This window comes from Mycobacterium sp. SMC-17 (genome assembly GCF_045310915.1).
In the GTDB taxonomy this organism is placed as follows: Bacteria; Actinomycetota; Actinomycetes; order Mycobacteriales; family Mycobacteriaceae; genus Mycobacterium.
In genome coordinates this window covers 56,509-105,084 of record NZ_JBJIAK010000020.1, presented here as the reverse complement: position 1 = coordinate 105,084, position 48,576 = coordinate 56,509, and the positions used below count along the sequence as shown (strand labels likewise).

General features: G+C 68.6%; 49 protein-coding genes and 1 pseudogene (1 of these 50 only partly in view). 27 read left to right on the top strand and 23 right to left on the bottom strand.

Features of this window, described 5'->3' with window-relative positions:
• Nucleotides 1–74: 74 nt before the first annotated feature.
• Nucleotides 75–764, top strand: coding sequence for a YcnI family protein (locus tag ACJH7A_RS15210; RefSeq protein WP_212812085.1), 690 nt, complete (start codon nucleotides 75–77; stop codon nucleotides 762–764).
• Between the two features lie 4 nt (nucleotides 765–768).
• Entirely contained in the window at nucleotides 769–2,208 is a 1,440-nt protein-coding gene (locus ACJH7A_RS15205; protein WP_256445413.1) for a copper resistance CopC/CopD family protein, read from the top strand.
• A 6-nt stretch (nucleotides 2,209–2,214) separates the two neighbouring features.
• On the opposite strand, the gene ACJH7A_RS15200 is transcribed toward ACJH7A_RS15205, so the two are convergent.
• Complete coding sequence (locus ACJH7A_RS15200; protein ID WP_064858738.1) at nucleotides 2,215–2,709, bottom strand: polyadenylate-specific 3'-exoribonuclease AS; 495 nt, start codon at nucleotides 2,707–2,709, stop codon at nucleotides 2,215–2,217.
• Entirely contained in the window at nucleotides 2,710–3,576 is an 867-nt protein-coding gene (locus tag ACJH7A_RS15195) for a hypothetical protein (protein WP_110767224.1), read from the bottom strand.
• 90 nt (nucleotides 3,577–3,666) lie between these two features.
• On the opposite strand from ACJH7A_RS15195, the gene ACJH7A_RS15190 reads away from it, so the two are divergent.
• Entirely contained in the window at nucleotides 3,667–4,932 is a 1,266-nt protein-coding gene (locus ACJH7A_RS15190) for a glycosyltransferase 87 family protein (RefSeq protein ID WP_406802244.1), read from the top strand.
• A 165-nt stretch (nucleotides 4,933–5,097) separates the two neighbouring features.
• On the opposite strand, the gene ACJH7A_RS15185 is transcribed toward ACJH7A_RS15190, so the two are convergent.
• The 5 genes from ACJH7A_RS15185 to ACJH7A_RS15165 form a co-directional block, all read right to left on the bottom strand.
• A complete protein-coding gene (locus ACJH7A_RS15185) occupies nucleotides 5,098–5,799 on the bottom strand; it encodes a 1-acyl-sn-glycerol-3-phosphate acyltransferase (protein WP_020103590.1) in 702 nt (233 codons plus the stop codon).
• Between the two features lie 87 nt (nucleotides 5,800–5,886).
• Nucleotides 5,887–6,297, bottom strand: coding sequence for a hypothetical protein (locus ACJH7A_RS15180; protein ID WP_406802243.1), 411 nt, complete (start codon nucleotides 6,295–6,297; stop codon nucleotides 5,887–5,889).
• Nucleotides 6,294–7,547, bottom strand: coding sequence for an ArsA family ATPase (locus ACJH7A_RS15175; protein WP_406802248.1), 1,254 nt, complete (start codon nucleotides 7,545–7,547; stop codon nucleotides 6,294–6,296). The genes ACJH7A_RS15180 and ACJH7A_RS15175 overlap by 4 nt, the downstream gene beginning before the upstream one ends.
• A complete protein-coding gene (locus ACJH7A_RS15170) occupies nucleotides 7,540–7,977 on the bottom strand; it encodes an SRPBCC family protein (RefSeq protein WP_020103587.1) in 438 nt (145 codons plus the stop codon). Before ACJH7A_RS15170 ends, ACJH7A_RS15175 begins: the two co-directional genes overlap by 8 nt.
• Before the next feature lie 105 nt (nucleotides 7,978–8,082).
• On the bottom strand, nucleotides 8,083–8,472 hold the full coding sequence (locus tag ACJH7A_RS15165) for a polyketide cyclase / dehydrase and lipid transport (protein ID WP_212814877.1): 390 nt from the start codon (nucleotides 8,470–8,472) through the stop codon (nucleotides 8,083–8,085).
• Between the two features lie 120 nt (nucleotides 8,473–8,592).
• Here ACJH7A_RS15165 and ACJH7A_RS15160 point away from each other — a divergent pair, with 120 nt between their 5' ends.
• The 4 genes from ACJH7A_RS15160 to ACJH7A_RS15145 all read left to right on the top strand — a co-directional run bounded on the left by ACJH7A_RS15160 (nucleotide 8,593) and on the right by ACJH7A_RS15145 (nucleotide 13,423).
• A complete protein-coding gene (locus tag ACJH7A_RS15160; RefSeq protein WP_212812091.1) occupies nucleotides 8,593–10,383 on the top strand; it encodes a long-chain fatty acid--CoA ligase in 1,791 nt (596 codons plus the stop codon).
• Between the two features lie 183 nt (nucleotides 10,384–10,566).
• Nucleotides 10,567–11,217 (top strand): hypothetical protein, encoded by a 651-nt coding sequence (locus ACJH7A_RS15155; RefSeq protein WP_406802242.1) that lies wholly within the window; start codon nucleotides 10,567–10,569, stop codon nucleotides 11,215–11,217.
• A 179-nt stretch (nucleotides 11,218–11,396) separates the two neighbouring features.
• Nucleotides 11,397–12,935: a M23 family metallopeptidase gene (locus tag ACJH7A_RS15150; protein ID WP_406802241.1), complete on the top strand. Its 1,539-nt coding sequence runs from the start codon at nucleotides 11,397–11,399 to the stop codon at nucleotides 12,933–12,935.
• A gap of 8 nt (nucleotides 12,936–12,943) precedes the next feature.
• Entirely contained in the window at nucleotides 12,944–13,423 is a 480-nt protein-coding gene (locus ACJH7A_RS15145) for a hypothetical protein (RefSeq protein ID WP_406802240.1), read from the top strand.
• On the opposite strand, the gene ACJH7A_RS15140 is transcribed toward ACJH7A_RS15145, so the two are convergent.
• The 4 genes from ACJH7A_RS15140 to ACJH7A_RS15125 form a co-directional block, all read right to left on the bottom strand.
• Entirely contained in the window at nucleotides 13,392–14,528 is a 1,137-nt protein-coding gene (locus ACJH7A_RS15140) for a glycosyltransferase family 4 protein (protein WP_406802239.1), read from the bottom strand. The genes ACJH7A_RS15145 and ACJH7A_RS15140 overlap by 32 nt on opposite strands.
• An 18-nt stretch (nucleotides 14,529–14,546) precedes the next feature.
• Nucleotides 14,547–15,272, bottom strand: coding sequence for a peptidase (locus ACJH7A_RS15135; protein WP_406802238.1), 726 nt, complete (start codon nucleotides 15,270–15,272; stop codon nucleotides 14,547–14,549).
• Nucleotides 15,273–15,358: 86 nt separating this feature from the next.
• Entirely contained in the window at nucleotides 15,359–16,522 is a 1,164-nt protein-coding gene (ripC, locus tag ACJH7A_RS15130; RefSeq protein ID WP_406802237.1) for a peptidoglycan hydrolase RipC, read from the bottom strand.
• 153 nt (nucleotides 16,523–16,675) lie between these two features.
• Entirely contained in the window at nucleotides 16,676–16,942 is a 267-nt protein-coding gene (locus tag ACJH7A_RS15125) for a hypothetical protein (RefSeq protein WP_406802236.1), read from the bottom strand.
• 68 nt (nucleotides 16,943–17,010) lie between these two features.
• On the opposite strand from ACJH7A_RS15125, the pseudogene ACJH7A_RS15120 reads away from it, so the two are divergent.
• Nucleotides 17,011–18,873, top strand: a pseudogene (locus ACJH7A_RS15120) (DEDD exonuclease domain-containing protein); the annotation flags it as partial.
• On the opposite strand, the gene trpD reads toward ACJH7A_RS15120, so the two are convergent.
• Entirely contained in the window at nucleotides 18,811–19,920 is a 1,110-nt protein-coding gene (trpD, locus tag ACJH7A_RS15115; RefSeq protein WP_406775021.1) for an anthranilate phosphoribosyltransferase, read from the bottom strand. The pseudogene ACJH7A_RS15120 and the gene trpD overlap by 63 nt on opposite strands.
• A gap of 51 nt (nucleotides 19,921–19,971) precedes the next feature.
• Between trpD and ACJH7A_RS15110 the strand changes: the two genes are divergently transcribed.
• From ACJH7A_RS15110 to ACJH7A_RS15095, 4 genes are read left to right on the top strand one after another with little or no spacing between them, the layout of a single operon-like run.
• Nucleotides 19,972–20,583: a heme-copper oxidase subunit III gene (locus ACJH7A_RS15110; RefSeq protein WP_064985843.1), complete on the top strand. Its 612-nt coding sequence runs from the start codon at nucleotides 19,972–19,974 to the stop codon at nucleotides 20,581–20,583.
• An 11-nt stretch (nucleotides 20,584–20,594) separates the two neighbouring features.
• Nucleotides 20,595–21,431, top strand: a complete 837-nt coding sequence (locus ACJH7A_RS15105; RefSeq protein WP_346414655.1) for a cytochrome c — start codon at nucleotides 20,595–20,597, stop codon at nucleotides 21,429–21,431.
• Nucleotides 21,428–22,591 carry a ubiquinol-cytochrome c reductase iron-sulfur subunit gene (locus ACJH7A_RS15100; RefSeq protein WP_064985845.1) on the top strand — a complete coding sequence of 388 codons (1,164 nt, stop codon included), beginning with the start codon at nucleotides 21,428–21,430 and terminating at the stop codon, nucleotides 22,589–22,591. The genes ACJH7A_RS15105 and ACJH7A_RS15100 overlap by 4 nt, the downstream gene beginning before the upstream one ends.
• Nucleotides 22,588–24,225, top strand: a complete 1,638-nt coding sequence (locus ACJH7A_RS15095) for a cytochrome bc complex cytochrome b subunit (RefSeq protein ID WP_212812097.1) — start codon at nucleotides 22,588–22,590, stop codon at nucleotides 24,223–24,225. The genes ACJH7A_RS15100 and ACJH7A_RS15095 overlap by 4 nt, the downstream gene beginning before the upstream one ends.
• Before the next feature lie 90 nt (nucleotides 24,226–24,315).
• Here the strand turns inward: ACJH7A_RS15095 and ACJH7A_RS15090 are convergent, their stop codons facing one another.
• Nucleotides 24,316–25,053: a hypothetical protein gene (locus ACJH7A_RS15090; protein WP_212812098.1), complete on the bottom strand. Its 738-nt coding sequence runs from the start codon at nucleotides 25,051–25,053 to the stop codon at nucleotides 24,316–24,318.
• Between the two features lie 55 nt (nucleotides 25,054–25,108).
• On the opposite strand from ACJH7A_RS15090, the gene ACJH7A_RS15085 reads away from it, so the two are divergent.
• The gene (locus ACJH7A_RS15085) at nucleotides 25,109–25,708 is read left to right on the top strand and encodes a TetR/AcrR family transcriptional regulator (protein WP_212812099.1); all 600 of its coding nucleotides are present in this window, start codon (nucleotides 25,109–25,111) and stop codon (nucleotides 25,706–25,708) included.
• Here ACJH7A_RS15085 and ACJH7A_RS15080 read toward each other — a convergent pair.
• The 4 genes from ACJH7A_RS15080 to ACJH7A_RS15065 all read right to left on the bottom strand — a co-directional run bounded on the left by ACJH7A_RS15080 (nucleotide 25,705) and on the right by ACJH7A_RS15065 (nucleotide 28,863).
• Nucleotides 25,705–26,376: a DUF2561 family protein gene (locus ACJH7A_RS15080; protein WP_212812100.1), complete on the bottom strand. Its 672-nt coding sequence runs from the start codon at nucleotides 26,374–26,376 to the stop codon at nucleotides 25,705–25,707. The genes ACJH7A_RS15085 and ACJH7A_RS15080 overlap by 4 nt on opposite strands.
• Nucleotides 26,377–27,204: a hypothetical protein gene (locus ACJH7A_RS15075; RefSeq protein WP_212812101.1), complete on the bottom strand. Its 828-nt coding sequence runs from the start codon at nucleotides 27,202–27,204 to the stop codon at nucleotides 26,377–26,379.
• Between the two features lie 188 nt (nucleotides 27,205–27,392).
• Entirely contained in the window at nucleotides 27,393–27,812 is a 420-nt protein-coding gene (locus tag ACJH7A_RS15070; RefSeq protein ID WP_020103569.1) for a cytochrome c oxidase subunit 4, read from the bottom strand.
• A gap of 10 nt (nucleotides 27,813–27,822) precedes the next feature.
• Nucleotides 27,823–28,863, bottom strand: a complete 1,041-nt coding sequence (locus ACJH7A_RS15065) for a cytochrome c oxidase subunit II (protein WP_212812102.1) — start codon at nucleotides 28,861–28,863, stop codon at nucleotides 27,823–27,825.
• Between the two features lie 138 nt (nucleotides 28,864–29,001).
• Between ACJH7A_RS15065 and asnB the strand changes: the two genes are divergently transcribed.
• Nucleotides 29,002–30,957 carry an asparagine synthase (glutamine-hydrolyzing) gene (asnB, locus tag ACJH7A_RS15060; protein WP_212812103.1) on the top strand — a complete coding sequence of 652 codons (1,956 nt, stop codon included), beginning with the start codon at nucleotides 29,002–29,004 and terminating at the stop codon, nucleotides 30,955–30,957.
• Nucleotides 30,958–31,034: 77 nt separating this feature from the next.
• Here the strand turns inward: asnB and ACJH7A_RS15055 are convergent, their stop codons facing one another.
• Entirely contained in the window at nucleotides 31,035–32,009 is a 975-nt protein-coding gene (locus tag ACJH7A_RS15055; protein WP_406802235.1) for a carbohydrate kinase family protein, read from the bottom strand.
• A gap of 64 nt (nucleotides 32,010–32,073) precedes the next feature.
• On the opposite strand from ACJH7A_RS15055, the gene ACJH7A_RS15050 reads away from it, so the two are divergent.
• Nucleotides 32,074–32,706 carry a hypothetical protein gene (locus ACJH7A_RS15050; protein ID WP_212812105.1) on the top strand — a complete coding sequence of 211 codons (633 nt, stop codon included), beginning with the start codon at nucleotides 32,074–32,076 and terminating at the stop codon, nucleotides 32,704–32,706.
• 30 nt (nucleotides 32,707–32,736) lie between these two features.
• Here ACJH7A_RS15050 and ACJH7A_RS15045 read toward each other — a convergent pair whose 3' ends face one another.
• Nucleotides 32,737–33,105 carry an iron-sulfur cluster assembly accessory protein gene (locus ACJH7A_RS15045; RefSeq protein WP_020103564.1) on the bottom strand — a complete coding sequence of 123 codons (369 nt, stop codon included), beginning with the start codon at nucleotides 33,103–33,105 and terminating at the stop codon, nucleotides 32,737–32,739.
• Between the two features lie 45 nt (nucleotides 33,106–33,150).
• Nucleotides 33,151–34,215 carry a glycerate kinase gene (locus ACJH7A_RS15040; RefSeq protein ID WP_406802234.1) on the bottom strand — a complete coding sequence of 355 codons (1,065 nt, stop codon included), beginning with the start codon at nucleotides 34,213–34,215 and terminating at the stop codon, nucleotides 33,151–33,153.
• Nucleotides 34,216–34,286: 71 nt separating this feature from the next.
• Between ACJH7A_RS15040 and ACJH7A_RS15035 the strand changes: the two genes are divergently transcribed.
• Genes ACJH7A_RS15035 through ACJH7A_RS15020 form a run of 4 tightly spaced genes read left to right on the top strand, consistent with a single transcriptional unit; the run spans nucleotide 34,287 to nucleotide 37,295 of the window.
• Nucleotides 34,287–34,967, top strand: coding sequence for a DUF3043 domain-containing protein (locus tag ACJH7A_RS15035; RefSeq protein WP_212812107.1), 681 nt, complete (start codon nucleotides 34,287–34,289; stop codon nucleotides 34,965–34,967).
• 5 nt (nucleotides 34,968–34,972) lie between these two features.
• A complete protein-coding gene (locus ACJH7A_RS15030) occupies nucleotides 34,973–35,512 on the top strand; it encodes a bifunctional adenosylcobinamide kinase/adenosylcobinamide-phosphate guanylyltransferase (protein WP_406802233.1) in 540 nt (179 codons plus the stop codon).
• Nucleotides 35,509–36,570 (top strand): nicotinate-nucleotide--dimethylbenzimidazole phosphoribosyltransferase, encoded by a 1,062-nt coding sequence (cobT, locus tag ACJH7A_RS15025; protein WP_406802232.1) that lies wholly within the window; start codon nucleotides 35,509–35,511, stop codon nucleotides 36,568–36,570. Before ACJH7A_RS15030 ends, cobT begins: the two co-directional genes overlap by 4 nt.
• Nucleotides 36,571–36,572: 2 nt before the next feature.
• Complete coding sequence (locus tag ACJH7A_RS15020; RefSeq protein WP_406802231.1) at nucleotides 36,573–37,295, top strand: adenosylcobinamide-GDP ribazoletransferase; 723 nt, start codon at nucleotides 36,573–36,575, stop codon at nucleotides 37,293–37,295.
• A gap of 67 nt (nucleotides 37,296–37,362) precedes the next feature.
• On the opposite strand, the gene ACJH7A_RS15015 is transcribed toward ACJH7A_RS15020, so the two are convergent.
• Complete coding sequence (locus ACJH7A_RS15015) at nucleotides 37,363–38,481, bottom strand: branched-chain amino acid aminotransferase (protein WP_020103558.1); 1,119 nt, start codon at nucleotides 38,479–38,481, stop codon at nucleotides 37,363–37,365.
• Nucleotides 38,482–38,555: 74 nt separating this feature from the next.
• A complete protein-coding gene (gene gcvT / locus ACJH7A_RS15010) occupies nucleotides 38,556–39,680 on the bottom strand; it encodes a glycine cleavage system aminomethyltransferase GcvT (protein WP_318985178.1) in 1,125 nt (374 codons plus the stop codon).
• A gap of 68 nt (nucleotides 39,681–39,748) precedes the next feature.
• Between gcvT and ACJH7A_RS15005 the strand changes: the two genes are divergently transcribed.
• The 3 genes from ACJH7A_RS15005 to ACJH7A_RS14995 all read left to right on the top strand — a co-directional run bounded on the left by ACJH7A_RS15005 (nucleotide 39,749) and on the right by ACJH7A_RS14995 (nucleotide 42,858).
• The gene (locus tag ACJH7A_RS15005; protein ID WP_406802230.1) at nucleotides 39,749–40,903 is read left to right on the top strand and encodes an adenylate/guanylate cyclase domain-containing protein; all 1,155 of its coding nucleotides are present in this window, start codon (nucleotides 39,749–39,751) and stop codon (nucleotides 40,901–40,903) included.
• On the top strand, nucleotides 40,903–42,426 hold the full coding sequence (locus tag ACJH7A_RS15000; RefSeq protein WP_406802229.1) for a leucyl aminopeptidase: 1,524 nt from the start codon (nucleotides 40,903–40,905) through the stop codon (nucleotides 42,424–42,426). The genes ACJH7A_RS15005 and ACJH7A_RS15000 overlap by 1 nt, the downstream gene beginning before the upstream one ends.
• 93 nt (nucleotides 42,427–42,519) lie before the next feature.
• The gene (locus tag ACJH7A_RS14995; RefSeq protein ID WP_406802228.1) at nucleotides 42,520–42,858 is read left to right on the top strand and encodes a hypothetical protein; all 339 of its coding nucleotides are present in this window, start codon (nucleotides 42,520–42,522) and stop codon (nucleotides 42,856–42,858) included.
• Between the two features lie 6 nt (nucleotides 42,859–42,864).
• On the opposite strand, the gene ACJH7A_RS14990 is transcribed toward ACJH7A_RS14995, so the two are convergent.
• Nucleotides 42,865–43,800 (bottom strand): alpha/beta fold hydrolase, encoded by a 936-nt coding sequence (locus tag ACJH7A_RS14990; protein ID WP_406775017.1) that lies wholly within the window; start codon nucleotides 43,798–43,800, stop codon nucleotides 42,865–42,867.
• A gap of 191 nt (nucleotides 43,801–43,991) precedes the next feature.
• Between ACJH7A_RS14990 and sucB the strand changes: the two genes are divergently transcribed.
• The 5 genes in view from sucB to ACJH7A_RS14965 are tightly spaced (at most 25 nt apart) and all read left to right on the top strand, a layout consistent with a single transcriptional unit that may run on beyond the window.
• Nucleotides 43,992–45,785, top strand: a complete 1,794-nt coding sequence (sucB, locus tag ACJH7A_RS14985) for a 2-oxoglutarate dehydrogenase, E2 component, dihydrolipoamide succinyltransferase (RefSeq protein ID WP_346414659.1) — start codon at nucleotides 43,992–43,994, stop codon at nucleotides 45,783–45,785.
• 4 nt (nucleotides 45,786–45,789) lie between these two features.
• Entirely contained in the window at nucleotides 45,790–46,698 is a 909-nt protein-coding gene (locus tag ACJH7A_RS14980; protein ID WP_212812116.1) for a TIGR01777 family oxidoreductase, read from the top strand.
• Between the two features lie 25 nt (nucleotides 46,699–46,723).
• Entirely contained in the window at nucleotides 46,724–47,416 is a 693-nt protein-coding gene (lipB, locus tag ACJH7A_RS14975; RefSeq protein ID WP_212812117.1) for a lipoyl(octanoyl) transferase LipB, read from the top strand.
• Nucleotides 47,413–48,345, top strand: coding sequence for a lipoyl synthase (lipA, locus tag ACJH7A_RS14970; RefSeq protein WP_020103549.1), 933 nt, complete (start codon nucleotides 47,413–47,415; stop codon nucleotides 48,343–48,345). Before lipB ends, lipA begins: the two co-directional genes overlap by 4 nt.
• A gap of 15 nt (nucleotides 48,346–48,360) precedes the next feature.
• Nucleotides 48,361–48,576: the beginning of a DUF4191 domain-containing protein gene (locus ACJH7A_RS14965; RefSeq protein ID WP_212812118.1), read on the top strand. Its footprint extends 540 nt past the window's final position; the window shows 216 of its 756 coding nt (coding positions 1–216); the start codon lies at nucleotides 48,361–48,363; the stop codon falls past the right edge of the window.

Below are 48,576 nucleotides of genomic sequence, written 5' to 3'. Positions count from 1 at the left end.
CGACCCACCCGGGTCACAGCCAAACGTAACGCTCAGCAATACGAAGTAACTGCAACTACAAACTTAAGGACAACATGCCCAAGCTGATCCAGACCCTCGCCGCCGTCACCGCGACGATGGCCTGCGCCGTCGCGCTGGCCGCACCGGCCGCCGCCCACGTCAAGGTCACCGGCGACGCCACCCAGGGTGGCTGGGGCGTGCTGAACTTCCGCGTGCCGACCGAGTCGGACACCGCGTCCACCACCGGCCTGCTCGTCGTGCTGCCCGACGACCAGCCGATCATCTCGGTCAGCACGCAGCAGAAGGCCGGCTGGACGGCGACCATCACCAAGAAGAAGCTTCCCGCTCCGCAGAAGGACGACGACGGCGCCGAGGTCACCGAGTACGTCTCGTCGGTCGAGTGGAAGGCCACCGCGCCGGACGCGCCCATTCCGCCGCATCAGTTCAACGTCTTCGCCATCTCGGCCGGCCCGCTGCCCAAGGTCAACACGCTGACGCTGCCCGCGGTCCAGACCTACAGCGACGGCAAGACCGTCAACTGGAACGAGAAGGCCAACCCGGGCCAGCCCGAGCCCGAGCACCCGGCGCCGGCCCTGCACCTCAAGCCCGCCGGCGGCGGGGACCACGACCGGCCCGCGGCCGCGGCTCCGGCGGCTGCGGCGCCGACGTGGCCGGGCCTGACGGCGCTGGCCGTGTCGGTGGTCGCGTTGCTGGTGGCGATCGCTAGCCTGGCAGCCTCCCGACGAAAGACGAGTCACGACTAGAAAACTGAGACCGGTCGCAGCGCTGCTCGCGGCTCTGCTCGCGCTCCTGCTGCCGGCTCCCCTCGCACACGCGCACGCCGTCCTGGTCTCCAGCGATCCGGTGGACGGCGCCACCCTGCCGGCCGCGCCGAGCCGGGTCACCTTGAGCTTCGATGAGCCGGTTCGCCTGATTCCCGGTGCGGTTCAGGTGATTTCGAACTCCGGCGCGCGGGTCGACCGGGAGGTGCGGCAGCGGTCGGGCAACACCACCGTGGAACTGGACCTGCCGCCGGACCTGCCGCGCGGCAGCTACACCGCGACGTGGCGGCTGATGTCGGCAGACGGGCACGAGGTGTCCGGCTCGGTGAGTTTCGGTGTGCAGCAGGCGCCGGACGCGCCGCCGGAGGTTCGTCCGGTCGCGTCGTCGTCGGTAGCGTCGGATGTCGCTCGCGGTCTGACGTATGCCGGCCTGGTGCTGTGTGTCGGTGTGCTCGCGGCGGCCCGGCTGGTGTGGACGTGGGCGCTCGCCCTGCGTCGCACCCGCATCCTGGCCGGCATCGGCTGGCTGCTGCTGGCCGCCGCGACCGTCATCAACGCCGTCACCACCGGCCCCGACATCCAGCTCTACGTGCAGGCCGCCCTGCTCGTGCTGCTCGCGGCGACCACCCGCGCCGGGACCGCGCTGTTCGTCGTGATCGCTACGGCACTCGCGGCCGGTGTCGCCGCGTCCGGGCACGCCTCGGCAGGCCCGGACCCGTGGCTCGCCACCACCGTCACCACCGTCCACCTGCTGGCCATGGCGCTGTGGCTGGGCGGGCTGGCCGTGCTGATGCTGGTGGTCCTGCCCGCCCGGCGCAGCGACGAGCTGCAGCGGTGGTCCCGGGTGGCGTTCGGCTGCGTCGCGGCGGTCCTGCTCACCGGCGAGTATCAGGCCTGGCGGCAGGTGTCGCCGATCGAGTCACTCTGGTCGACCGGCTACGGAATGGCCTTGTGCGCCAAGGTTTTCCTGGTGACGCTCATGGCCGCCCTGGCCTACCTCGGCCGGCGCCGGCTCACCCCGGAGCGGCTGCGCCGGACCGTACCGTGGGAGACCGCGCTCGCGGTGCTGGTCTTGATCATGACCACGGTGCTCACCGGCGAGCCGCCCGCCCGCACCACGTACGGCCCCGCGTTCACCGCCACCGCCGCACTCGATGAGGGTCGGCAGGCACAGGTGCATCTGGACACCACGCGGCACGGCGCCATCCCGATCGACGTCGCGGTGCCCGGTGCCACCGGGCTGCGGGGCACTCTGTCGAGCGCCGAGATCGCCTCTCTGCCGGTGCGTTTCACGGCGGGTCCCGACGGTCACTGGCACAGCACGTATGCCACCGCGCCGCGGCCGGGACTGTGGACGCTGCAGCTGACGGTCCAGTTCGGCCCGAACGACGCCACCGTCACCAGCGTGCCGTTCCGGGCCTGGTGACCTGAGCTACCGGGGCGCCGTCATCATCTCGGCGATCAGCCGGTAGCGGTGCAGGTTGTGTCGGGCGTCGACCAGCGCGTCGTGGGAATCGCGCGGCCGCGGTGGCATCCGCGGGCTGCCGCAGTCCTCCCAGAACTGCCGCAGTTCGCGGGTGAAGCGCGGCATCGCCGGCGGCAGGTCGGCCATCGGGCCCCACAGCTGGCACAGCACCACATGGTCGTACGCGCCGACCCAGGCCCACAGTTCGATCGGCTCGTCACCGTCGATGTTGAAGAAGTCCTCGAGCTCGGACCGAATCTGCCGCCGCGACCGCCACACCTGCGACGACGGTGACGGCAGCTTCGGCAGCACGTTCTTGCGCACCCAGGAGCCGGCCCGGTCGGGGTCGAACTCCGAGGAGACGGCGTAGTACTCGCGCCCGTCCTCGGCGGCCACACCGATCGAGATCAGGTCGATGGTGCGACCGTCGTCGATGAACTCGGTGTCGTAAAAAAACTTCATTCAGGCAACCTCGGTCGGCGTTCGGTCCGGCGGCGCGGGTGCCGCGTGGATCTCGCGGTCGAGCTGTTGGTCCACGTCCGCGTCGTCGGGAAACTTTGGCATACCGGCGATCGCATCCTGTAACCACAGCTTCGCCCGCACCACCGGCCGGCGCAGCCACCGCTCGCGTTCCAGCGCTTTGTGCATCTTGCGCGGCCGGCTCGTGTACCGCCAGCGGGCCCACGGCGCGTGCGGTCGCGACAACCGGATTGCGCCGATGACCAGCAGCGGTGTGATGAACATCCCAATCAGACCGGTCCACACCTTGCCCTTGAGCAGCACGATGACGGCCATCGCGAGCGTGATGAGGGCCAGCGCGACGACCATGACGCGGGCCGCCACGTCCTGATCGTCACGCCAGACGGTGATGTCGAAGAACGACAGCGGGTTGAACCCCAGGATCAGCAGGCCGGCCACCGCGATCGCGACGAAGACCGCGTCGACCGAGGTGCGGCCGTCCTCGGCCCAATACACGTCGGACAGGTGCAGGATCAGCGCGAACTCGTCCAGGACCAGGGCCGCACCGATACCGAAAAAGATTGCCGCCACGGTGAATTCGGGGACGCCGCCGTCGACCGCCAGCGTCACCATCGTCACGCCCGACACCATCACCAGCACCACGCCGATCACCGCGTGATGGATGTGCAGGCCGCCGTGCCCGATGTTGCGCGGCTGCCACCACTTGCGCGGCGCCGGGTTGTCGGCGTGGGCCCGGATGTACCGGACCACGGTGCGGGTGACGAAAAACGTCAGGATGAACGCAATCAGGCACCACAACAGTGGCAGCCGCCCACTCGATACGAACTCCGTAGGTAAGGGCGACCGCACGGGCAGAAACTTACGCCCGTGCATGCGTGTCACTGCCCCGCAGGGCGTCGACGCGCCGGTCCCCCCGATAGGCTGTCCGGCGAGATGCGTATGGGAACTTGGTCGTGGCCCGCCTCCGGTCAACGGCTGGCCTGGCTGCTGTTGCAGTTGCTGGCCATGTTGACGTTGGTATGGGGCGCCTGGCGGCTGCTGGGTCATACGCCGTACCGGATCGACATCGACGTGTACCGCATGGGCGGCCGCGCCTGGCTGAACAACACGCCGCTGTACAGCGAGAGCACCATCTTCCGCACCGAGGCCGGCATCGACCTGCCGTTCACCTACCCGCCGCTGGCCGCGATCATGTTCGCGCCGTTCGCCTGGCTCCCCCTGCCCGCGGCAAGCGTGGCCATCACGGTGACGACGTTCGTGTTGTTGCTGGTGTCCATCGTGATCGTGCTGACCCGGCTGGACGTCTGGCCGCAGTCGCGGCTCGGCGGCTCGGCCCTCGCCCGCCGCTGCTGGCTTGCCGTCGCCATCGTCGGGCCGGCCGTGCTGTTCCTCGAACCGGTCCGGTCCAACTTCAACTTCGGTCAGATCAACGTCGTCCTCATGACGCTGGTGATCGCCGACTGCGTCCCCCGCCGTACGCCGTGGCCGCGCGGCGTCCTGCTCGGCGTGGCGATCGCCCTCAAGCTGACCCCGGCCGTCTTCCTGCTGTACTTCCTGCTGCGCCGCGATTTCCGCGCGCTGCTCACCACAGTGGCGTCGTCGGTCGTGGTCACGCTTGTCGCGTTCGCGCTGGCCTGGGGCGACTCGTGGGAGTACTGGACCAAGACGGTCCGCAACACCGACCGCATCGGCACCGCGACGCTGAACACCAACCAGAACATCTCCGGCACGCTTGCGCGGTTCGGGATGTCGGCGACGCCGCGATTCGTGCTCTGGGTCCTGCTGTGCTTCGCGGTGCTAGCGCTGACGGTGTGGGCGGCCCATCGGGTGCTCCGCGCGGGCCAGCCGGTGCTGGCTCTCATGTGCGTGGCGATGTTCGGCCTGGTGGTGTCGCCGGTGTCGTGGTCGCATCACTGGGTGTGGGCCCTGCCGACCATGGTGACCATCACCGTGATCGCCTACCGCGAACGCAGTGCCACCCTCGCGGCGGTGAGCGCGCTTGGCGCGTTCCTGCTGATCTTCACGCCGATCCGGCTGCTGCCCGAGCACCACGAGGTCGACGCGACGGTATGGCGTCAGGTGATCGGCAGCTCGTACGTGTGGTGGGCACTGGCCGTCATCGCCGCGGCGGGCACCATCACCGGCCGCGGCACGCCGTCAGCCGACGCGGCCGAGCACGTCGCACCGGTCTCGGCGACGAACTGACCACGCCGGGGGCCCGGCCGGCGCGACGGTAACCGCACGGCGGTCCGAGAGCCGATTTTCCGCCGCCGCGTCACGTTGGCGACGCGGCGTGCCGGCCCACGAAATCACAAAAGCCGAGGACTGCCGCCTGGTGACGGCAATCCTCGGCTCAGCGTTGTGGCGCGTTCAGCCGGCTTTGATCGCGGGCGGCGGCGTCTTACCCTCTTTGACGTCGGCCGCGTAGAGGTCGACGTACTCCTGGCCGGACAGCCGCATCAGCTCGTACATGACCTCGTCGATGACGGCGCGCTCGATGAAGCGGTTACCGGCCAGGCCCTCGAAGCGGCGGAAGTCCATCGGCTTGCCGAACTTCACCTCGACGCGCGCGAAGTGCCACATCTTGCTTCCCGGCGGGTTCACGACGTCGGTATTGATCATGGCGACGGGAATGACGGGGATGCCGGTCTCGAGTGCGATGCGGGCCAGGCCGGTCTTGCCCTTGTAGAGCTTGCCGTCGGGCGAGCGCGTGCCCTCGGGGTACATGCCGAGCAGCTTGCCCTGGTCGAGGATCTTGGCGGCCGCGGCCAGTGCGTCGGCCGCGGAATCGGCGTTGGTGCGGTCGATCGGCACCTGGCCGGTCGATGAGTAGAAGAACTTGATCAGCTTGCCCTTGATGCCGGTACCGGTGAAGTACTCGGCCTTGGCCAGGAAGAAGATCCGGCGGCGCAGCACCAGCGGCAGATAGAAGCTGTCGACGACGGCCAGGTGGTTACTGGCCAGCAGAACGGGACCCTCGTCGGGAACGTATTCCAGCCCCGTCACTTTCGGACGGCCCAGCAGGCGCAGCAACGGGCCCATCAAGATGTACTTGTAGAACCAGAAGAACATCGAACCTCCCGCTGAGGGCCCCCGGACGGTGCCCCCGACAACTTTACCCACCGACTGTCGGCCCGACCACAGCCCGCAGCGGACTGGTCATTCCTCCACAGATACCGGAATGGACTGGTATCGACCCGGCCCTGGTGGGCCGTCCGGATCGTCGGGCTGGCGGTGCCTGCCACCCGGACCGGACGGGTCCGTCGGCGGCTCGGGATGCGGGCCGACGGGTCCCTTGTCGGCGAGCGCGGCGCGCACCGCGTCGAGAAAAGTCGTGCTGTGTTCGGCGATGGCCGTCAGCATCGGGTGCTGTTCGTCGTTGGCCAGGGCGACCAGTGCGCACACCGGGCACCACACCTGGTTGCAGTCGCTCGGGTTCTCGCCGTCGGCGAGCATGGCCACGGACAGGCGGACGACGGGATCGATCTTGTCGAGAAGCGCCTGGGCCAGCAGCCGCAGGTCCACCGGTAGGTCGCCCAGAGCGTCTGCCCCGAAATCGGTGTGCGTCACTTGGGCCACACCTCCGGGTCAGGGCGAAAACGGACGGTCAGTTCACAGCCGCGCAACGACGCGCCGATGACGATGCAGCGGCGCAGGACTGATGCCAACGGGACCCGGCGCCGGGTGCCACCCGAGCCGATGATCAGGTCGTCGTCGACGCGGCCCAGCGTCAGAGACCCCGGGTCGATTTGCGGCAATTCTATCCGCAGCCGGTAGACGGCATCCAATCCTGAGCCCGATTCGCGGTCGACGACGGGGCGCGGCGGCGCGGGCGGCGCGGCGCCGTGCCGCAGCCGTGACGCCTCGAGCAGTTGCCCCAGTGCCTTCGGCCCGATGGGTTCGCCGGCCAGGTGCGGCACCAGCACCAGGCGCACATCGCCGACGGCGGCATCCAGGTCGCTGAGCATGCTGCGCTGTTCGGCGATGCGCTCGGCGTACCAGTCGAAGGCGGGGTGCGCGGGCAGGTTCACGTACTCGTACGAATCGTCTTGGACCAGAACCTGATTCACGATCAACTCCGAGACGTGCACGCCCATCAGGGTGAGCGACGCCAGCGTCCGCACCGCTTCGGCCACCACCACCCGTTCCGGGGTGAGCACCAGGTGCGCGGTGACGTCCGGCTGGTCGAGCAACTCCCCCAGCGCCTCGGTGGCGGCGGCGAGTCGCTCGACGAGCGTGACCATGGCGACGGTCTTGGCGTCGGCCAGACCGAGCGACAGGCGCCGGTGCCGCGGCCAGGCCTTCTCCAGGTACAGGGCGAACGCGGCGGGCAGCGTCAGCATCCGCATCGCGTCGGCGGTCGAGGCGCAGTCGACGATCACGTGGTCCCAGTTGCCCGACGCCGCCAGCTCGGCGACCTCGTGCAGACCCAGCACCTCCTGAATCCCGGGTAGCGCCGAAAGTTCCTCCGGTGCAACGTCTCCCACATCGGAGTCCGGGAACCGGGCGACCAGCACCGCGGCCACCTCACGCCACCTGGCCTCGAGCAGCGCCAGGGTGTCGAGCGCCAGGGCATCGAGCACGACGCCGGCGCCGTCGTCGACGGGCACCTGCGTGGGCGTCCGGAGTCCGGTCGGCGGGACGTCCGCGCCGAGCACGTCACCCGTGGAGTGGGCCTGGTCCGTCGACACGATGAGGACCCGCTGCCCGGCACGGGCATCACGCACCGCGGTGGCCGTGGCCACCGTCGACTTGCCTACTCCACCCTTACCGACGAACAGACTGATCCTGGCACGCCCAGCAGGGTCCGTGTCACTCAGACTCGACTCGCTTCTTGAGGTCCTTGAGCGCCGTGTCGGTCAGGCGGCGCTCTGCCTTGCGTTTGAGCAATCCGATCATCGGAATCATCAGATCGACCGACAGTTCGTAGGTCACCTCGGTGCCAGAACCCTTGGGCGACAAGCGGTATGTGCCTTCGAGCGCCTTGAGCAGGGTGCTGGACACCAGGGACCAGCTCACCGACTTGCGGTCGGCGGGCCACTGGTACGTGAACACCATGGTGTCCTTGAGGACCGTGGCGTCGAGGACCATCCGGGCGGTCTTCGGGTAGCCGTCGGCGTAGACGTCCAGGACCTCGGTCTCCGGGTACTCGGCGACCCAGTCGGGATATGAGCCGATGTCGGCGATGACGTCCATCACGGTCGCCGGGTCGGCGTCGATGTAGATGGTCTGCGCAGTCTTGTCAGCCACGTGTCCACTTCCCGAGTTGACGATGCCGGCGCGGGCGTCGCGCGCCCGTCTGCCGAGTTCTCAATGTACCGCCAGCGCCCGGCCCTGGCCGGGCGATGCCGGGGCTCAGGCCAACCGGGATACGCCCACCGGGCGCGACCGCTCGAGATCGGTCTTGATCTCGAAAGCCATGTTCTTGCCGGCCACCCGGCGACGATGGTTGAGGTCCGCCAGGTTCAGCTCGGCCAGCGCGGCACCGGACACGCCCGTCGGCTCGGCGTGCAGGAAGTAGTGCAGCACGACGCCGTCCATGACGGTCTCCAGCCACACCTCCATGGTCCCGGTCAGTGCACCGGTGACGGTCCACCGCTGCCCCGCCGGACCGCGGTCTTCGACGACCGTCAGCTTGAGGTCCGGCCACCAGCGCCGCCAGCTGCTCTGGTTCGCCACGGCGGCACCGACAGCGGCTGGGTCGGCGCACACGAAGGTCTCGTCGGCGATCTGGATGCTGTTCATCCCGACCAGCTTCACATACGCCTCCACAGTGTGATGAAGCACCCGACTACGCTGAGCACGGCATTGCTGTCACGGCACTGCTGCCAGTACTGCTTTGCTCTGACCCGAAAGGCCACATCCGTGCGTGAGTTCAGCGTTCCCGCATCGTTCACCATCGGCGAATACGACAACGTCGTCGCCCCGGTGTACTCCCTCGAGCGCGATGACCCCAAACACGTAGCCATCCAGCGCCTGGTCGGAGACACCTGGACCGACGTCACCAGTGCCGACGTCGCCGCCCAGGTCCGGGCCACCGCGCTCGGCCTGATCGCCAAGGGCGTCAAGCCCGGCGACCGCGTGGTGCTGCTGTCGGCGACCCGCTACGAGTGGCCGATCATCGACTTCGCGATCCTGTCGATCGGCGCGGTGACGGTGCCCATCTACGAGACCTCCGCCGCCGATCAGATCCGGCACGTGCTGGCCGACTCCGGCGCCGTGCTGGCGTTCGCCGAGGCCGACGCCCACGCCGCCAAGATCGAGTCCATCCGGTCGGAGGTGCCCGCGCTCGGTGAGGTGCTGGTCATCGACGGCGGCGCCCTCGACCAGCTGGCCACCGCCGGCGCCGGCGTCGACCGCGCCGAGCTGGACGCCCGCCTGGCCGGCATCAAGTCGAGCGATCCGGCCACCCTGATCTACACCTCCGGCACCACCGGCCGCCCCAAGGGCTGCCAGCTGACCCACGCCAACCTCCTGTCGGAGCTGCGCGGCGTCAAGGCCTGCTTCCCCGACCTGCTCGCCAAGGGCCAGAAGCTGCTGGTGTTCCTGCCGCTGGCGCACGTGCTGGCCCGCGCCGTCGCGGTGGCCGGCTTCAGCAACCAGGTGACCCTCGGCTTCACCAGCGACATCAAGAACCTGGTGCCGATCCTCGGGGTGTTCAAGCCGACGCTCGTGGTGTCGGTGCCGCGCGTGTTCGAGAAGGTCTACAACACCGCCGAGCAGAACGCCCGCAACGACGGCAAGGGCAAGATCTTCCAGATCGCCGCGGACACGGCCATCGAGTGGAGCAAGGCGCAGGACACCCCCGGCGGCCCGGGCCTGCTGCTCAACCTGAAGCACACGGTGTTCGACAAGCTGGTCTACGGCAAGCTCAAGGCCGCGCTCGGCGGCAACTGCGTCGGCGCCATCTCCGGCGGCGCCCCGCTCGGCGCCCGGCTCGGCCACTTCTACCGCGGCGTCGGCGTCACCATCTACGAGGGCTACGGCCTGACCGAGTCCAGCGCCGCCATCACCGTCAACCGGGTCGGAGAGTTGAAGGTCGGCACGGTCGGCAAGCTGGTGCCCGGCAACAGCATGCGCATCGCCGAGGACGGCGAGCTGCTGCTGTCCGGCGGCGTGGTGTTCAGCGGCTACTGGAACAACCCGACCGCCACCGACGAGGCGTTCACCGACGAGTGGTTCCACACCGGTGACCTCGGTGCCATCGACGACGACGGCTACCTGTCGATCGTCGGGCGCAAGAAGGAGATCATCGTGACCGCGGGCGGCAAGAACGTCGCCCCGGCCCCGCTGGAAGACGTCATGCGGGCGCACCCGCTGATCAGCCAGGCCATGTGCGTGGGTGACCAGGAGCCGTTCATCGCCGCCCTCATCACCATCGATCCCGAGGCGTTCGAGGGCTGGAAGCAGCGCAACAACAAGGACGCCGGCGCATCGGTGGGCGATCTGGCCGAAGACGCAGCGCTGGTCGCCGAGATCCAGAAGGCCGTCGACGACGCCAACCAGACGGTGTCGAAGGCCGAGGCCATCCGGAAGTTCCGGATTCTGCCGGTCGACTTCACCGAGGACACCGGCGAGCTGACGCCGACGCTGAAGGTCAAGCGCAAGGTCGTCGCCGAGAAGTTCGCGGCCGAGATCGCGGCGCTCTACAGCTAGATACCACCGTTTGCCACCAGCTCAGGTGAAAGCCGCCCCAGTCTGTATCGGGGCGGCTTCTTCTATTAGCTGCTGCGCCCGCATTCATCCGCCCGATTACCGAGCTCGGCGTGCGGTGTTTGCCTACGATGCCTTCACGATCCAGCTTGCACCTCATGTTCGTTCCACCCAGTGGAGGCTCAGATGGCCGATATCCGTAAGCATGCAGGAGCCAAGACAGCGCGTGCCCTGTCGGCCACGTGGGTCGATTTTCCCGATGTTCGTGACGAGTACGCGGCCCTCTGGTTGGACATGGTGATCCGTGAAGACAAGTTCACCGACGTCGGCTGGACTGCGGAGCGCATCATGGGTGACAAAGAGGCATATCTAAACGTCGAGCGGATCACCGGCGTGCCGTGGTTCGTCGTTGCAGTGATTCACAGCCTCGAGGCGAGCGGCGATTTCAGCTGTCATCTGCACAACGGCGACCCGCTGACGGACCGCACTGTCAACGTGCCGGAGGGACGGCCGCCTGACGGCGAGCCACCGTTCTCTTGGGAGGACAGCGCTGCCGACGCCCTGGAGTACGACGAACTCACCAGCGTCACCGACTGGTCGGTTCAGCACCTGGCATACCGCCTCGAGGCCTTCAACGGCTGGGGATACCGCACCGCGCATCCGAATGTGAAGTCGCCGTACCTATGGAGTTTCAGCAATCACTACACCCAGGGCAAGTACGTCGCTGACGGCACGTGGGACGAGACCGCAGTGAGCGCTCAGTGCGGTGCGATGGTTCTACTGAGGCGCCTACAGGATGCTGGCGAGATCGAGTTGGTGGTGGCCGACTACGGCTGAGCCATGGCTGATCAGCGAGATAATGCGGTGTTGCTGAGTGAGATTCAGCTATGGAGATAGTGCAAAAATCTGTTGCGACACAAAGCAATTTAACGTTCAGTGTGATTTCTTCTAATTTGCTGTGAGCACCCCGCCCAAGTGCAACACTGTGCATGTCCATTCCATGAAGGAGGCATGCGATGGCTCGGTACTGGCCCATGCGCGCGGGCGATTTCAACTTGGGTTCGCTGTTCGGTCCCCGTTGGGGAGAAATGCATCTAGGCATCGATCTGGAGGCTCCCTATGACGCGCACATTTATGCGGCTCAAGGAGGAGTCGTCGAACACATCGGTTACGCCGACGGTTTCGGCCAATGGATCGTGATCGATCACCCCACCGAAGCCGGAAGTGGCGCCACGGTGTACGGCCACATGGCAGACGCGTTCGCAACCGGGCTTCAGCTCGGCGACTGGGTGGAAGCCGGTCAGCACATCGCGTTCGTCGGCAGCAACGGAAATTCAACGGGTCCCCACCTGCATTTCGAGGTGCACCCGTACTCCTGGGCCCGAGGATCGCAGATCGACCCTTTGCCGTGGCTGGCCGGAGCGCCGTACCCGGGTGGGCCGCCCATCGCTGAGTTCAGAGGTGTTGCGCCACTGCGCGTCACCGATCCAGCGTCACGGCGCTTTCATGGCGTGACACCGCTGCGTGTAGCAGGCCCGACGTCGCCACGCGTGTCGGCTGCGCTGCAACCCACGGCCGCCGCGTTGACGGACACCATCTACGCCGATGTGTCGGAGCACCAGGTCGCGGTCGACGACTCATATCCGTATCGCGTCATCGCGATTCGGTCGAACGACGGTGACTACCGCGACCTGAACTGGGATCAGAACTACGACTGGTGCAGGCGCAAATGTGACGAAGGCGCCTTGGACTTCTTCATCGTCTACTTCGTGTGGTACCCAAACTGGGAGGTTGGGGTCGCCACCATCAAGGACATGGTCAGCGAACCACACCCCCGCATGGCGGTGATGATCGATGTCGAGAGCTGGGAAGGCAAGATCACCGGCGACCAGTCGGAAGGACTGAACGCCGCGTACTGGAACTTGGCCCAATGGCTGGGCGACCCGCGGCGGGTCATCGGATACGGAACCGCCGGCGACCTGAACTCACTATGGCCCGACAGACCCGGCGGGCTCGGAATCGTCCTGGCCGCATGGGGTTTCAATCCGGACTACCCCGGTAAGATCGCTCACCAGTACACCGACAACCACGGCTACGGCAACGGCGACTCGTTGCCCAACGGCAGCCTGCCGTTCGGCCCTTGCGATATGAATTCGGCCGACGGTCGCAACCCAGCAGAGTTCGCTGCCGCATGCGGCATCGACGTGTATGCAGTCCCCGAAACGGTCGCCACTTTTGATCGAAACCGGGTCCTGATGTTGGACAGCCCTCGCCGAGTCGTCCCGCGCAGTGTTTACAGCAGCGACATTAATGACACAGCGGTAGAGCGCAACGCATTGCTCGGCGATCCCGACGCAGTCGAGCTCGTCACGAAATGTGCCGAGTCGTCTCAGGACGGCAAGGCGCGCGCACGCGCCGAACTGATTCTCACCAGACTGCAGCAGTTGGTCGGACAGCCGACGCCGGAAAAACGACCAGCCGGGAAGTCACGCGAGAATTCCTCCAAGAAGCCGCCCAATGACGACCAGCCGCGGTCGCGCGGGCGCAGGACGTAGCGTCGACCATGAACAGAAACCTGGTGATCGTCGCGCCGAATGCGACCAAGCCGACATCCGACTACCGGACGTTCGATCGCACGCGGCCCGATGGAACGCAGCCCCTTCAGAGGTCCGAAATGGCCGGTGTGTCAGACAAGTTGATGCGGTACATTCCCGGCGAGGCGCTTGCGGTGTACACCATGCTTGACCCTGCTGTCCGGTCGGTCGAGACGGGCGCGGGCCTCAAAGTCGGGCTGTGGATCGCGTTGGGCGTCAGTGGACTCTTCTGCTGGCTCTACCTGATGCGCATCACACCGGTCGGACTCCAGCACCGCACGATATCGCTGGTCGCGCTGGTCGCCTACATCGCCAGCGTGGGTGGTCCATTCGCTGAATACAGCTCGTGGAAGCCAGGTTTTGGCCTCATCGCCGCAATCGTGATCTCCGCCTTCCTGGTATTCGTACCGGCGGAGGCTAAAGCAGCTCCGAGAGCCGCTCGCCCTTGAGCTTCCACTGCCAGTTGTCGACGACGAACTGACGGCCGGCGGCGCCCATCGCGGCGGCCAGATCCGGGTTGGCCAGGACATCGGTGATGGCGGCGGCGATGTCTTCGACGTCGCGGCCGTCGACCACATGGCCGGTCTTGCCTTCCACGACGGTTTCCGGCGCGCCGCCGGAGTCACCGGCGACCACCGGCACGCCGCACGCCGAGGCCTCGAGGAAGACGATGCCCAGGCCTTCGACATCGAGCCCGTTGCCCCGGGTCCGGCACGGCATGGCGAACACGTCGGCCATCGCGTGGTGGGCCGGCAACTCGTCGCCGGGCACGCCGCCGGTGAACACCACATGGTCGGTGACGTCGTAGCGGCGCGCGAGCTTCTGCAGATCGTCGCCGTACGGCCCGTTGCCGACGATCACCAGCGCGGCACCGTCGATCCGTTGCCGGATGACGGGCAGCGCCCGGATCAGCATGTCCTGTCCTTTGCGCGGCACCAGACGGGACAGGCAGACGATCACCGGCCGCTGCCCCAGCCCGTACCGGGCCCGCAGCTCGGCGCGCGCCACCTCATCGGGAACGAAGCGGTCGACGTCGACGCCGGGTGACAGGTATTCCAATGCCGCGTCCGGCCCGAACGCCGCGGCGAACCGGTTCCGCGTGTAGTGGCTGACGAAGGTCACCACGTCCGTGTTGTTTCCGATGTGCCGCAACGCGTTTCGCGCGACGGGCAGCATCGACCACCCCACCTCGTGCCCGTGCGTGCTGGCCACCACCCGGGTCGCCCCGGCATCGCGGGCCAGCGGGGCCAACAGCGCCAGCGGCGCGGCCGCGCCGAACCACACCGTGTCGATGTCGTGCTCGGCGATGAGGCGACGCATCCGCAGCGCGACGGTCGGCTCGGGCACCATCAACGTCGTCGGGTGGCGGACCACCTCGTACCCGGCGGCCGCGGCGGCCTTGTCGTATTCCGGCGCGCCCTTCCATTTCGGGGCGTACACCGTCAGCTCGTGCGACCCGCGGACGAGCAGCTCGCCGACCAGACTCTCCAGATACGACTGGATGCCACCGCGGCGGGGCGGAAAATCGTTGGTCAACAGCAGCACCCGAGACATCGCGGTCAGGCTATCGCGTCAGCCCCGGGCCGCGAGCCACCGCTGCCACGCAGCGGTCAACGCGTCGCGATCCGTGCCGAGGGTGGCGGTCAGCGCGGTGTCGAGGTCGGGATGCCCGGCGCCGCACGCCGCCAGATACAGCCGGCGCAGGACCGGATCGCCGAACTGCGCGCCGACGAACCGGGCGAACCACCAGGCGCGGTCGTAGGCCAGCGACAGCGCCGGTCCGGCGACCTGGAAGTCGGCGTTGGTGGGCAGCACCGCCATGCCGGCCGGCGCCGGTCGCGGGGTGCGCGGGCGGCTGACGTAGTCGGCGACGCCCTCGGTCAGGCACCAGGGCGCGTCGGCGGCCGTGACGGGCCGGGAGGCGTAGTGAAAAAGCTCGTGGCGCAACACGATTCGCAGCGCGCCGGGACCCATCGCGGCAGCGCCGGGCGCGAACACGATGCGGTCGACGGTGGTGGCCGCGGCGAATTCTTCCTTCCCGCCGGCCAGTGCCCGGAACTCCTCGTCGGTGCCGGTGGTCACGATGGTGATCTGACGGCGCCAGTCGGCACCCCAGAATGCGGTGACCGCGGCGGCCGCGCCGTCGAGTTCTGCGGTGATGCGCCCCGGCAGCGTCGAGCCGGGATCGAGGACCAGGAGTTCAGCGGTCCGGCCATCGGCCAGCCGGATGGTGGCCGGCGCCTTCGGCGCCTTCGGCGCCGTCGGCGTTGGTGGCGTTGGTGGTGCGGCGGCCGGCACGTCAGCCGCATGGGCGCGGCTCAGTACGAACGCGGCCGCAGCCGACTCTGCGGCGAGAAGGCCGAGAACTACGCGACGGGAGAGGCTCAGTAGCGACGCACGTTGTAGATCGGCGCGTTGTCGACCGGCGCCACTCGCACGGGCACACCGAACGTCGAGGCGTGGACCATCATGCCGTCGCCGATGTAGATGCCCACGTGCGAGGCGTCGGAGTAGTAGCTCACGACGTCACCGGGCTGCATCTGGTCGCGCGACACCGGCTGTCCGCCGGCGGCCTGCGCGTAGCTCGAGTGCGGCAGCGAGATGCCGGCCTGCTGGAACGCCCACATCACGAGACCTGAGCAGTCGAACTGGCCGGGACCCGCGGCACCCCAGACATAGGGGTCGCCGATGCGGGTCAGCGCGGCCTGCACCGCGATGGCGCCGGCAGCAGTGCCGCTGCCATCCGATGGGGTGGGCAGACCCTCGACGGGCGGGTTGGGGCCGGCGGCGTTGATGGACGGATCCTGGCCGGGGGCCGGCGGCACCGCGTCCGGGTTCGGCGGGAGGCCGTCCGGGGCCGGGGCGGGCGGCGCGGCGGCCGGAGCCGGCGGCAGGGCGGCCAGCGCCTGCCGCTGGCTCGGCGTCAGCGCGGTGTAGCGGGACTTGACGATGGCGATCTGCACCTGCAGCTTGCTTTGCTTGGACTGCAGATCCGCACGCACGGCGGCGGCCTGCTCGGCCGCGGTCTTGGCTTCGGACGCCAGCTTGGCCGAGTCGGCCTCGGCCTTGGTGGCGGAGTCGGAGGCGCTGTGGAAGTTGGCCATCTGCACGGCCATCTCGCCGGCCATCACGCGCTGGACCGAGAGCTGGTCGATCAGGCCCTGCGGGGAATCGGCGGTGAGGATGGCGTCGATGCCGTCGGTGCGGCCCCCCATGTACTGCGCTGCAGCAATCTTGTCGACCGAGTCCTGGTAGGTAGCCAGGTCGTTCTTGGCGACCTCCGCGGCAGCGGCCGCAGCCTCGTGCTTGCTGTCGGCGGCCTTGGCGGCAGCCAGCTTCTTGTCCAGATCGAGCTGCGCGGCGTGCATGGCCTCAGTGGTCTGCTCAGCCTGGCGCGAGAGCTCGTTGAGCTTTGCTACGGCGTCGTCCGCCGGATCGGCCTGGACGTTGCCCGCAAAGGCACTACCAAGTATGGTGAGCCCCGCGATCGCACCGGCTACTGGTCGTTTAAGACCGCATATGGTGCGGTGCGTGCGGTGGAGACTCAAGATTTCGCGTCCTTCAACTGCGGGTTCGAGCCGCTTCGAACTCAGTGAGGTCTCGAATAGGTTACGAAACGGCATCGGCGTTGTCCAACGGGAATGGCCAATCTATCAGCCCGTCCCCCGATCCCGTTAACCAGCATCACAATGTGAGGGTCGTCACGCTACGCCGGTAGTGCTTGACTTTGTCTCATTTTGAGTGCCCACCCCTGCTTTGGGCCGGCCGATCGGAACCAACCGCAGCCGCGGCGCCATGCCGGCATCGGCGAGCACCTCGAGCGCGCGGCGCTCGTCGTCCAGCAGTGTCTCGGGCACGCCCAGCAAAACACTGACCACGCAGTCACCGCAGCCGGGACCGCGCACCGCGCAGTCGTCGCAGTCGATCTTGACCGGCCCGTTGTCGAACTTCATCTCTGACTCCTTCATCGGTTGAGGCGCACGCTAGCGACGTCCACCGACAAAAAAGTGCGGGTGATCAGCAACCGGATAACGGAATGACATCGATGGGATTTCTTGTCGGTGCCGGCCCCTACTGTCACGTCATGGGCTCCGGCAGCGCCACCGACCAGTTGGCTTTCGACCTCGACGAGGCGTTGCTGCGCGACACCACATTCGTGGTGGTCGACCTGGAGACCACCGGTGGCCGCGCCCGGGCGGACGACACCGGAGGCGGCTGGGACGCCATCACCGAGATCGGCGCGGTCAAGGTGCGCGGCGGCGAGATCATCGGCGAACTGGCCACCCTGATCGACCCGGGTCGCGCCATCCCGCCGCAGATCGTGCAGCTGACCGGCATCACCACGGCCATGGTCTGCGACGCCCCGCGCATCGAATCGGTGCTGCCCACATTCCTGGAGTTCTGCCGCGGCGCGGTCCTGGTCGCCCACAACGCGGGCTTCGACATCGGATTCCTGCGGGCCGCGGCCGAGCGGGCGCAGCTGCCCTGGCCCAACCCGCCGGTGTTGTGCACCGTCAAGCTGGCCCGCCGGGTCCTCACGCGCGACGAGGCGCCGAGTGTTCGGCTCTCGGAGCTGGCCCGGTTGTTCCGCGCCACCACCACACCCACACACCGCGCCCTCGACGACGCCCGCGCCACCGTCGACGTCCTGCACGGACTGCTCGAGCGCATCGGCAATCAGGGCGTGCACACCGTGGCCGAGCTGCGCGGCTATCTCCCGGACGTCACCAGGGCACAGCGCCGCAACCGCAAGCTCGCCGACGCACTGCCCAACTCCCCCGGCGTCTATCTGTTCCGCGGACCGTCCGAGGAGGTGCTGTACGTGGGCACCGCGGTCGATCTGCGCCGCCGGGTGCGGCAGTACTTCACCGGCGCCGACCCCCGCGCCCGTATGAAAGAGATGGCGTCCCTTGCCATTCGCGTCGACCACGTCGAGTGCGCGCACGAGCTGGAGGCCGGGGTGCGCGAACTGCGGCTGCTCGCCGCGCACGCGCCGCCCTACAACCGGCGTTCGAAGGCACCGCACAAGTGGTGGTGGGCGGTGCTCACCGACGAGGCCTTCCCCCGGTTCAGCGTGGTGCGCGCACCGCGACACGACCGGGCGGTCGGCCCGTTCCGGGCCCATGCCGACGCCGTCGACGCCGCGCTGCTGCTGGCGCGCTTCACGGGCGTGCGGACCTGTACGACGCGGCTGGCGCGCGCCGCCCAACACGGCCCGCAGTGTCCGGAGCGGGAACTGTCGCCATGTCCGGCGCCCCGCGGCATCACCGCCGGCGCCTACGCCGAATTCGCCGACCGGGCCGCGGAAAACATTGCCGGCGTTGACGATTCCGCGCTCTGCGCGGCAGTGAAACACATCGACGAGCTGGCGGCCGAGGGCCGTTTCGAGAGCGCGGCGCGGCTCCGGGACCACGCCGCAACCGTCATCGACGGACTGTGGCGCGGCCAGCGCCTGCGCGCCCTGACGGCGCTCCCCGAACTCGTGGCCGCCCGGCCCGACGGCGCCGGCGGCTGGCATCTCGTCGTGGTCCGGTACGGCCAGTTGGCAGCCGCAGGCAATGCGCCGCGGCGAGTCCCCCCGATGCCCGTCGTCGACGCGATATCCGCTGCGGCACAGGTGATCCTGACATCGGAGCGGCCACTGGGCGGCGCGCCCGTCGAGGAGGTCGCACTGATCGTGCGCTGGCTCGCCGCGCCCGGTGTGCGCATCGTGCGCACCGATTCCGGCGCCGGGCCGGAGGTCGGCTACTGCTCGCCGATCACCGCCGCGGGCCGGTGGGCCGAGTGGGCCGCCACCGCCCGGTCGGCCCGGGCGGCAGCGCAGCAGGCAGAGCGGTCAGACCTTCTGGGTGAACCGAGCCCACCGCGCGAGCAGCTGCTCGGCCGCACCCGAATCGATCGCCTCGGTGGCTCGGGCCAGGCCCCGCTCCCACGCCGGCACCCACTGGGCGTCGCTGGATAGCCCGGCATGAGCCACCATGGCCCCTGCGGCGTTGAGCACCACGGCATCCCGGACCGGACCCTTCTGGCCCGCGAACACCGCCCGCACCGACTCCGCGTTGGCCTTGGCGTCACCGCCGCGCAACTCGCTCAGGTCGGCCCGCGCGAAACCGAATGCCTTCGGGTCCAACGTCAGCCGCTCGACGGTGCCCGCCTGCACCCGCCAGATGGTGCTCGTCGTCGTGGTGGTCAGCTCGTCGAGCCCGTCGTCGCCGTGCACGACCAGGACGCTGGAGCCGCGCGCGGCGAACACGCCGGCCATCACCTCGGCCAGCTCTGCCCACGCGCAGCCGATCAGGCCGGCGCGCGGCATGGCCGGATTCGTCAGCGGCCCCAGGAGATTGAAGACCGTCGGCACCCCGATCTCCCGGCGTACGGACGACGCGTGCCGGTACGACTGATGGAACTGCGGGGCGAAGGCGAAGCCGATACCCACCTCGGCGACCGAGCGGGCCACGTCGCCCGGCGACAGGTCGATCCGGACGCCCAGCGCCTCCAGGGTGTCCGCACCGCCCGACAACGACGACGCCGCGCGGTTCCCGTGTTTGATCACCGGCACCCCGCACGCGGCGACGACGATCGACGCCATCGTGGAGAGGTTGACGGTGTTGGAGCCGTCCCCACCGGTCCCCACGATGTCGACCACATCGCTGCCGATCGCGGCGAGCGCGTCGGCGGGCACTTTTCGGGCGTGTCGCAACATCACATCGGCGAGCTCGGACACCTCCGCGGAGGTGGGTCGCTTCATCTTCATCGCAATGGCGAATGCAGCGATCTGCGCCGGCGTGGCGGTACCCGTCATGACCTGGTCCATTGCCCACCCCGCCTGACCCGCGGCAAGGTTCTGGCCGGTGGTCAGCCGGCCCAGGATCTGGGGCCACAACGGCCCGTCGGTGGTCGGTTCCTGATGAGGATCGGTGGTTGGCACGGACCCGATTATGGCCAATGTCGGCACCCGGGTGGAGTTCAACAACTACAAAGCGTCATACTTACCGCTGTGACGAGCGCTGTAGGTACCTCCGGAACCGCGATCACGTCGCGGGTGCATTCGCTGAACCGGCCGAATATGGTCAGTGTCGGCACCATTGTGTGGCTTTCCAGTGAGCTGATGTTCTTTGCTGGACTGTTCGCAATGTATTTCACCGCGCGCGCCCAGGCAGGCGGCGTATGGCCGCCTCCCCCCACGCACCTGAACCTGGCCGAGGCCGTTCCGGTGACGTTGGTGCTGATCGCGTCGTCGTTCACCTGCCAGATGGGCGTGTTCGCCGCCGAGCGCGGTGACGTCTTCGGCCTGCGCCGGTGGTACGTCATCACGTTGCTGATGGGCGCGTTCTTCGTCGGTGGCCAGGCGTTCGAGTACTTCATGCTCGTCGAAGAGGGCACCACGATTCCGAGCAGTGCCTACGGGTCTGTGTTCTACCTGGCGACCGGTTTCCACGGTCTGCACGTCATCGGTGGTCTGGTCGCATTCGTGTACCTGCTGGCCCGCACGAAGATGAGCAAGTTCACGCCGGCCCAGGCCACCGCTGCCATCGTCGTGTCCTACTACTGGCACTTCGTCGACATCGTGTGGATCGCCCTGTTCGCCACCATCTACTTCGTTCGCTGATCGGCTCGCCGATGCTTCCTATGAGAAGGGGTTCGATGACCAGCAAGTCCCGTCGCCGGCTACACCGGCGCCTCTCGGCAGCGATGCTGCTGCTGCTCGGACTTCTAGTCGCTGGTGGCCTGGCGGCCACCCTGACTCCGCGGCCTCAGGTCGCGAAGGCAGACGAGTCGCAGCTGGCTCTGCTGCGCACCGGCAAGCAGTTGTTCGAAACGTCGTGCGTCTCCTGCCACGGCGCCAACCTGCAGGGTGTGACCGACCGCGGCCCGAGCCTCATCGGTGTCGGCGACGCGGCCGTCTACTTCCAGGTGTCCACCGGCCGCATGCCCGCCATGCGCGGTGAGGCGCAGGCGCCCCGTAAGGACGCGGCGTTCGACGAGCACCAGATCGACGCCCTCGGTGCCTACATCCAGGCCAACGGCGGCGGACCTCAGGTCCCGCGTGACGCCAACGGTCAGATCAACCAGCACTCGTTCATCGGTGAGAACGTCGCCCGTGGTGGCGACCTGTTCCGTCTGAACTGCGCGTCGTGCCACAACTTCACCGGCAAGGGCGGCGCGCTGTCGTCGGGCAAGTACGCGCCTGACCTCGGCAAGGCCGCCGAAGTGCCGGCGCAGGTGTACACCGCCATGCTCACCGGCCCGCAGAACATGCCCAAGTTCTCGGATCGTCAGCTGACCCCGGAGGAGAAGCGCGACATCGTCGCCTACGTCCACGAGTCGGCGAACGCCCGCAGCCAGGGCGGCTACGGCCTCGGTGGCTTCGGCCCCGCGCCCGAGGGCATGGCGATGTGGATTATCGGGATGGTCGCCGTGATCGGCGCGGCTATGTGGATCGGAGCTCGCGCATGAGCGAGAACGTGAACATTCCCAGTGACGACGAACTGCGCGAGATGTCGCGCGAGGAGCTCGTCGAACTGGGCGGGAAGATCGACGGCGTCACGACCGTCTTCAAGGAGCCGCGCTGGCCCGTCGAGGGCACCAAGGCGGAGAAGCGCGCCGAGCGTCAGGTCGCGGCCTGGCTGCTGCTCGGCGGCCTGTCCGGCCTGGCCCTGCTGCTGGTGTTCCTGTTCTGGCCGTGGGAGTACAAGCCGTTCGAGTCCGAGGGCGAGTTCATCTACTCGCTGGCGACCCCGCTGTACGGCCTGACCTTCGGCCTGTCGATCCTGGCGATCGGCATCGGTGCGGTGCTCTTCCAGAAGAAGTTCATCCCCGAGGAAATCTCGATCCAGGACCGCCACGACGGCGCCTCCCCCGAGGTCCACCGCGCCACCGTCGCGGCCAACCTGACCGACGCGCTCGAGGGCTCGACCCTCAAGCGCCGCAAGCTGATCGGCCTGTCGCTCGGCGTCGGCCTGGGCGCGTTCGGCCTGGGCACCGCGGTCGCCTTCATCGGCGGTCTGATCAAGAACCCGTGGAAGCCGGTCGTCCCGACCGCCGAGGGCAAGAAGGCCGTCCTGTGGACGTCCGGCTGGACCCCGCGTTTCCACGGCGAGACCATCTACCTGGCTCGGGCCACCGGCCTGCCGGGCGAGTCCCCCTTCGTGAAGATGCGCCCCGAGGACATCGACGCGGGCGGCATGGAGACGGTGTTCCCGTGGCGTGAGTCCGACGGCGACGGCACCACCCTCGAGTCGCACGAGAAGCTGTCGGAGATCGCACTCGGTGTGCGCAACCCGGTGATGCTCATCCGCATCAAGCCCGAGGACCTGTCCCGCGTGGTCAAGCGCAAGGGCCAGGAGAGCTTCAACTTCGGTGACTTCTTCGCGTACACCAAGGTGTGCTCGCACCTGGGCTGCCCCTCGTCGCTGTACGAGCAGCAGACCTACCGCATCCTGTGCCCCTGCCATCAGTCGCAGTTCGACGCGCTGCACTTCGCGCGGCCGATCTTCGGTCCGGCGGCCCGCGCCCTGGCGCAGCTGCCGATCACGATTGACAAAGAGGGCTACCTGGTCGCCAACGGCGACTTCATCGAACCCGTCGGACCGGCATTCTGGGAGCGCAAATCATGAGTCCCAAGCTCGCTGACATCGCTGCCGCACAAGGCGATGCGATCGACTCGCGGTACCACCCGTCGGCCGCCGTACGCCGGCAGCTGAACAAGGTCTTCCCGACGCACTGGTCCTTCATGCTCGGTGAGATCGCGCTGTACAGCTTCCTCGTGCTGCTGCTCACCGGCGTGTACCTGACGCTGTTCTTCGACCCGTCGATGACCGAGGTCATCTACAACGGCGTCTACCAGCCGCTGCGTGGCGTCCAGATGTCGCGCGCCTACGAATCGGCCCTCGAAATCTCCTTCGAGGTCCGCGGTGGCCTGTTCGTCCGCCAGATTCACCACTGGGCCGCGCTGATGTTCGCCGCGTCGATCATGGTCCACCTGGCCCGCATCTTCTTCACCGGTGCGTTCCGCCGCCCGCGTGAGGCCAACTGGATGATCGGCTCGGTGCTGCTGATCCTCGCGATGTTCGAGGGCTACTTCGGCTACTCGCTGCCCGACGACCTGCTCTCGGGTATCGGTCTGCGCGCCGCGCTGTCGTCGATCACCCTGGGCATCCCGGTCATCGGCACCTGGATGCACTGGGCCCTGTTCGGTGGCGACTTCCCGGGCAACATCATCATCCCGCGGATGTACGCCCTGCACATCCTGCTGATCCCGGGCATCATCCTGGCCCTCATCGGCGCTCACGTGGCGCTGGTGTGGTTCCAGAAGCACACCCAGTTCCCCGGCCCCGGCCGCACCGAGAAGAACGTCGTCGGCGTGCGCGTCATGCCGGTGTTCGCGATCAAGGGTGGCGCGTTCTTCGCCATGGTCACCGGCATCCTGGGCATCATGGGTGGTCTGCTGCAGATCAACCCGATCTGGGAGCTGGGCCCCTACAAGCCCTCGCAGGTGTCCGCCGGTAGCCAGCCCGACTTCTACATGATGTGGACCGAAGGCCTGGCGCGTATCTGGCCGGCCTGGGAGTTCTACCCGTTCGGCCACACCATCCCGGCCGTCATGGGTGTCGCCGTGATCATGGGTCTGGTGTTCGGTCTGCTGATCGCCTGGCCGTTCCTGGAGAAGAAGTTCACCGGCGACGATGCGCACCACAACCTGCTGCAGCGTCCGCGTGACGTGCCGGTCCGCACCGCCATCGGTGCCATGGCCATCGCGTTCTACATGGTGCTGACCCTGGCCGCGATGAACGACATCATCGCGCTCAAGTTCGACATCTCCCTGAACGCCACCACCTGGATCGGCCGCATCGGCATGGTCGTCCTGCCCGCAGTGGTCTACTACCTGACCTACCGCTGGTGTGTCGGCCTGCAGCGCAGCGACCGCGCCGTCCTCGAGCACGGTATCGAGACCGGCATCATCAAGCGACTGCCGCACGGCGCCTACGTCGAACTGCACCAGCCCCTGGGACCGGTCGACGACCACGGCCACCCGATCCCGCTGGAGTACCAGGGTGCCGCACTGCCCAAGCGCATGAACAAGCTCGGCTCTGCCGGCTCGCCCGGTACCGGCAGCTTCCTGTTCGCCGACTCCGCCGTCGAGCAGGCTGCCCTGGCCGACGCCGAACACGCCGCCGAGCACAAGGCACTCACCGCCCTCAAGGAATACCAGGACGAGATTTCGCCCAACGGTTCCAACGGGCATCACTAGTTCGATCTACGGTTTCGGCCCGGTCTGGTTTTTCACCAGACCGGGCCGAAGTCGTTTTCGGGTCCACTCCCCTACCCCGGTGACCCACGCCTATCCGGTTGCCGCGAACGCCGCCTCGATCCAGTTGCTGAACTCGCACGCCAGGTGCCAGCGATGCTGTGCGATCAGGTACGGCGCGGTGAGCCAAGGGAATTCGACGCACAGCCGGGCATGGAAGCCGCCCGCTTCGTCGCGGAATTCATGCCGGACGCCGCCGATCGCCAAGCCGCCCTCGGTACGCGCGACCCCCGCCGCCTCGACGGGGAACGCGGGGTCACGGGGCGTCACGAGCGGTGACGTGTCGTCGTAGTCGACGAAGAACCGCGTCGCCAATGGACTTCCGCCGGTCGTCTCGATGACCTCCTGCCGGCCGTCCGGGGCGGTGTCGATGAGGAAGTGGTCGGGGTTGGCGGCGATCATGCTGCGCGCGTAGTCGGCTCGGCCGTCGTCGGTGAACCAGTCCACGAACGCGCGGGCGCTGCCGCCGGTCACGTACAGGTCGCACACACTCGTCGCACGACGTCCGAACGACAACCGCGTCGTACCACGGGCCACCACGCCGGCCGCCCGGATGTCACGCGCCAAGCGACAACGGATGTCGTCGGCGCCCAGAGCCAGTTTGGCGTCGGCGAAAGCTGTTCGCTGCCGGGCGATATCCCCGGCGGGCACCGGCAGACCGATCTTGCCGGCGGCCTTCGGCAGGCGCCTGGCCTCCCAGGCGAGCACCTCGTCGCGAGCTACCGCACGCCCCCCGATCACGGCGTCGATGGTGAGCGTCTGGTCCGGCATGCGAACACCTCCTACACTAAAAGCATCTGTAGTTGCTTTTATATGATGGAGTGCGATGCCCAGTCAAGACTCCGCAGTCCCCCGGCCGCGACCAGGTGGCCGGTCCGCGCGTGTTGTTGCCGCCGTCCACGCGGCGACCCTCGAACTCCTGACCGAGATCGGGTACGACAACCTGCAACTGTCCGATGTGGCCAAGCGGGCGCAGGTGAACAAGACGACCGTCTACCGCCGGTGGCCGACGAAGGCCGCCCTGGTCGCCGACCTGCTGGCGCGCTTCACGGAGAGCAATGTCGCGACGCCGGACACCGGGTCACTGCAGGCAGACCTCGAGCAGCTGCTCTCGGACATCGTCACCGCACTGTCCGACCGGGCCATCCGCGCCGTCCTCTACGCCGCGCTGACGGGCGCCGACGACAGCGACGACGTGCGAACCACGCAGACCAGGTTCTGGGAGGAACGCTTCCGGCGCAGCGGCGCTGTCGTCGACCGCGCGATCACCCGCGGCGAAATCCCGCCGGGCACCGACCCGCGCGCGGTGCTGGAGATGGCTGCGGGTCCGGTCTATTTCCGCGCACTCTTCACCGCGGACGCGATCACGCCCGACCACCTGAGTGAGACCGCGCGGCGCACCATCCGTGCGTTCGCGGAACGCTAAGCCGCGCGGGCGTCCTCGGCCGACGCCTCCAACACGGCGTGCAGGCTGCGCAGGCAGTACCACGGAATGGCCACCATGGCAGCCGTGATGATCAGGGCCAGGCCGTACAGGATCCAGGCCAACTCGTCGTGGCGGTCGGCCAGCATGTACGCGCCCAGGAAGACGAACAGTGTCGCGCCACCCATGGCCGCGGCGATCCCGAGCGTGCAGCGCAGCCACAGCTGATCCACCGCCGCCACCGGAAAGCCCAGCATGCTCGTCGCCGGCGACGCCGAGTAGCGGCGCACGACCGGATCGTCGAAGGAGCGCAGGGCACTCTGCGGGAGCTCACCGGCGGGACGACGGTCGTCGGCCTCGGACGGCCCGCCGCCGAGCAGCGGCAGCGGCGCTGCCCCACCGCGACGGGCGCGCAACAACAGCGGAATGGCGCCCACGATCACCGCCGCGGATACCGCGATGACCGAGTACAGCAGCCACGGCGTGTGCGACGACCCGGCACCCGACGGGTGCCGGGTGCCGAGGTCGACCATCGCGACGACGGCGGCCACGCCGGCGCCCAGGGCCGCGAGCCACACGGCCACCGAGCCGCCGAGCAGAAGACGGTCCAACTGGTCGGGGCTACCGCCGGTCACTCGCGACCGGGTTGAAGTCTCAGCGTTGTACGGCATTTAACAGCTCGTCTGCCAATCATCGTTGGTCTGCGAGGCCAGTGTCTGGCCGTCGCTCGTCACAATCGAACAGTTCAGGTGGCTCAACCGCAGCAGGCTGGAGGCCTGCACCGAGCCCACGTCGGACATCGAGATCGGTGTCAGAGTGATCATCCACGGGATGTAGACGTTCTGCTGGGTGCGCTGGCGTCCCGCGGCGTCGGTGTACGTCACCGAAATGCGGTCCAGCGGCGCTTTCGTGCCCCAAATCCGGTACGTGACATAGCGCGGCCCGGTCGGCGGCGCGGACGTCGTCGCCGGCGGCGCGGCCGCGGCGGAGCTGGGCGGCGGAGGCGGCGGCTCTTCCGACGGCGGAGGTGGCGGCGGCTGCGTCACGGTCACCGTCGACGGGGGCGGCGGAGGTGGTGGCGGCGGGGGCGCCTCGGTTGTCGTGGGCGGAGGCGGCGGCGTGGTCGTGGTGGTGAACTCGTCCTGGAACGGCGGCGCCGAGGTGGTGCTGGTCGACGGCGTCGCCACATTCTCGGAATCGGTGTTGCGGGTCACCAGGATGGCGACGGACGCCACCAGCGAGATGGCCGCGATGATCGCCACGACGCCGACAACCCACGGCCACCGCGGCGGCGGGGTGTCGTCGGCTTCGGACTTGGCCTCGTAGCTGTCGTAGTCGTACAGCGCGGGCTCCGGCGGCACGTACGGCGCGATGGTGAAGTGCTCGGACTCGGGCGCAGAGTAGGCCTGCGAATAGATCTCGGTTTCGCCGGTGCCTTCACCGACTCCCGATGACTCCCGGGCCGCATCATCCGAGCCCGGGGAATGTGACCCGCTCACGTACGCCTATCCCTCTCGACCACTGTGTCGCTGTAGCTGGTGAACGCCGCTTGCGGCGACAGTCCAGCCTTTGGCAGACATTACCCAACATGGGCCCGGCATGGCCGTACCGGACGGTGCCAGAGGACCATCTGACATACGGTTGTGACCTGACCGCAGAGCGATCAGGTCACAGGGGCCGTAGGTGTCTAGTGCTTCTCGGGACCGGTGTAGTACTCGAAAACCAGGCCGGCGACGGTGGCCAGCACGAAGCAGACGCCGGCGACGATCAGCCAGGGCAGCCACAGGCCGATACCGACCGCGGTGGTCGAGGCCGACAGGGCGATCAGCAGCGGCCACCAGCTGTGCGGGCTGAAGAAGCCCAGCTCGCCGGCACCGTCGGAGACCTCGGCGTCTTCGTAGTCCTCGGGCCGGGTGTCGAGGCGACGGGCCACGAACCGGAAGAACGTGCCGATGATCAGCGACAGACCGGTGGTCAGCACCAGCGCGGTGGTGCCGGCCCACTCGATGCCACCGTTGGCGTACAGCGCGGTCAGCGCGCCGTAGCCGACGGTCGCCAAGGCGAAGAAGGCAGTCAGAATCTCGAAAAGTCGGGCTTCGATATGCATGGCGTATCCCCTACTTGCTCGCCTGAGCCGGCGAACCGACCTGCTCGCCGCGGCGAGAGTCGAACGGATGGGTCGTCTGGGCCACCGGCGGCAGGCCGATCGACACCAGGGCGTCGGCGTTGGTCGCCTTCGGGTGGTCGATGCGGTACTGCAGGTAAGCCTTGAACTGCTCCGGCTCCACGACGCGCACCTCGAAGTTCATCATCGAGTGGTACGTGCCGCACATCTCGGTGCAGCGGCCCACGAACGGACCGGTCTTCTCGATCTCGCTGACCTGGAAGATGTTGTCCGAGTGGTTGGCCTCGGGGTTCGGGATGACGTCCCGCTTGAACAGGAACTCCGGCACCCAGAAGCCGTGGATGACGTCAGCCGAGGCGATCTGGAACTCGATGCGCTTGCCCTTCGGCAGGACCAGGATCGGAATCTCGGTGCTGGTGCCGATGGTCTCGACCTTGTCGAAGTTCAGGTAGCTGCGGTCCTCGGGGTTCTCGCCGCGGATCGCGCCGACCTTCTCCTCGCCGTGCTCGTCCTTGCCCTCGGGCTTGGACTTCATGGCTTCCTTACGGGCCGCGTCGGCGCCGTCGTAAGAGAAGGTGTTGTCCTTGAAGGCGACCTTCTGGTAGCCGAACTTCCAGTTCCACTGGAACGCGGTGACGTCGATGGTGACCTCAGCGGGCTTGCTGTGGTCCATCATCTTCTCCTGCACCACGACGGTGAAGTAGAAGAGCACCGAGATGATGAGGAACGGCACGACGGTCAGCACCAGTTCCAGCGGCATGTTGTAGCCGAACTGGCGCGGCAGCTCGGTGTCCGTCTTCTTCTTGCGGTGGAACGCCATCGCCCAGAAGATCAGCGCCCAAACGATGGCGCCGACGACGAACGAAGCGATAACCGACCACACCCAGAGGTCACGGTTTGCGTGCGCTTCTGGCGTGATGCCGGTCGGCCAACCCAGGCCGAAGACTTCTTGCCAGCTGCATCCGCTGAGCAGCAGCGTCGACGCGCCGAGAATGGCGGACAACGCCACCAAACGGAGCCCGCGAGCGGTCACGTTGAGGCCCTCCTAGGAGTCGGTCAAGCCGGTCGAATACTACGCAGCGTAGACCACGCCCGCAGCGCCGAGCGAAGCGACCGGCCAATCGGCAACGTCGGTTCTGAGTTCACCTGCCTGAACAGGCATACTGGCGCCGTGTGCGGACTGCTGGCCTACCTGGCCGACCCTGTTGCCGACCATTCCACTGACCTGGTGAACGCGGTCTCGGATGCCACGCATCCGATGCGCCACCGGGGTCCGGACGAGTCGGGCGCCTGGGCCGACGACAGCGATCCGAGCGACGGTCATCACACCGTCGTGTTCGGCTTCAACCGACTGTCGATCATCGACATCGCGCACAGCCACCAGCCGCTGCGCTGGGGTCCGCCCGAGGCGCCGAATCGCTACGCGCTGGTGTTCAACGGCGAGATCTACAACTACCTCGAGCTGCGCGAGGAACTGCGCGCCGAGTTCGGTGCCGAGTTCGCCACCGAGGGCGACAGCGAGGCGATCGTCGCTGCCTACCACTACTGGGGCACCGCGGCGCTGAACCGCTTGCGCGGGATGTTCGCCTTCGCGCTGTGGGACACCGAGACCCGCGAGTTGTTCTGCGCGCGGGACCCGTTCGGTATCAAACCGCTGTATCTGGCGACGGGCCCGGGCGGCACCATCGTGGGCAGCGAGAAGAAGTGCATTCTCGACCTGGCGGCCCGTGCCGGCGTCGACCTGAGCATCGACGAACGTGCCGTCCAGCACTACACGGTGCTGCAGTACGTGCCCGAACCCGAGACCCTGCAGCGCGGGATCCGGCGGCTGGAGTCGGGCAGCTATGCCCGGATTCGCCCGGGCCAGCAGCCCGAGGTGACGCGCTACTTCAAGCCGAAGTTCGCCGCTGTGCCATTTGTCACAGGGCAGGAGCAGGCCCGGTACGACGAGATCACCGCCGTCCTGGAGGATTCCGTCGCCAAGCACATGCGGGCCGACGTCACCGTCGGCGCGTTCCTGTCCGGCGGCATCGACTCGACCGCGATCGCCGCGCTGGCGATGCGGCACAACCCCAAGCTGATCACCTTCACGACGGGCTTTGAGCGCGAAGGCTTTTCGGAGGTCGACGTCGCCGTCGCCTCCGCCGAGGCCATCGGGGCGCGGCACGTGACCAAGGTCGTCAGCCAGGCCGAGTTCGTCGCGGCGCTGCCCGAGATCGTCTGGTACCTGGACGAGCCGGTGGCCGACCCGGCGCTGGTGCCCTTGTTCTTCATCGCCCGCGAGGCCCGCAAGCACGTCAAGGTGGTGCTCTCCGGTGAGGGCGCCGACGAGCTGTTCGGCGGCTACACCATCTACCGGGAACCGTTGTCGCTCAAGGCCTTCGACCGTGTCCCGCGGGGACTGCGGCGCGGGCTCGGCAAGGCCTCGAAGTCACTGCCCGACGGCATGCGCGGCAAGAGCCTGCTGCACCGCGGGTCGCTGACGCTCGAGGAGCGCTACTACGGCAACGCCCGCAGCTTCTCCGACGAGCAACTGCAGGCAACCCTGGCGCAGTTCAACCCGGAGTGGACCCACACCGACGTGACGGCGCCGATCTACGCCGAGTCCGCGGGCTGGGACCCCGTGGCGCGCATGCAGCATCTGGACCTGTTCACCTGGCTGCGCGGCGACATCCTGGTCAAGGCCGACAAGATGACCATGGCCAATTCCCTGGAACTGCGGGTGCCGTTCCTGGATCCCGAGGTGTTCGCGGTCGCGTCCAAGCTGCCGTACGACCAGAAGATCACCCGCACCACGACCAAGTACGCACTGCGGCGGGCCCTCGAGCCCATCGTCCCGGCGCATGTGCTGCACCGCGCGAAGCTGGGGTTCCCGGTGCCGATCCGGCACTGGCTGCGCTCGGGCGAACTGCTGGAGTGGGCCTACGCGACGGTCGACGCGTCGCAGGCCGGGCATCTCATCGACCTCGACGCCGTCCGCCAGATGCTCGAGGAGCACCGGGGCGGCGTCAGCGATCACAGCCGCCGGCTGTGGACGGTGCTGATCTTCATGCTGTGGCACGCCATCTTCATCGAGGGCAGCGTCACGCCGCAGATCAGCGAGCCCGTCTACCCCGTCGAACTCTGACCACTACGACGAAAGTGCGGGAAACGACCGCGAATTCGCGCTGAATTCGGTCGTTTCCCGCACTTTCGGCGGAGTGCTTATGCGAGCGCTGCGGCGATCTCGTCGGCCGCTTCGGTGCCGAACGCGGCCGACAGCCGCGGCAGTGCAGTGGTCTTGTCCCAGGTCCACTCCTGCGGACCCGGGGCCTCGAGCACCAGGGTGGCAACGAGCGAGGCCAGCTGAGCGGCCCGCTCCAGGCTCAGGCCGGCGCCGCGGCCGGTGAGGAAGCCGGCGCGGAACGCGTCACCGATACCGGTCGGGTCGACCTTCTCGTTCTCGGGCACGACGTCGACGTGGACGAACGAGCCGTCACGGCCGACGATGTCGACGCCCTTCTCCCCCAGCGTGGTGACGCGCAGCTCGATCTGGCTCATCACCTCGGCCTCGGACCAGCCGGACTTCTGCAGCAGCAGGTCCCACTCGTAGTCGTTCGTGAACAGGTAGGCGGCGCCGTCGATGAGGCGACGGATCTCCTCGCCCGACAGGCGGGCCAGCTGCTGGCTGGGGTCCGCGGCGAACGACAGACCCAGCTTCCGGCATTCCTCGGTGTGCAGGAACATGGCCTCGGGGTCGTTGGCCCCGATGATCACGAGCTCGGGCTCACCCTGAGCGGCGACGAGATCGGCCAGCTTGATGTTGCGCGCCTCCGACATGGCACCCGGATAGAACGACGCCAGCTGCGCCATGTCCTCGTCGGTGGTGCAAACGAATCGTGCGGTGTAGGCGGAGTCGGACACCAGCACCTGCGAGCAGTCGACGCCGTGCGACGTCAGCCAGCCGCGGTAATCGTCGAAGTCCTTGCCCACCGCGCCGACCAGCGTCGGGCTGCCGCCCAGGATGCCGATGGCGTAGGCAATGTTGCCGGCGACGCCGCCGCGGTGCACCACCAGGTCGTCGACCAGGAAGCTCAGCGACACCTTCTGCAGGTGTTCGGCCAGCAACTGCTCGGCGAATCGGCCGGGGAAGCGCATCAAATGGTCGGTCGCGATCGATCCGGTCACGGCAATGGTCATTCGGCGAGCTTACCCAGGCTGAGGTCCGGGCTGCCCTACGCGGGTGCGCTAGCCTGTGGACAACATGGACGGCGCATATCCGTACCCGGAATCGATCCCCCCGCAGCCGGGTCCGGGGAACTCCACCTACGGTGCCCCTTACAGCGGCCCGCCGACGTCGTACCCGACGACTCTCCCACCGGCCGTGGAATACCCGTCGGGCGGCGGTAACAACACCAAGCGAATCCTGCTGGTCGTCGGCGCTGTGCTTGCGGTCGTCGCCGTCATCGGCGGCATCATCTTCGCGGTGCGCAGCACCAGCGATCGCGGCCTGACCGACGCCTCCGCGAAGTCCGCCATCCAGGGCTATCTCAACGCGCTGTTGCAGCAGGACAAGCAGACCGTGGCACGCCATGCCCTGTGCGGCCTGTACGACGGCATCAAGGATCACGCCACGGATTTCACGGTGGCGAATCTGGCCAGTGATGCGTTCCGCAAGCAGTTCGGTCAGGCGGATGTGACGTCGATCGACAAGATCGTGATGCTGTCACCGAATCAGGCGCAGGTGCTGTTCACCATGAAGGTGGCGCCGTCGGGCCGGCTGCCGCGCGGTTCGGGACCGAAGAACAACGAATTGCAGGCTGTCGCGCAGCTGCTGGTGCAGCCGCGCGAGACCCTGGTCTGCTCGTACCTGCCGCGTCCGGCGGACTCCCTGTAGGAGGCCGCCGGACCAGCACGGTCGGCTATCTCAGTTGAACGAATCGCCGCAGGCGCAGGAGCCGGTGGCGTTCGGGTTGTCGATGGTGAAGCCCTGCTTCTCGATGGTGTCGACGAAGTCGATGGTGGCGCCCTGGACGTACGGGGCACTCATCCGGTCGACGGTCAGGTTGACGCCGCCCACGTTGGTGGTGAGGTCACCATCGAGCGTGCGGTCATCGAAGAAGAGGTTGTAACGCAGGCCGGCGCAGCCGCCCGGTTGCACGGCGATACGCAGCGCGAGGTCGTCACGGCCTTCCTGGTCCAGCAGAGCCTTGGCCTTGGCGGCCGCCGCGTCCGACAAGATCACGCCGTGGGTCTCGGTCGAGGTACCGGTGCTGGTCGCGTCCTCAACAGTCATTGCATCTCCCTGGTGCATCGATTGCCTGGCACTATCCAGGCACCATCAACGGTACCTTGTCGGGCCGGTATTCCCGAGTTCAGCGGCTACGCCCGTAGCTAATCCGGTCAGCTGGTTGGCCGCATCGCTCATGGCCAGTTCCACCGAGCCGGCGTGGTCGGTGATCGAGTACGCGGCCGTCACCCCGGCGGCAGCCAGCGCGGACGGGGCCAGCGTCACCTGCCCGGCCAGCACCAGCACAGGCGTGCCGGCGGCCTGGCCCACCAGCGCGCTGATCACCTTGCCGTGCAGCGACTGGTCGTCGAACCGGCCCTCGCCGGTGATGACGAGGTCGGCGGCAGCCAGGTCCGCGGCCAGCCCGGTGTGTGTGGCGATGACCGTCGCGCCCGACTCGCGCCGGCCACCGAGGGCCAGCAGCGCCGCGCCCAGGCCGCCGGCAGCGCCGGCTCCCGGTTCGACGGCGACGTCCCGGCCGGCCACCGATTCGAGTTCGCGGGCCCACGCCGTGAGCCGCTGCTCCAGCAGCTCCACCGTGGCGGGATCGGCCCCCTTCTGCGGACCGAACACCGCGGCCGCACCCATCGGCCCCAAAAGTGGGTGTTCGACGTCGGAGGCGACGATGACCTCGACACCGGCCAGTCGCTGACATGCCGGCGTCAGCCCGCCCAGCGCGGCGACGAGCCCCAGGCCGCCGTCGGTGCACGAACTGCCGCCGAGGCCCACGACCACCTTCTGCGCGCCCGCCGTCAGCGCCGCGTCGACAAGCTGGCCTACGCCGAAGCTGCTGGCATCCAGCGCGGTCCGCACCGTCGGCGGCCCGCCGAGCAGCGCCAATCCGCAGGCCTGCGCGCACTCGATGTAGGCGGTGTCCTGGTGCAGCACCCAGTGCGCGGTGACGTCGCGATCGAGCGGGCCGCGCACTGTCGCGGTCTGCAGCCCGCCCAGCCGCTCGGCGAGGACGTCGACGAAGCCCGGGCCGCCATCGGACTGCGGGGCGAGCACCAGCGTGTCGGCCGGCCGCGCGGCGGCCCAGCCCGCGGCGATCGCCGCCGCGGCCTCGACCGCGGTGAGGCTGTCGCCGTAACAGTCGGGGGCGACCAGAACTCTCATCGGAGCAGGTTAAGCCGCCCACAGCTCGGGTGCATGACGGCCGAGCCCGGCCACCGAAGTAACCTGACACCGTGAATCTGCTGGGCCGCAAGAAGGACAACGCCGACTCCGGAGACGAGAGCGGCAATGCTGACGACGTCGACGTGACCGTCGACTCGGGCGACGACGCCGGGGCCCGCACCACGGCGCCCAAGGGCCGCCCGACCCCCAAGCAGAGCGCGAACCGCAAGCGCGGCCCGGTCGCACCGGCGCCGATGACGACGGCCGAGGCACGTAAGCGCCGCAAGGAACTGCGCAACTCGAAGACCAAGGAAGAGCGCAAGGCCGACCGTGTGGCCCGCCGCGCCGACATGGATGCGCGCCGCGCCAAGATGATGGCCGGCGACGAGGCCTACCTGCTGCCCCGCGACAAGGGTCCGGTCAAGCGCTACGTCCGCGATCTCGTCGATTCCCGGCGCAACGTGCTGGGGCTGTTCATGCCGTCGGCGCTGGTGCTGGTGTTCTTCATGATGGCGCTGCCGCCCGTGCAGACCCAGGGCCTGCTGTCGGTCGCGATGCTGGGGCTGATGGTGATCATGGCCATCGACGGTGTGCTGCTGAGCCGGCGCATCAACAAGCGGGTCGACGCGAAGTTCCCGGGCAACACCGAAAGTGGTTGGAAGCTGGGCTTCTACGCGTCCAGCCGGGCCTCGCAGCTGCGCCGGATGCGCGTGCCGAAGCCGCAGGTCAACCGCGGAGACAAGGTCGACTGAGCCCGGTGCGCACCCTGGTGCTCGGCGGCATCCGGTCGGGCAAGTCGCAGTGGGCCGAGGATTGGATCACCCGTACGGCGGGTCCGAACGGATCGGTGCGCTATGTCGCGACCGGGTCCGTCGACGGTGACGCCGACTTCGCGGCCCGGGTGTCGGCTCACCGGAACCGCCGGCCGACACACTGGTCGACCATCGAATCCGCTGACGTGGCAACGACTTTGCGTGCCGCCGGCGCCGCCACCATGGTCGACGACATCGGCGGCTGGCTGGTCGCAGCCATGGACCGGCGCGGCGCATGGGAAGGGGCTAGGTCCGGCGCCTCCCTTCGGACCGACATCGATGAATTGACGTCTGCGGTCCACGAATTCACCGCGCCACTGGCCCTGGTCAGCCCGGAGGTCGGCCTGACCGTCGTCCCCGCCACCGAGTCGGGCCGCCGGTTCGCCGACGAGCTGGGCTCGCTCAACCAGCGCCTGGCCGCCGTCTGCGACCGCGTGGTGCTGGTGGTGGCCGGCCAGCCTCTCACCGTCAAGGAGCCCCGATGAGCGATCCCCGCGCCCAGTTCCCCGACCTCACCAAACCGGACGCCGATGTGCGGGAGGCCGCCCTCGCGCGCCAGCTGACCCTGACCAAGCCGCCGGGCTCCCTGGGACGCCTCGAGGATCTGTCGGTCTGGGTGTCGGCGTGCCAAGGCGTCTGTCCGCCAAAGCAATTCGAACGTGCTCGGGTCGTGGTGTTCGCCGGCGACCACGGCGTGACGGCGTCCGGCGTTTCGGCGTTCCCGTCCGAGGTCACCGCGCAGATGGTGGCGAACTTCGACGCCGGCGGCGCCGCCATCAACGTGCTGGCCGAGGTGGCCGGTGCGACCGTGCGCGTGGCCGACATCGCCGTCGACGGCGAGGCCCACTCCCCCGCGATCGGCGCCCACAAGGTGCGACGCAGCAGCGGCAACATCGCCGTCGAGGACGCGCTGTCGACCGAGGAGGCCATCGCGGCGATCGCGGCGGGCCGCACCATTGCCGATCAGGAGGTCGACGCCGGCGCCGACCTGCTCATCGCCGGCGACATGGGCATCGGAAACACCACTCCGGCAACAACTCTGGTCGCCGCCCTGACGGCGACCGAACCCGTCGCCGTGGTGGGCCGCGGCACCGGCGTCGACGACGAGGGTTGGGCCCGCAAGACGGCGGCCATCCGCGACGCGCTGTTCCGCGCGCGTCAGGTGAAGGCCGATCCCGTTGCGCTGCTTGCCGTTTGCGGCGGTGCGGACCTGGGCGCCATGGCGGGATTCCTGGCCCAGGCCGCACTGCGGCGCACCCCGGTGCTGCTCGACGGCATGGTGGTGACCGCCGCGGCGCTCGTCGCCGACCGGCTGGCCCCCGGCGCGAAGGCGTGGTGGCAGGCCGGCCACCTGTCGACCGAACCCGCGCATGCGGTGGCATTGCAGCGCCTGCAGTTGACGCCGATCCTGGACCTCGGCATGCGCCTGGGCGAAGGCAGCGGCGCTGCGGTGGCGCTGCCCGTGCTGCGGGCCGCGGTCGCGACGCTGGCGTCGATGGCCACGTTCGGCGAGGCGAACGTCACCGACAAACCCGCTCACTGACTGTGATCGGTTCCCTCGCTTCGGCTTTCGCGTTCAGCACCGTCCTGCCGGTGCGCAGTGACCGGCCGTTTGGGCGGGGCACACTGACTGCGCTTCCGGCGGTCGGCATCGTTCTCGGTGGTATCGCCGCGGCCGTCGTGTGGGGCGCCGGGCAGGTGTACGTGACCGGCCCGCTCGCCGGGCTGCTCGCGGTGGCGGTACTGCTTCTGCTGACCCGCGGCCTGCACATCGACGGACTGTCCGACACCGTCGACGGCCTCGGCTGCTACGGACCGCCCGAGCGGGCCCTGGCCGTCATGCGCGGTGGCACCGCGGGCCCGTTCGGGGTGGCCGCGATCGTGGTGGCGATCGGCGCGCAGAGCATGACGTTCGCCGCGCTGAGCCCGGTGGCGGTCGTCGTCGCTGTCACCGCGGGCCGTGTGGCCGCGCTGGCGGCCTGCCGCACGTCGGCACCGGCCGCGCCGGGCAGCACGTTGGGTGCGATGGTCGCCGGCAGTCAGCCGGTGTGGGTGGTCGCGGCGTGGACGGTGGCGGTGGCCGCGGCGTCCGCGTGGGCGACGCCGCGGCTGTGGCAGGGTCCGGTGGCCGTGCTCGTCGCGCTGGGAATCACCGCACTACTGGTGGCGCACTGCGTCCGCCGGTTCGGTGGGATCACCGGCGACGTACTGGGTGCGGCGGTCGAAGTCACGACCACGTTGACTGCGCTCGGGCTGGCCGTCCACTAGCCGCCGAATGTGAAGAAGATCGCGAGATTTCACTGGAATCTCGCGATCTTCTTCACGTCGGACGTGGTCAGCCCAGGCGGGTCATCCAGTTGTGGGTGTCGGCGAAGGTGCCGCGCTGAATGCCGGTCAGGGTGTCGCGTAGTGCCATGGTGACCTCACCGGGCTGGCCGTCGCCGATGGTGAACTCGCCGGCCGATTCGCCGTGCCCGTACTTCACATGCGCGACGGGCGTGATGACGGCCGCGGTGCCGCAGGCGAACACCTCGGTGATCTCGCCCGCGGCGGCCTTCTTCTGCCACTCGTCGATGTCGATCTTGCGTTCCTCGACGGCGAAGCCGGCGTCAACCGCCAACTGCAGCAACGAGTCCCGCGTGATGCCGGGCAGCAACGAGCCGGACAGCTCGGGGGTGACCAGTCGTGCCGAGCCACCGCTACCGAACACGAAGAACAGGTTCATGCCACCCATTTCTTCGACGTACCGGCGCTCGATGGCGTCCAGCCAGACCACCTGGTCGCAGCCCATCTCGGCGGCCTGCGCCTGCGCCAGCAGCGACGCGGCGTAGTTGCCGCCGAACTTGGCCGCGCCGGTGCCGCCGGGGCTGGCCCGCACGTACTCGGTGGACAGGTAGACCGACACCGGCTTGATGCCGCCCTTGAAGTACGCGCCGGCGGGCGAACCGATCACCAGGTAGCGGTACTCGTTGGCGGGGCGCACGCCCAGGCCGGGCTCGGTGGCGATGATGAACGGCCGCAGGTACAGCGACGCCTCACCACCGGCGGCCGGCACCCATTCGTTGTCGACGGCGATCAGCTGGCGCAGTGACTCGACGAAGACGTCGCCGGGCAGCTCCGGGATGGCCAGGCGCCGGCACGACGACTGCAGGCGGGCGGCGTTGGCCTCCGGACGGAACGACACGATCGAGCCGTCATTCCAGCGGTACGCCTTCAGACCCTCGAAGACCTCCTGCGCGTAGTGCAGGACGATCGCCGACGGATCGAGCTCGATGGGCCCGTATTCGGTGACCCGTGCGTCGTGCCAGCCACGGTCGACGGTGTAGTCGATGGCCACCATGTGGTCGGTGTGGAACCGCCCGAATCCGGGGTCGGCCAGAACCTGAGCCCTTACCTCGTCGCTCGCCGGGTTGCTCGCGCGCGAAACGGTGAATTCGAGGGGGCCATCGGTCATATGCCGATTGTATCGCCCGTGGCTAATCCGTTTTCCCGTCGCTCCGCTCGCCCCTTACCGCGTTTTCGCCGCGGCTAACGCGTCTTGGCCGCCACGAACGGCGGCGCCACGACCTCGCATTCGAGCGCCCGGCCGCGGACGTCGACGGTCACCCGCGCGCCGTCGGCGATGTCGGCCGCGGTGTCGAGCAGCGCCAGCGCGATGCCGACCTTGAGGCTCGGCGAGAAGGTGCCCGACGTGGTGATGCCCACCGGCTTGGCAGGTACCTCCCCCGTCGCTTCGCTCGCCCCGGCGTCCAACACTGTCAAACCGGCCCGCAGCACGCCACGTCCGACAGCCTTCAGGCCGCGCAGCGTCCGCTTCGGTCCGGCTTCCTTCTCCGCGAGCAGCGCGTCGCGGCCCCAGAACGCATCCTTCTTCCAGCCGATGGCCCAGCCGCAGCGGGCCTGCAACGGCGAAATGTCCAGCGACAGTTCATGTCCGTGCAGCGGGTAGCCCATCTCGGTGCGCAGGGTGTCGCGCGAGCCCAGCCCGGCGAGTTCACCACCGGCATCCTTGACCGCGGCGACGAGCGCGTCGAACACGACGCCCGCGCGGTCCCACTCGGGCAGCAGTTCGTAACCGTGCTCGCCGGTGTAGCCGGTGCGGCACACCCGAACCGGGACGCCGTTGTACTCGGCGTCGGCGTAGCCCATGTAGTCCATGTCGGTCGGCAGCCCGAGCGCGGTGAGCACCTCGGTGGACTTCGGCCCCTGCACCGCGAGCACGGCGTAGGAGCGGTGCTCGTCGGTGATGGTCAGTTCGGGCGGGGCGACGCGCTGCAGCTCGGCGACCACGGCGGCGGTGTTGGCCGCGTTGGGCACCAGGAAGATCTCGTCGTCGGAGACGTAGTAGGCGATCAGATCGTCGATCACGCCGCCGGACTCGTTGCAGCACAACGTGTATTGCGCCTTGCCCGGACCGATGCGGCGCAGGTCGTTGGTGAAGGCGGAGTTGACGAACTCGGCGGCGCCTGGGCCACGCACGAGCGCCTTGCCGAGGTGGCTGACGTCGAAGAGCCCGACGGTCTCGCGGGTGGCGTTGTGCTCGGCCACGGTGCCGGCGTACGACACCGGCATCAACCAGCCCCCGAATTCGGCGAAACTCGCCCCGAGTTCGCGGTGACGGTCTTCCAGCGGGCCCTGCAACAGTTCGCTCACGGCCAGTCAGCCTAGTGCTTGCGCCTCGGATCGCAGTCGGTATGTGGCTGTGATCCGAGGCGTTGTCGATGGTCAGATCGCCCCGCCGGTCCCCCGGTAGCTGGCAGACTCGTTTCGTGGTCGATTTCGACGCCCTGGAAGCCGCGGGCATCGCCGATGCCCGCCGGCGCGCGCCGCTCATCGAGTATCTGGACGGCCTGGGCTTCACCGCGGAGCAGATGGTCGCAGCCGAGCGCCAGGGGCGGTTGTTCGGCTTGGCCGGCGACGTCGTGCAGTGGTCGGGGCAGCCCAGCCACAGCCTGACGGCCGCCGCCGAGGCGCTCGGGTTGCCGCTGGCCGACGTCGAGCAGGCCTGGGCGGTGCTGGGCCTGACGGTTGCCGACCCGAACACACCGACGCTCACCGACAACGACATCGAGGCGCTGCGCACCTGGGCCGACCTGCGGACGGCGATCGGAGCCGACGCCGCGACGGGCTTCCTCCGGGTGATCGGTGCCAGTGTGGCGCGGGTGGCCGAGGCGCTGGCGTCGATGAGCCGCGCCGGTCTGCCGGAGCTCGACCTGGCCCACAGCCACGACGAACTCGTGACGGCGCAGGCCTACCGATCGGCGGCCGCCTTCATTCCGCGCATCGGCGGCATGATCGATTCTTTTCACCGCCACCATTTGTTCGCTGCCCGAACGTATTTCGATGCCGTCGCCCGCCGCGAGCCATTGACGGTGGACTGCGGTGTCGGGTTTGCCGACCTGTCCAATTTCACGCAGCTCACGCAACGGCTCACGCCGGCCGACCTGACCAGCCTGCTCAACGAGTTCAACGCCATCACGAACGACGTGGTGCACGCCGACGGCGGCCGGGTGGTCAAGTTCATCGGCGATGCGGTGATGTGGGTCAGCGCCACACCCGAGTCGCTGGCGCGGGTCGCCATGGACCTGGTGCACCATCCGCGGCCGAAGATGGCCCACATCAGCGTGCGGGCCGGTCTGAGTTTCGGCTCGGTGGTGGCCACCGGTGGTGATTACTTCGGCAATCCGGTCAATCTGGCCGCCCGCCTGGTGGCCGCAGCCGAGCCGGGGCAGATTCTGGTGGCCGCGCCGTGGTACGACATGCCGGGCAAATGGCCGGTGGCGCCGCGGGAGCCTTTGGTACTCAAGGGCTTCAACGACCCGGTGACCGCGTTCGAGCTGTGCCCGGAGGCTGAGCGGGCGGCCCGGCAGGCGTGATGACTAGGGTGGGACCGGTGAGCAGCGCACCCGGTTACCAGTCCCCCGCCGTCACCGTCGCATCCGCCCTGCCGTCCGATCTGGACGCCGCGGTGCTGATCGTGCCGGTCATCACCGGCGAGAACGACGAGGCCACGGTTCTGGCCAACCCGTTCCTGGACGCCGAAGCCACCGGCGAGATCGAGGTGGCATTGAAGACCCTGGGCGCGAAAGGCTCGACCGAGCAGGTGACGCGCGTGCTCGTGCCGTCGCTGCCGGTGGCCAGCGTGCTGGCCGTCGGCCTCGGCAAGGACCGCGACGAGTGGCCGGCCGACGTCATCCGCCGCGCCGCCGGCGTGGCGGCCCGCTCCCTCAACGGCACCGAGACCGTCGTGACCACCCTGTCCGAAGTGGACGTGGCCGCGGCCGTCGAAGGCCTGATCCTCGGCGCCTACCGCTTCTCCGAATTCCGCAGCGCGAAGACCGCCCCGAAGGAGGCGGGCCTCACGGCGCTGACGGTGCTGTCCACCGCCGACGACGCCGAGACCGCAGCGGCCCGCGGCGTCGACGTCGCGACTGCCGTGGCGACGGCCCGCGACTTCGTCAACACCCCGCCGAGCCACCTGTACCCGGGCGAATTCGCCAAGCGCGCAAAGGCTTTGGGTAAGTCGGCGGGCCTCGAGGTCGAGGTGCTGGGCAAGAAGGAACTGGAGGACGCCGGCTACGGCGGCATCGTGGGTGTCGGCAAGGGTTCGTCCCGCGGGCCGCGCCTGGTGCGGCTGACCTACCGTTCCGGCACGAAGAACGCCAAGAAGGTGGCGCTGGTGGGCAAGGGCATCACCTTCGACACCGGCGGCATCTCGATCAAGCCGGCCGCCAACATGCACCACATGACCTCCGACATGGGCGGTGCCGCGGCCGTCATCGCGACCGTCGTGCTGGCAGCCCGTCAGAAGCTGGCGGTCGACGTCACCGCGACCGTCCCCATGGCCGAGAACATGCCGTCGTCGACGGCGCAGCGGCCCGGCGATGTCCTGACGCAGTACGGCGGCACCACCATCGAGGTGCTCAACACCGATGCCGAGGGCCGGCTCATCCTGGCCGACGCCATTGTCCGCGCCTGCGAGGACAACCCCGACTACCTCATCGAGACGTCGACGCTGACCGGCGCGCAGCTGGTCGCGCTCGGCACGCGTACCCCGGGTGTGATGGGCAGTGACGAGTTCCGCGACCGGGTCGCGACGCTGTCGCAGCAGGTCGGCGAGAACGCGTGGGCGATGCCGCTGCCGGAAGAGCTCAAGGACGACCTGAAGTCGACGGTCGCCGACCTGGCGAATGTCAGCGGCGCGCGCAACGCCGGCATGCTGGTGGCCGGGGTGTACCTGCGCGAGTTCGTCGCCGACGGCGTGCAGTGGGCACACCTCGACGTCGCCGGCCCGGCATACAACACCGGCGGCCCGTGGGGCTACACCGGCAAGGGTGGCACCGGCGTCCCGACCCGCACGATGTTCGCCGTGCTGGAGGACATCGCCGCCAACGGCTGATCACGCACACAACGACAGCTCGGCGGTAGCTGAGACGACGGCAGTTACCGAATTTTTCTACCGCCGAGCTTGTCCGAGGCGTACCGTTCCTGCATGAATAAGTACATTCAGCTGGCTGCCGTCACAGCCACTGTTATCGGCATGGAATTAGCCGGGATGAGCGGCGCCACACAGGCGCTTGCCGATCCCGAAGACGAGGACATCATCGCCGACCAGTTGTGTCCCTTCCGGAATGTGATCGACCGGCTGGGCGGCGACGATCAGTGCGACCCCGGATACAACAACGGCGGCGGGCTGTTCTACAACAACGGCATGCCGTGCGACAGCGTCGCGTTCCAGAACCCGGCCTGCAATCCCACGGTCAACGTGAACGTGAACCACGAGGGCGAAGTCACGCACAACGTCAACGTCAACGGTGAGCCGCCCCGATAGGCCGCCCTAGCCGGCTTTGCTGCCGACCTGAGCCAGTTGCAGCTCTGGCGTGGGCGCGGCGCCGGCGACATGCTCGGCGAGTTCGCGGGCGGCGGTGGCGAGCAGCTCCGGATGTGACATCGGCGACCAGTGTCCCGAGTCGATGTCCCGGCGCCACAACTGCGAGACCCATTGGGGCGTCTCGTCGTAGAGGTACGGGCGCACGAACTGGTCGCCGCGGTTGACGATCACCTGCACGGGCACCGTGACGTAGTGGTCGCGCCGGCCCGAGAACAGGGTGCGCCAGTAGTTGGCCGGGTACACCTTGAGGCTGTTCGCGGCGTCGGTCGCGAAGGTGTCCGAATGCCGAATCTGGTTGTCGGACATGCCATCCAGCCACTTCAGCAGGAGCGGAATGATGGTCGGCACGCTGGCGCGCACCAGCACTCGCGCCACGAGCGGGATCGAGAAGAAACCTTGGTATGTCAGCCGCAGGAACTGCGACACCGATTGCCGGAACCGCGCCGGCCGATACGGCCGCTTGAGACCCTCCATGATGAAGCGCCGGGTGTGGTCGGCGCTCGGCCCCGAGGTCGAGGTGAACGACGCGACGCGGTCCACCGACTCCGGTCGCGACAGGTACTCCCAGATACCGACCGAGCCCCAGTCGTGGGCCAGGACGTGGACCTTCCGACCGGGCGCCAAGGCGGCGATGACGGCCGCGAAGTCGTCGGCGTAGTGCGCCATGGTGTACGACGAAACCTTCTTGGGCACACCGGAATTGCGCGAGCCGCGGTTGTCGTAGCGGATCACCCGGTAGGTCTCGGCGAGGTGCGGCACCGTGGCGTCCCACATGTCGTGCGAGTCGGGCCAGCCGTGCACCAGCACCATCACCGGGCCCTCGGGGTTGCCCTCGTCGTAGGTCGCGATCCGCGTCCCGTCGGCACTGTCCACAAACTGCATCGCCACACCCGCCTGACCTCAAAGTATCCCGTACCGCCGGTACTGGTTCGATTGCGACAGTAGCCTGCTCAGCGAGGGTGTCAACACAGCGGGACAAAGTCCCGACCCGCCCCTCCTCGACTGCGCGAGCATGACAGGATGGGCCCTGTAGACATTCGAAGTGACGAGCGACTTTTCGAGGAGTCAACGTAATGGCCATCTCCGTCCAGATGCCCGCACTCGGTGAGAGCGTTACCGAGGGGACCGTCACTCGATGGCTCAAGCAGGAGGGCGACACCGTCGCGGTCGACGAGCCCCTGCTCGAGGTGTCCACCGACAAGGTCGACACCGAAATCCCGTCGCCGGCAGCCGGTGTCCTGACCAAGATCGTCGCGCAGGAAGACGACGTGGTCGAGATCGGCGGCGAGCTCGCCGTCATCGGTGAGGCCGGCGAGTCCCCGGCTCCGTCCGCCCCCGAGCCCGCCGCGGCACCCGAGCCGGAGCCCACCCCGGCTCCCGAGCCCGCCGCCGAAGCCCCGGCTCCGGCCGCCGAAACTCCCGCGCCGGCACCCGCATCGGCCCCCGCCCCGGCCGCCTCCGACGCGACCGACGCCACCTCGATCGTGATGCCGACGCTCGGCGAGTCCGTCACCGAGGGCACCGTGACCCGCTGGCTCAAGAAGGTCGGCGACTCCGTGGAGGTCGACGAGCCCCTGGTCGAGGTGTCCACCGACAAGGTCGACACCGAAATCCCGTCGCCGATCGCCGGCGTGCTGCTGTCCATCACCGCCGACGAGGACGACGTCGTGTCCATCGGTGGCGAGCTCGCCAAGATCGGTGCCGCCGGTTCGGCCCCGGCCGCCGCCCCGGCCCCCGAAGCCCCGGCACCGGCACCCGCCCCCGAGCCTGCCGCCGCGCCGACGCCACCGCCGGCTCCCCCGGCTCCGGCCGCACCGACCCCGCCGCCGGCCCCCGCGCCCGCTCCCGCCCCGGCCGCTCCGGCGCCCGCCGCTCCGGCTGCTGCGGCCCCGGCCGCGTCGTCGTCGGACGACGCCAGCCCGTACGTCACCCCGCTGGTGCGAAAGTTGGCTGCCGAGAACAACGTTGACCTCGCATCGGTGCAGGGCACCGGTGTCGGTGGTCGCATCCGCAAGCAGGACGTGCTCGCCGCGGCGGAGGCCGCCAAGGCCCCGGCCGCACCTGCCGCCGCTTCGTCCGCCCCGGCCCCCGCAGCTCCGGCGGCGAAGGCCCCGGCCGCCGCACCGGCTCCGGCCCTGGCGCACCTGCGTGGCACCACGCAGAAGGCCACCCGGATCCGGCAGATCACGGCCAAGAAGACGCGCGAGTCGCTGCAGACCACGGCGCAGCTGACGCAGACCCACGAGGTCGACATGACCCGCATCGTCTCGCTGCGGGCGCGCGCCAAGAACTCGTTCGCCGAGCGCGAGGGTGTGAACCTGACCTACCTGCCGTTCATCGCCCGCGCGGTGATCGACGCGTTGAAGATCCACCCGAACGTCAACGCCAGCTACAACGAGGAAACCAAGGAGATCACCTACTACGACGCCGAGCACCTCGGCTTCGCGGTGGACACCGAGCAGGGCCTGCTGTCGCCGGTCGTGCACAACGCCGGTGACCTGTCCCTCGGTGGCCTCGCGCGGGCGATCGTCGACATCGCCGACCGCGCCCGCTCGGGCAATCTGCGGCCCGACGAGCTGGCCGGTGGCACCTTCACGATCACCAACATCGGCAGCCAGGGCGCCCTGTTCGACACCCCGATCTTGGTCCCGCCGCAGGCGGCCATGCTCGGCACCGGCGCCATCGTCAAGCGGCCGCGCGTCGTCGTGGACGAGAGCGGCAACGAGTCGATCGGTGTCCGGTCGGTCTGCTACCTGCCGCTGACCTACGACCACCGCCTGATCGACGGCGCCGACGCCGGACGGTTCGTGACCACCATCAAACGTCGTCTCGAAGAGGGTGCGTTCGAGGCCGACCTGGGGCTGTAATCCCATGGCGCACGCGGTCATTGCCATCGCGGGCTCGTCGGGACTCATCGGTTCCGCACTGGTGTCGGCGCTGCGCGCGACCGACCACCGGGTGGTGCGCATCGTGCGCCGGCAGCCGGCCAACGCCGACGAGGTGTACTGGAACCCCGACGCCGGCGACTTCGACTGGCGCACGCTGCGTGACGTCGATGCCGTGGTCAACCTGTGCGGCGTGAGCATCGGGGCGCGCCGCTGGTCGGGAGCGTTCAAGCAGAGCCTGCGTGACAGCCGGATCGTCCCGACCGAGGTGCTGACCGACGCCGTCGTCGACGCCGGGGTGCCCGTGCTCATCAACGCCAGTGCCGTTGGCTTCTATGGCGATACGCGCGACCGCATCGCCGATGAGCGATCCCCCGCCGGCACCGGCTTCCTGGCCCGGCTCTGTCTGGACTGGGAGGCCGCCACCCGGCCGGCCGCCGACGCCGGCGTCCGCGTCGTGCTCGCGCGCACCGGCCTCGTGCTGGCACCGGCCGGCGGCATGCTGGCTCGGCTCCGCCCGGTCTTCGGGCTCGGCCTCGGTGCCCGGCTGGGCAGTGGGCGCCAGTACATGCCGTGGATCACGCTCGAGGACGAGGTGCGGGCCCTGCTGTTCGCGCTCAATCACGACGACCTGTCCGGCCCGCTGAATCTGACGGGCCCGGCGCCGGTGACCAATGGCGAGTTCACCGAGGCGCTGGGGCGGGCACTGCACCGCCCCACCCCGCTGCTGATGCCCGGTTTCGCGCTGCGGGCCGCGCTCGGCGAGTTCGCCGAGGAGGGACTGCTCGGCGGCCAGCGGGCCATCCCGGCCGCGCTCGAGGACGCCGGCTTCGAGTTCCACCAGCGGACCATCGGCGAGGCGCTGTCGTACGTCACCGCCCCCAACGCGGCCTGACTCCGGCAGGCGTAGCGTCAGTTCAGTGACGATCCGATCTGCCTGCGGCCCGATCGACGTGCGCCGCCTCGGCACCATCGACTACAACGACGCCTGGGAGCTGCAGCGCGAGCTCGCCGCCGCCCGCTCCGACGAGCGCGGCAACGACACGCTGCTGCTGCTCGAGCATCCGCCCGTCTACACCGCCGGCCGCCGCACCGAACCGCACGAGCGGCCGGTCGACGGCACCCCCGTCATCGACACCGACCGCGGCGGCAAGATCACCTGGCACGGCCCCGGGCAGCTGGTGGGCTACCCGATCATCGGCCTGGCACAGCCGCTCGACGTCGTGAGATTCGTTCGGCTGCTCGAGGATGCGCTGATGACGGTGTGCGGCGACCTGGGCCTGCAGACCATCCGGGTGGACGGCCGGTCCGGTGTCTGGCTGCCGGCCGACGACCTGCGGCCCGAACGCAAGATCGCCGCCATCGGCATCCGCGTCGCCCGCGGCACGACGCTGCACGGCTTCTCGCTGAACTGCAACTGCGACCTGACGGCGTTCGGCGGCATCGTCCCGTGCGGCATCGCCGATGCGGGCGTCACGTCGCTGACGAAGGAGTTGGGCCGCGAGATCACGCCCGAGGACGTCATCGACCGGGTGGCCGAGGCAGTGTGCGAGGTACTCGGCGCTCCGTCCGTCAAGGCGCTCGGCGCCGCGGCACTAACATCGACACCATGAGCGTTGATCCCGGTAACCGCAAGCTGCTCCGCCTGGAGGTCCGCAACGCGGAGACGCCCATCGAGCGCAAGCCGCCGTGGATCAAGACCAAGCTCAAGATGGGCCCGGAGTACAAGGACCTCAAGAGCCTGGTCAAGCGCGAGGGCCTGCACACCGTCTGCGAAGAGGCCGGCTGCCCCAACATCTACGAATGCTGGGAGGACCGCGAGGCCACCTTCCTGATCGGTGGCGAGCAGTGCACCCGCCGCTGCGACTTCTGCCAGATCGACACCGGCAAGCCCGCCGACCTGGACCGGGACGAGCCGCGCCGGGTGGCCGAGAGCGTGCACACTATGGGCCTGCGGTACTCCACCATCACCGGCGTGGCCCGCGACGACCTGCCCGACGGCGGCGCCTGGCTGTACGCCGAGACCGTCCGCCAGATCCACGCGCTCAACCCGAACACCGGTGTCGAGCTGCTGGCGCCCGACTTCAACGGTGTGCCCGCACTGCTCGAAGAGGTCTTCGACTCACGTCCAGAAGTGTTCGCGCACAACGTCGAAACCGTGCCGCGCATCTTCAAGCGCATCCGCCCGGCGTTCCGCTACGAGCGCAGCCTCGGCGTCATCACCGCCGCCCGCGACTACGGCCTGGTGACCAAGAGCAACCTGATCCTGGGTATGGGTGAGACGCCCGAGGAGATCCGGGTGGCCCTGCAGGACCTGTACGACGCGGGCTGCGACATCGTCACCATCACGCAGTACCTGCGTCCGTCGCCGCGGCACCACCCCGTCGAGCGGTGGGTGCGACCGGAGGAATTCGTCGAGCACCAGCAGTTCGCCGAGGGTCTCGGGTTCGCCGGTGTCCTGGCCGGACCGCTGGTCCGGTCGTCCTACCGAGCCGGCAAGCTGTACGCCCAGGCTGCCCGGTTACGGCCACCGGTTTCCTGAATCTATCCTGGTGGCATGGCGAAGACCACCAATCCTGCCGCTGTGAAGGCCGCGAAGGCCGAGGCGAAGGCGGCGCGCAAGGCCGCTTCGAAGCAGCGCCGAGCCCAGCTCTGGCAGGCGTTCCAGATTCAGCGCAAAGAGGACAAGCGGCTGCTGCCGTACATGATCGGCGCGTTCGTCCTGATCGTGGGGCTCGCCGTCGCGATGGCCGCGTACTCCGGCGGCATCTTC

Excerpts from the sequence above, each read along its gene's own strand:
- ACJH7A_RS15070 (WP_020103569.1), bottom strand. The coding sequence starts at position 27,812 with ATGCATATCGAAGCCCGACTTTTCGAGATTCTGACTGCCTTCTTCGCC.
- ACJH7A_RS15200 (WP_064858738.1), bottom strand. The coding sequence starts at position 2,709 with ATGAAGTTTTTTTACGACACCGAGTTCATCGACGACGGTCGCACCATC.
- ACJH7A_RS15040 (WP_406802234.1), bottom strand. The coding sequence starts at position 34,215 with ATGAGAGTTCTGGTCGCCCCCGACTGTTACGGCGACAGCCTCACCGCG.
- ACJH7A_RS15085 (WP_212812099.1), top strand. The coding sequence starts at position 25,109 with ATGCCCAGTCAAGACTCCGCAGTCCCCCGGCCGCGACCAGGTGGCCGG.
- ACJH7A_RS15015 (WP_020103558.1), bottom strand. The coding sequence starts at position 38,481 with ATGACCGATGGCCCCCTCGAATTCACCGTTTCGCGCGCGAGCAACCCG.
- ACJH7A_RS15100 (WP_064985845.1), top strand. The coding sequence starts at position 21,428 with ATGAGCGAGAACGTGAACATTCCCAGTGACGACGAACTGCGCGAGATG.
- cobT (WP_406802232.1), top strand. The coding sequence starts at position 35,509 with ATGAGCGATCCCCGCGCCCAGTTCCCCGACCTCACCAAACCGGACGCC.
- ACJH7A_RS15000 (WP_406802229.1), top strand. The coding sequence starts at position 40,903 with ATGACTAGGGTGGGACCGGTGAGCAGCGCACCCGGTTACCAGTCCCCC.
- lipA (WP_020103549.1), top strand. The coding sequence starts at position 47,413 with ATGAGCGTTGATCCCGGTAACCGCAAGCTGCTCCGCCTGGAGGTCCGC.
- ACJH7A_RS15105 (WP_346414655.1), top strand. The coding sequence starts at position 20,595 with ATGCTTCCTATGAGAAGGGGTTCGATGACCAGCAAGTCCCGTCGCCGG.
- ACJH7A_RS15125 (WP_406802236.1), bottom strand. The coding sequence starts at position 16,942 with ATGAAGGAGTCAGAGATGAAGTTCGACAACGGGCCGGTCAAGATCGAC.
- ACJH7A_RS15005 (WP_406802230.1), top strand. The coding sequence starts at position 39,749 with ATGGTCAGATCGCCCCGCCGGTCCCCCGGTAGCTGGCAGACTCGTTTC.
- ACJH7A_RS15095 (WP_212812097.1), top strand. The coding sequence starts at position 22,588 with ATGAGTCCCAAGCTCGCTGACATCGCTGCCGCACAAGGCGATGCGATC.
- ACJH7A_RS15055 (WP_406802235.1), bottom strand. The coding sequence starts at position 32,009 with ATGACCATTGCCGTGACCGGATCGATCGCGACCGACCATTTGATGCGC.
- ACJH7A_RS15145 (WP_406802240.1), top strand. The coding sequence starts at position 12,944 with ATGAACAGAAACCTGGTGATCGTCGCGCCGAATGCGACCAAGCCGACA.
- ACJH7A_RS14990 (WP_406775017.1), bottom strand. The coding sequence starts at position 43,800 with ATGCAGTTTGTGGACAGTGCCGACGGGACGCGGATCGCGACCTACGAC.
- ACJH7A_RS15190 (WP_406802244.1), top strand. The coding sequence starts at position 3,667 with ATGGGAACTTGGTCGTGGCCCGCCTCCGGTCAACGGCTGGCCTGGCTG.
- ACJH7A_RS15150 (WP_406802241.1), top strand. The coding sequence starts at position 11,397 with ATGGCTCGGTACTGGCCCATGCGCGCGGGCGATTTCAACTTGGGTTCG.
- ACJH7A_RS15050 (WP_212812105.1), top strand. The coding sequence starts at position 32,074 with ATGGACGGCGCATATCCGTACCCGGAATCGATCCCCCCGCAGCCGGGT.
- ACJH7A_RS15210 (WP_212812085.1), top strand. The coding sequence starts at position 75 with ATGCCCAAGCTGATCCAGACCCTCGCCGCCGTCACCGCGACGATGGCC.
- sucB (WP_346414659.1), top strand. The coding sequence starts at position 43,992 with ATGGCCATCTCCGTCCAGATGCCCGCACTCGGTGAGAGCGTTACCGAG.
- ACJH7A_RS15080 (WP_212812100.1), bottom strand. The coding sequence starts at position 26,376 with ATGCCGTACAACGCTGAGACTTCAACCCGGTCGCGAGTGACCGGCGGT.
- ACJH7A_RS15165 (WP_212814877.1), bottom strand. The coding sequence starts at position 8,472 with ATGAACAGCATCCAGATCGCCGACGAGACCTTCGTGTGCGCCGACCCA.
- ACJH7A_RS15155 (WP_406802242.1), top strand. The coding sequence starts at position 10,567 with ATGGCCGATATCCGTAAGCATGCAGGAGCCAAGACAGCGCGTGCCCTG.
- ACJH7A_RS15185 (WP_020103590.1), bottom strand. The coding sequence starts at position 5,799 with ATGTTCTTCTGGTTCTACAAGTACATCTTGATGGGCCCGTTGCTGCGC.
- ACJH7A_RS15045 (WP_020103564.1), bottom strand. The coding sequence starts at position 33,105 with ATGACTGTTGAGGACGCGACCAGCACCGGTACCTCGACCGAGACCCAC.
- ACJH7A_RS15090 (WP_212812098.1), bottom strand. The coding sequence starts at position 25,053 with ATGCCGGACCAGACGCTCACCATCGACGCCGTGATCGGGGGGCGTGCG.
- ACJH7A_RS14980 (WP_212812116.1), top strand. The coding sequence starts at position 45,790 with ATGGCGCACGCGGTCATTGCCATCGCGGGCTCGTCGGGACTCATCGGT.
- ACJH7A_RS15140 (WP_406802239.1), bottom strand. The coding sequence starts at position 14,528 with ATGTCTCGGGTGCTGCTGTTGACCAACGATTTTCCGCCCCGCCGCGGT.
- ACJH7A_RS14995 (WP_406802228.1), top strand. The coding sequence starts at position 42,520 with ATGAATAAGTACATTCAGCTGGCTGCCGTCACAGCCACTGTTATCGGC.